Consider the following 56186-nt stretch of genomic DNA (forward strand, 5'->3'; position numbering starts at 1 on the left):
CGGGTTCGCGCTCATGGGCTCCTCGTTCTTCTTCTCCCAGTTCTTCGTCCAGGTCCAGGGCGACTCGATCCTGCGCGCCGGCCTGCAGACCCTCCCGATGTCCCTCGCCATGGTCGTCGTCAGCCCGTACGCGGGCCGGCTCGCCGCCCGGTACGGCTTCCGCACCGTGGTCACCGCCGGTCTGGCCCTGGCCGGTCTCGGCCTCCTCGCGCTCGGCACGGTCCACGCCGACACCGGCTACGGCACCGTGTGGTGGCGCCTCGCCCTCGTCGGCACCGGCTTCGCCCTGACCCTGTCCCCGCTGACGGGAGCCGCCATCCAGGCGGTCGGCCCGCAGGAGGGCGGCCTCGCCTCCGGCATCAGCAGCACCACCCGCCAGATCGGCGCGGTCCTCGGCGTGGCCCTGCTGGGAGCCGTGGTCCGCGCCGAGCAGTCCGGCGGAGCCTCCTTCGAGACCGGCCTCGACCGCGCCTTACTCGCCGCGGGCGCGGTCACCCTGGCGACGGCCGTGTTCACCGGCCTGTGGCTGACGAGGTCCCGTACCGCGCCGGCGCCACAGCCCACCGCCACCCCGGCCGCGCCCCCCACCGTGAACGGGGCCCCCGCGAACAGCCGTTGACGGCCCGGCCCCGCGCCACCCGCCGCGGAAGCCGGCCCTACCAGCGCATGCCCAACGCGTCGAGGTCCCCGCGTCGCTCCGCGCTGAGCTTCCCGGCCCGCCTGCGTACGTTGGCGGTCCACATGCCCAGGGCCACGGGAACCGTGTCGTCGGCGCTGATGTCGCGCCCGGTGGCGGCGGGCCCGGCGACGTCGACCGGTACCGCCTCGGTGTGCTTGCGGGGCACGTTCAGGTGGCCCTCCCGCGCGTGGAACTGCCGGGCGGCGGCGATGTTGAGGGCCCACTTGTGGTCCTGCGTGCGCCGTACGGGCCGCTCGTCCTCCCCGGCGGCCGCAACTCCGAGGACGTTCTCGACCAGCCACCGCTGGGCGGGCAGCAGCTGCTCGAACCCGTGGCGCTGCGCCCGCACCCACCGCCCGAGATCCTCCCCCTGGACGACGACGTCACCGTCCCCCGCCCCCGTCGGCAGACCCCCGCCCGCCCGGACCCGCGCCTGCACGAGCCGGAAACAGCGCTGCCAGGCGACGTCCCAGACGGGGCACCAGCCGGGGTCGATCGCGTCGAGCCGCTCGCGCCGGGACTCCGCGAGCGCACCGGCCGCGGTCCCGGCGGGCTGCCCGGCCGCGCGCCGCTCCGCGATCTCGTCGGCGCGCTTGGCGGCCGCCCGCTGGTTCTTCGCCCACGCCCCGACGGGGTAGCCGTTCCACACGGCGTTCACCGGCGGCAGGAAATGGCCGTGCCCGGCGGCCCACTCGCGCGCCGCGGCGAACCCTTCCTCCCAGGCCACGTCCCAGTGCGACCACACCATGCCCAGCTCGTCCAGCTCGGCGACCCGCTCGGCGTCGAGCCGCCCGGCCTTGTGGTTCTTGCGCTGGGTGGCGAGCCACACCCCGAGCGGGAACCCCGCCGGCGACCAGGTGGCAGGGGTGACGAAGTCGTACGCCACCTTCAACTGCGGGCCTGCGGACCCCTGCTCCCCGCCCCCGGACTCCTTCACGTACCGGGCGGCGGCCTCGACCCCGCGCCGCCAGTACTCGCCCTCCGGCTCAAGGACCCGCAGCCTGACGAACCGCGCCAGTTGCGCGGCGTCCCGAGGCGAGGAGAACTTCAGCAACTCCCGCGCCCGGCCGCTCACCGCCCCGGCCGGGGAACCGCCCCGCGGGTCCGGGACCTCGTCCGCGTCGGCCCCGCCGCCACTCTCCTGCAAGAACTCCTCGCTCGACGTACCGCTGCGCGCCCGGGGATCGGCCAGCGCCTCGATCACCTCCGCGTCGTGCGCGCGCAACGCCTCCAGGATCTTCGCCAGGCCGCCGTAGGCCGGGGACGTCAGCATGTCCTCGGGGTCCTCGCCCTCCTCCAGGAAGACCGGGACGATCAGGGAGGCGACCTTCCCCTGCCCGGGGCGCATGCGCAGCGCCCGGCCGACCGCCTGCACGATGTCGACCATCGACCCGCGCACGTCGCAGAACGCGACCGAGTCCGCGATCGTGTCGACGCCCTCCCCGAGCACCTTCACCGAGGCCAGCACGCGCAGCGCCGCGGGCACCGGGGCGGCCCCGTCCCGTTCGACGACGTCGGAGGCGAACTCCCCGAGCACTGCGCGCCGGTGCGCGGGCGGATGCTCCCCGTACAGCCAGGACGCCCACACCCGCGCCGGGTCCGGATACAGCCGCCGGTCCTCCTCCCACAGCCGCCGCGCGACATCCGGGACACCCGCGGCCATGGCCTCCGCCTCGGCCACCCGCGCATGGAAGGTCAGCACCTTGCGCAGGTTCTCCCGCGCGGCCGCCGTCACCACGCCCGCCTGCAACGCGGCGAGCCGCGCCCCGCGCACCCGCTCCGTGCCCGACCCGAGCCGTGCCCGGTGCCCGTACTCGGGATCGCGGATGTCGACGCACACGACCTGGTACGGGGCGACGAGGCCCCGCCCGATCGCCTCCGACAGCGTCAGCCGGTAGGCGACGGGCCCGAAGACCGGGGAGTCCTCGCTCATGCTCGCGACGAGCCGCGGCGCCGCCCCGCCCGGCCCGTTCCCCGCGGCCTGCCACACGCGTGGGGTCGCCGTCATGTAGACCCGGCGCGCGGCCGGGATCCGCTGCTGGTCGTGGACCGCCGCCCAGGGCTTCAGCCCGTCCCCGCTCGTGCGGTGCGCCTCGTCCACGACCATGAGGTCGAAGGCGCCGAGCCCGGCGGCATGGGCCTGCTGCAGCACGCTGACCGACGCGTACGTGGCGAACACGGTCACCCGGTCCAAGTCCCGCACCCACGCGACGAGTTCACCCGGATCGGTGGTGCAGGGCACGCCCTCGGAGTCCCGGGCCGCGAGCGAGCACACGCCGACCATCGCCCCGGCCCGCCCGCCGTCCCGCCGCCAGGCGTTCGCGGTCTGCACCAGCAGGTCGAGCGTCGGCACGAGGACGAGCACCCGCCGCGCGTCCAGCTTCCGCGCGGTCGCGGCGGCGACGAGGGTCTTGCCGGACCCGGTGGCGGCAATGCACTGACACCGCAGCCCCTCCGCGGGCAGCTGCCCGTCCGGGGGCGCCTGCAAGGCCCGGACGAGCGCGTCGACGGCCTCGATCTGATGGGGCCGCAGCACTTGCGCGGAGGTCTGCCTGAGGGCCTGTCCGGAAGCCTGCCCGATCACCGTCGTCACGCCGGTTCCCCGAGTTCCCCGAGTTCTCCTGCTTCCCCGACTTCCGTGAGAAGGGACGGATTCACGACGCGCACGATCGTCTCGACGTCCCGTGGATCGGCCGCCGGCCACAGCACGCGGCGCGCGGCCCGGTACTTGCCCGCAAGGCGTTCGCGCTCGCCCTCGGAGAGCCGGGCGGCGCGATCCGGACGGGAGTTGTGCGCGTTGTCGGCGATCTTCACGAGGACGGCCCGCGGATCGGCGGCGATCCGGCGGATCTTCTCCTCGTACCCCATGCCCGCTTGATTGGTCACGGTGTGGACGATCTCCACGACCTGACCGGGCACACCTGCACCGACCAGTTCGTCGGCGGTCCAGTCGGTGTCCTCCAGGACGTCGTGCAGGAGTCCGGCCATGACGAGCTCGTCCCCGAACGGCGCGAGTCCGGCGGCGACCGCACGCACATGCTCGACGTAGGCGACGCCGGCCTTGTCGACCTGCCCGGCGTGCGCCCGCCCGGCCAGCAGATCGACATCATGGACGGACATCATGCCCGGCTCTCCCTCTCCTCGGCTGCACAGTCCCCAGGGGCCTCACGCCATCCTCCCGCAGCCGCCCGCCCGCCCCGTCGGCGGCACACGGCCCAGCCACGCACAAGGCTCCAGCACACGCTTCGAACACGCACCAGGGCACGCTTCAGGACATGAAAGAGCCCTGGCTGGACGGGGGAGACCAGCCAGGGCCGTATAGGTGTGGCACGCGGAGGGCGGTCGCCTCGCGGCGAAAGGCTCCATGGGGCTTCAGCCGAACGATCGTCCCCATGGGCGGGAGGTGAGGCCCGGGGACACTGTCCCCTCCGCAGCCACACCCAGTTGAACGATGACCCGTACACGAATGTTCCCGGGGCGCGGCGGACAACAGAGTGAACTGCGGCACACCCCGCCGGGACGCGGCGCCCGACCGAAACCCAGCCTCCCGCACACGCGCCAGGCATCACGATTCGTGATCGGTGCCAGCTCGGATTGCGTCTTGGACGGCCTTGGCCCCGGTGCTGAACTGCATGCACGACGGTTCGGGCCAGGAGCCCGGACCGTGCGGCATCCGTGCAGGACCGATCCACCGGAGAACACCATGCCTCTCATCCACGTACAGCAGACCCCCGGCAAGACTGCCGAGCAGAAGGCCGAGCTCGTCCGTGACCTGACCGACGCGTATGTGAAGGCCACGGGCAGCAAGCCGGAGAGCGTATGGGTGACCGTGCAGGAGATCGGCACCGACAGCTGGTCAGTCGGCGGCGAGACGCTCGCGGCCCGGGCCGCCAGGCGCTGACCCCGTCGCCCCCGCGGGCGCGCGCCGCGAGGTTCACCGGCGGGGCGCATCAGCCCCCCGGCCCCGCCCCTCCGCCCCAGAAAGTCACCCGCCATGAAGACCGCGTCGACACGCACGTCCTCCATGCTCCTGCTGGCCGTTCTCTGCTCGCTGAACGCCGGTGGGCTGTTCGCGTCGGACATCAACCTGCCGGGCGTTCCGGCCACCGCGCAGGCCTTCCACACTCCGGTCGCGTCCGTGCAGTGGACGTTCAGCGCGTTCATGATCGGCATCGCGGTCTCGCAGGCGGTCTACGGACCGGTCTCGGACGCGTACGGCCGCAAGGGCGTCATCGTCTCCGGTCTCGGCCTCTTCGCCGCGGCCTCGCTGATGTGCGCGACGGCGCCCACGGTCGAGGTGTTCGGCGCCGGCCGTCTCCTCCAGGCCCTGGGCGCCGGATCGGGCATGGTGCTCGGCCGGGCCGTGATCAGCGACCTGTACGAGGAGAAGGACGCGGCCCGGATGTTCGCCACCGTCATGCCGATCGTGGGTGTCTCCCCGTCGGTCGCCCCACTGGTCGGCGGCTATCTGACCCCGAGAGCCTGCTGCCGCAGCGGCGCAGCAAGCACGTCGGCGCCACGCTCAGGGGCTACCCGAGGCTGCTGTCCCGTCCGCTGTTCTGTGCGTACACGCTCAACCTGGCGGTGGCGTACGGCAGCTTCTGCTACATCAGCGTCTCGGTCGCGTACGTCGCGGGCAACCTCGTCTCGCGCACCCTGGTCCGCTGGCGGCCGGTCAACCAGCTGCTGTGGACGGGCCACGGATTCTTTCTCGCCGGTGCGCTGATGATGCTCGGCCTGGGTCTGAGCGGAGCCGGTAGGCCCTGGGGGCTGCTGGTCCTTCTCTCCATGCCGGTCATGACGTTCGGCAACGGTTTTTTGCTGCCGCTGTCGATGAGCGCGGGCGTGACGACTTTCCGCGCGACGGCGGGGTCGGCGTCCGGCCTGATGGGCGCGCTCCAACTGCTGGCCGCCGCGGTACTGGGAATCACCGCCTTCGCGCTTTTCCTCTCACTGGCGGGCCGACAGCTCTCCCGCAGAGTAAATATCTGTGCCAGGTAGAGCAATGTATCGAGTAAAGACTGGCCACAGAATTTTCCCACTGCATTGCTAGGTGAATCCCTCATGCGCAGCAAAGGCGGCAAACATGGCGAGGGAGGCCGTGTGCCCGCCAAGAAGCCGACCTCAAGCAGCCGCCGCCTTTAGGTGTGCGAGGATTCTCCCGCGGCGATCCCGGCAAAGACCAAGAATGTTCCGTTGTTCAACAAGTGGGGTCGCCCGGAGCGCTGGGGGACCTGTGGAGCTGCGGCAGATTCGGTACTTCGTGACGGTCGCCGAGGAGTTGCATTTCGGCAGGGCGGCCGAGCGGCTCCACATAGGCCAGCCCGCGGTCAGCCAGCAGGTGCGCCGTCTGGAGCGGGAGCTGCGCACGTCGCTCTTCGACCGCTCCGGCCGCACCGTGACCCTCACCGAGGACGGCCTGGCCCTGCTGCCAGAGGCCCGTGAAGTGCTGCGGGCGCTGGACACCTTCGCCTCCTCGGCCCACCGGCTCGCCGACCGGGGCGCGGCCACCCTGCGCGTCGGCATCGGCTCCGCGCTGGGCCCACGCCTCGACGACTTCCTGGACGCGCTGCCCGGGCACGGCGCCGGCACCCGCTTCGAGTTCCAGACCCTCGACGCCCAGACCCGCCTGGAGGACGTACGCGCCGGGCGCCTGGACGCGGCCTTCGTCCGCGGCGTCGACCACGTACCCGGCCTGCTCCTTCTCCCGCTCTGGGACGACCCGCTGGTGGTCGCGCTGCCCGCCTCGCACGCGCTGGCCGCACACGAACGCCTGGATCTGGCCGACTTGGCGGGCCTTCCCCTGCGTCTGACCTCCCGCGGGGAAAACGCGGTGCTTTTCGACACCGTCGTCAGCGCATGCCGCGCGGCGGGTTTCGATCCGGCGTTCGGACCCCCTTCGACCGGGCTCCAGGACACGCTCGCCGAAATCGGCGCGGGCGCGTCCGGCTGGACCCTGGTGTATCCGATGGCGGCACACACGGTGTCCTCCCGCCGCATCTCCCTGCTGCCGCTCGTCGGGAATCCCGTGACCATCCGTATGTCCCTCGCCCTCCGGGAAAACGCGGAGCAGGAGAGGCGTGATTTGCTGACGGAAACGAGTGCGCGTATGCGGCGCACCATGCTGACCCTGTGACCGCCTGCAGCCGTACGTCGCTGTCCCGCCGGGGCGTACGCCATTGCCGGGCCATGCCCGAGGACCGCCCGAGGACCAGAAGGGCGAGCAGTTGCCCGCGCACGGATGTGGCGAAGGAAGTGATGAACGACCAGAGGTGCTCGTAGCCCTCGTCCTCGCCGGCCCCGCGGTCGTCGGGTCCGGCGCGGAGCACCAGGGCGGCCCGGCGGAAGGTTTGAGTACGCGTACTCATGGGCCCGATCACCACCGGGCCCGAAGGTGGAGGTCCGCCCCGAGCACGAGGAGCAGGCGATGACCTCCACCCACCCGGCCCCCGCCCCGACACGGGCGGCGATCGTGTCGCCCCGGCGCCGTTTGCCGGCCGTCCTCGCCGTCTCGGTGAGCGCGGCGCTCGTCGTGTCACGCTTCGGGGCGGCCGATCCGACGACCTGGGTACTGGAGACGGTGTGGGTGATGGCGGGCCTGCCGCTGGCGATACTGCTGCGCCGTCGCTTCCCGCTGAGCGATCTGCTGTACGCGCTGCTCGCGGCGCACGCGCTGGTCCTCATCGTGGGCGGCCACTACACCTACGCGGAGGTGCCGGCCGGGGACTGGGTACGGGACTGGCTCGGATGGGATCGCAACCCCTACGACCGCTTCGGCCACTTCATGCAGGGCTTCGTCCCGGCCGTCCTGGTACGCGAACTCCTCGTCCGCACCTCCCCGTTGCGCGGCAGCCGCTGGCTGGCCCCGCTCACCGTGTGCGCCTGCCTGGCTTTCAGCGCCGTCTTCGAAATGCTGGAATGGCTGGCGGCGGTCACCGGAGGCGAGGCCGCGGACGCCTTCCTGGGCACGCAAGGCGACGTGTGGGACACCCAGTGGGACATGTTCTGCGCCCTGATCGGGGCCATCTGTGCCCTGCTGCTCCTGACTCGCGTCCACGACCGCGCGCTCGTCCGTCTCGCCCGTGAACGGCCGGTTGCCTCGTCCTGAGGGCCTGAGGGCCTGAGGGCCTGAGGGCCTGAGGGGAAGCCGCGGCCCGAGCCGGCGGACCTAGGATGACGAGCCATGCTGACCATCGACGTCTCGTCCGCCCGCACCGAGAAAGAACTGCACGCTGTCCTGAAGAGGGAGTTCGGCTTCCCGGACTTCTACGGCCGGAACTGGAGCGCGTTCTGGGACGCGGTCACGGGTCTGGTCTGGATCCCGGGCCAGGTGCGCTTCGTGGGGTGGGCCGCACTCATGGAGCGTCTGCCCCGGGGCGGACGGATGCTGCGGGAACAGCTGGATCGCTACCGCGACGAGTACCGGCCGGATCTGAACGTCGAGTACGTATAGGTGTCGCTGCCTGCCTGCCTGCGTGCATGCCCGACCAGGCAGCGGTAGGCGACAGAAGGTGGGGGCGCCGGTGCCCCGGCCCGGCGGGTACGTGACGCTTCCCCTGGGCGGCCCCGCCGTGTGGGACGGCTGGTGGCACGGCCCAGATCATGACCCAGATGTCGCGGACGAGACGCACGTACCCAAGAAGCCGAAACCGACAAGTGGACGACGCAGCCAACGAGGGGACCTTGTGACCATCCGCTACACCATTGGTGACGCGACCGCCCCGCCGGGCCCCGGCGCGCGCATCATCGCCCACGTCTGCAACGACATCGGCGGCTGGGGACGCGGCTTCGTCATGGCTCTCTCGAAGCGCGGGCCCGAACCGGAGGCGGCGTACCGCGCCTGGTACCGCGACCGCGCCGCCAACGACTTCCGGCTCGGCGCCGTACAACTGGTGCCGCTGGCTGAGGACTTGTGGGTCGCCAACATGATCGGCCAGCACGGCATCCGACGAGCGGGCGGGCAGCCACCGGTCCGGTACGACGCCATCGCCGAGGCTTTGAGCACGCTGTCCGAGCACGCGGCCCGGCTAGGGGCGTCCGTACACATGCCGCGCATCGGCTGCGGCCTGGCAGGCGGTCGCTGGGAGGAGATCGAACCCCTGCTGGACAAGCACCTACGCGAGCGCGGCATCGACGTCACGGTGTACGACCTGCCCACCTGACCGGCGCCCCCGACGGCCAGACGCCGACCTCCACCCATGTCGACCTGTGCCGTCCCGGCAACCGGGGCGCAGTCGGTGATGCCGGTCTGACCGCGCCGCCCCCACCGCGCCGCCCTTACCGCGCCGCCCTTACCGTGCCGCCCTTACCGCGCCGGCCGCACCCGGGGGACACGGTGCTGCCCCTCTCCGTTGCCAGCGGCACAAAGGGCGGGCCCGGCCTGGGATGGCCGGGTCCGCCCCTCCTCGTTCATCGGCCCTCAGGCCCCGCCCGTCAGGCCGGCTCCTCGGTGGAGTGCGAGTTGGTGAGCGTGAGCGCGCCACCCGCGGCGATCAGGCCGACGATCACCGCGAGCACGGCGTAGGTGATGCGCTCGCCGTGGAAGAAGGACTGCACGAGGCCGCTGCTCCAGACGCCCGCGGGCAGCTGGGTGGTGACCAGTGCGGCGATCAGGGTGCCGACGACGGCGGTGCCGACGCTGGTGCCGACCTCCTGCGCGGTGTCGTTGAGCGCGGTGCCGATCGAGGTGCGGTTGGCGGGCATCGCCTCGACCAGGGCGATGGCGCAGATGGTCATGACGGTGCGCAGCCCGATCGTCATCACGACCATGCAGGCCGCGATGGCGGCGTACCCGTGGTCGACGCCCCAGGCGAGGCCGGCGAGGGCCACGGTCAGGCAGCCCGCGCCGACCAGGCAGGCGATGCGGTGGCCGAACCTTTTGGCCAGCCCCTCCGAGAGCGGAGTCGCCGCGATCATGGTCACGATGAGCGGCAGGTTCGCCAGGCCGGCCCGCACCGGGCTCCAGCCGTAGGCGTACTGGAAGTGCAGGATCAGCCCGAACATGACGCCGGCCATCGCCACGGACGTGCCGATCTGGGCGAGGGCGGCGCCGCGCACGGTGCCGTTCGAGAAGATCTTCAGATCCAGCATGGGGGTCTTGCTGCGACGCTCGTGCCACACGAACGCGATGCCCGCGGCGACGGCGCCCAGGACCGAGCCGAGGGTGGCGGCGGAGAGCCAGCCGTGCTCGACACCGCTGGTCAGCGCATAGCAGGCCAGGCCGATGGTGAGCATGCTCAGGACGGCGCCGGGCAGGTCGAGCTTGTCGCCGGTGAGGTCCTCGCGCCGGTCGGGTGCGACGCCGAGGCGTACGCCGATGGCCGCGATCAGTGCGATCGGCGTGTTGATCAGCAGCAGCCACTGCCAGCTCACGTGGGCGAGCGCGGTGCCGCCGAGCAGCGGGCCGAGGATGAATCCGGACATGCCGACGACGATCATTAACGTCATCGCGCGCATCCGCAGTGCCTGGTCGTCGAAGAGGCGGAAGACGAGCGAGTTGGTGATGGGCGCCATGGCCGCGGCGGCGATGCCGAGTCCGGCCCGCAGGGCGATGAGCTGCCCGGTCGAGTCGACGGCGATGACGGTCAGGCTCAGCAGGCCGAAGACGGCGAGGCCGACAAGGAGGACGCGCCGGCGTCCGAGGCGGTCGGCCATGGACCCGGCGGTGAGCAGCAGGCCGCCGAAGGTCAGCGAGTAGGCGCCGGTGACCCATTGCAGGGCGGTCGTGCCGCCGCCGAGGTCGCGGCCGATGGTGGGCAGCGCGATGGACAGCAGCGTGTTGTCGACCATCTCGACGAAGAAGGCCAGGCAGAGTGCGGCCAGCGGGATCCACGCCGCCCGCAGCGATCCGTAGGTGCGGGCGGAAACGGGCCCGGTGTCGGTGGTGGCAGTCATGACCGGCCTCCTTTCGGAACGTCTGAACATGGAACGCCGCCGAAGATGGAACGGCGTTCGCTCATAGAACGGCGTTCGACTCTCGAACGCTGTTCCACCATAGAACCACGTTCGATAGTGAGGCAAGTTGTGTTTGGATGGATGCCATGACACCGCCCCCGACCCCCGCACGCCCCGCCGCCGACAGGCCTCCCCGGGGGCGCCGACGTGCCTCGCACTCGATGGAGGCCGTGCTCGACGCGGCCGTGGCCGTGCTCGACGAAGCCGGAGGGGCCGCGCTGACCTTCCGCACCCTCGCCGCCCGGCTCGGCACGGGCGTCGGCACGATCTACTGGTACGTCCAGAACAAGGACGAGCTCCTCGACCGCGCCACCGACCACGCGATCAGCGGGGTCCTGACCGCCGTGGAGGAGCGTCCGGACAGCGACGACCCCATCGCCGACCTCCGCGCGATGGCCGTCGCCCTGTTCGACGCGATCGTGGACCGGCCGTGGCTGTCCGCGTACTTCATGCGCAACACCGACATCCAGGGCAACTCGCTGCGCCTGTACGAGCGCCTGGGCCGCCAGACACTGCGCCTCGACCTCACCCCGCGACAGCGCTTCCACGCCGTCTCGGCGATCACGGGTGTCGTGGTCGGTTCGGCCGCCGACCTGGGCGCGGAGATCCCCCAGGAACTGCTCGACGGCGAGGTGGACCGCGAGGAGTACCTCGACCGCTTCGCGGATACCTGGCGGTCCCTCGACGCCGAGGAGTTCCCCTTCGTGCGGCAGATCGTCGACGAGTTCGCCGGTCACGACGACCGGGACCAGTTCCTCGCCGCGCTGGACCTGACCTTGGCGGGCCTGCGCCTCCAGGCCGGGACCTGACCCCACCACGACCCGACCACCCCCGGGACGAGGCCGGGCCCTGCCGGTCCGATGGTCGGCCTCGGACGAGTACGGCGCCCCGGACGAGTGCGGCGTGCCCGCCATCGCCACCGCCGTCGCCAGGCCCGGTCAGATCAGGTCATGTCAGGTTCAATGGAAGCCGAGCATGCCGGGGGTATCGATGTCGACGGTGACCACGCCCGGCGGGTAGCGGTTCTCGTCCTCGGTGAGCAGGATCGACATGCCGGTGAACTCGGCGCGGGGCAGCGCACAGTACAGGGCGTGGCAGGTGTCGGGGGAGCCGTAACCGTCGCGGATCATCGTGCCGACGGTGGCCGATGCCATGGTGTCGAGCGGGTCGACGACCACGGAGGAGAACGCCAGGACACGACGGTGCAGCTGCTCCTCGTCGGCTTCGCCCTGCATCAGGCACAGGGCGGGGACGCGGAGCAGGTCGCCGGGGGTGTGAGCCATGTTGCCGGCGAGCAGGTTGAGTGCCTTGTGCCCGGCGGCCAGGGCTTTGACCGCGCCGGTGTCCAGAATGATCACGCGACGCGGTCCTGCGAGGCGCGGACCTTCTCAGCGGCGATCTTGTAGATGTTGCCGCGGACGTCGGGGGACTGCTCGAACTCGGCATCGCTCACATCGAGCCCGATCACCCGCCGCACCACCTCACGGTCGGCCGCCAGTCGCTCGGCACGCTGCGCCGCGGTGGGCTGCTCGGCGGCGAGGGCCTCGATCAGCTGCCCCAGGCTCACTCCGCGTTCCTTGGCGAGCTCGGCGAGGTGGTCGCGGACTTCGCGGGGCACCTGGATCGTCGTCGTAGCCATAGGCGAACTATAGCCCGCCTACAGAGGCGCGCTGTGTCCTGCTGCACGACGCCGAACCGCTGGACGGGGATCCGCAGGTCGACGACCTACCTGGGGCCGCTGTATGCGGCGGTCGCCCCATTGACGTCGACAATCCCGTCGTGTCGGGGAATCCGAGCAGCAGTGCGTGCAGCTGATACTCAGAGGGACTCTTCGTACGCCTCACGGATGGTTGCGGGGATACGGCCGCGGTCGTTGACGAGGTAGCCGTTGGCACGCGCCCAGAGGCGTACGGGCTCGTCTTCCGGACGGGGGTCAAGCCGACGAGCGCTGCCGGATTCTTCGCGGGAGCCTGAGGCAACTCCTTCCAGTTGTTCCGCCACACCCAAGAAGAAGGCCGACAACGACGAGTACGCGCCGTCTGCCGGCGATGAGCCCTCGGTCCATGACCCCACGGTTCCGGTGCGCGTGTTCAGGAACGTCCCGTAGAAGCCGTCACTCTCTGCGTGGATCGGCACCCACTCCTTGCGCCAGGACGGATGTGCGGCGTCTCCGGACGGTTCCGCATCCTCCATCTCCAGCTTGTGCAGATAGACGCGCTCGATGTCCGTGAGCCCGAGGAGAAGTCCGCCGCCAGGGACGACGCCCTTGCACCCCAGGGCCACCAGACACGACCGGGCATCGGGTCGCCTGCCGGCATCGATGTCGTTCAGCAGAAGCCACTGCGACATCTCGTCGGGCAGGTCCACACCCATGCGCAGTTCGGTTTCCCTGATGGCGGCTTGGCTTCCCGGACCACCGAGGGCTGCGAAAACGTCCGGGGCGTGCTGCTCAAGCCACGCGGTCACCCGGCCCCACGCCTGCCGCACATCTCCCCCCTCGGGAGTCGGCATACCGCTCACCGGTGATCTGCGACTCGGGCGGACACCACCATGGAGGGCTGAAACCGCTGATCATGCATAGGAGGACCGTACGTCGGACCACTGAGCTTGTCCTACCGTTCTTGCACGGGCCCAACAATTTCTGGGCCGGGATCCGGCATCGGCCTCATGGCGCGGGAGCCGGGGTCAGACAGAAGATGCCCGGGAGTTCCAGTCCGGCTGCCGGCGTGCCGAACACCCAGGGGACTGCGATCTCCAGACAGCGCAGCGAGGCGACGCCGGCCATGACTTCCGCACTGCCCAGGGCCACCGGAACGCCATCGGTGGCGGACCGGCCGCGGAGGCCGAGCACCGAACCGATGACGATGCACAGGCAGAGCAGTGCCCCGTGAGTTCGGGCGCTTCGCCGGGAGTTCTGCAGAGCGCCTGGGACCTCAGCACTCCATCTTCTGGGAACGGTCGGTGTCGTCGTCCTCGCTGTGGCCCCGTCGTCAGCGACCCTGTTGGCGTGGGCCTTCAGAGACACTCACGAAGGGGACGGCACATACGTGCGCTCGTACGGGCGGCGCGCACGCATGCCTCGCCGAACTCCGTACGTGGTGAGACTCACCGGGCTGGCCGGTCGTGTTCGTGCGGGTTCGCCGGAGGCTGTCCAGGGCGACGACGGCGAGCTTTCGGCCGAAGCCCTCGCGCGAAGCCGTCCGTCCTTGTTCACGAACGCGCCCTCGGCTACAGGCCGACCCAGCCGAACAGGCGCGGGTGCCGGGTCTCCGCCCCACAGGGGTCGTCGCCACCGGAGCCGAACGTGCTGGAGGTGCCGGGGGGCGTTACGACGCCCGTGCCGGGGCTTGGGGCGTCACCTTCGCGCGGCACGTACGTGCCCCCGTCCTCGATGTCGCCGGACCCCGTGACCGCGTCGGCCGGGTCGTATGTGGAGCTCCACGGGTCGGAGGACAGGGTCAGCCCCTCCGGGCAGGCGGGGCCGACCGGTTGCACGGCCCACCAGGCGAACAGACACAGGCACACGAGGGCGCCAAGAACGCCGATCCGGCGGCGCGGTGTCGTGAGGTGACGGGATATCACCAGCGGATCGTACACAGCCGCCCGGATGGCTCTGCCGGACGACTCTGCCGGACGACTCTTCCGGACGGCTCTGCCCGGCCTCCACGCGGCGAAGACCGGACAGCGTCGAGAAGGGAGAGCGAAGGTGGTTGGCCGCTTCGGGGTCCCATGGGCGGTCCGGCGCGCGGCAGCCACCTGGCAATGCGTCGAAAGCCGGGTGACGTCAAGCAAGCGTTGACCGTATGACCGTAGGCTCCCGACGGAAGGCAGGTGCGGTGGACATCACGGTGCAGTGGATCAAGACATCGTGGACGAAGCGGTCTCGGGGCGGGGAGGCGGCTGCCTGTCGGAGCGTGATGGTTTCGAGCCGCGTCTGAGCCAGAAAGACCTTCGCGAGATCGGTGTCAGCCTGCGGAAGGAAGGTGACCGGCTGCGAGTGCTCGCTCGTGTGGAGCCGCTCTTCGGGTTGCCGCCTCGGCCGCGCAGGCCGCCGGCGGTTCGGCTGCTTCCCGGGCAGTGGGTCCGCTGGCAGTTGAACTACCGGTTCACCAGCGCCCTGGGAATCCGCGGCTGGTCGTATTGGCTCGACACGTTCAACATTGCTTATGGCCTCGTCGACCGGGATGTCTTCCTGTCGGAGCCGACCGTGACCGTCGATGAGTGCGGGCCGGTTCGATAAAACAAACTGACTGCGTTCGGAGTCCGGCCTGGACCCGCATGACCCGCATCTCTCACGCCGGTCGACGACAGAGTCGCGGACGATGAGTACGCCAACGCCCACTGCACGGCCAGGATTCCGGCACGGCCCATCGGCGGAAGGGCACGGTCCATCGGCGGAAGGACACGGCCCTTCCGCCGAAAGGCACGGCTCGACCGGCCAGCCCTCGCTTCACGGGGCAACGCCGCACATCGATCGAGAGCTCCGCACAGGACCATGGTGCCAACACGGACGGGGCGCAGCCCGAACCCCCGCTCCACCTGCGAGAACCGGCACATCGGGCATTGTCAGAGGCGTCAGGCACACTGCTCTGTATGAACTTGGTGACCGCTCACGACTACGCCTGGATCCGCGCCTCGCCGCTCTTCCGCCGCATGATCGAGAGCGGATACACCTTGACGCTGATCCGGGGGCGGAGCCCGCAGGAGGTGCTGCGTGCGCTGGAGGCGGAGCCGCGCGGCAGGGGGGAGGGCACGGCCGGACTGATCGAGGCGGATGACGCTCACCGCGGCGAGGCGGATTACGACTACTGGGACGAGTCCTACGTCGCCGGTGCCTTCAAAGCCCCGGGCGAGATGGGCGACTGGACAGTTGTGCTCGGCTTCGACGGCGGCCTTGGCATGCCGTGCGCGGCGGCGCTGTCGGAGGGCGGCCGGGTCGTGGCGCACTCGAGCAACGGCGGCAAACCCATTCACCTCTTCCACTGGTTCGAGGACGGTGAGCTCCGTACGACGTTCGAGAATCCGTCGGCGCGCGACGGCATCAGTCCCGATGAACTGGTTCCCCTGCTGCGGGAAGTCGGCTTCCCGCTGACGACCGAGGGAGAGCACGACGAGAACGCCCCGGCCGTCGACGGGAAGGCGGCGGTCCTCGCTCTGGCCGAGAGACTCACCGGCATACGCGTCACCGCACTCTTCCTCCAGGACGCCACGTACGAACTGGGGCTCGTCCCCGAACAGCCCGCAGAGGAGTGGACCGGCCTGGTCATCGACATCACCGATGCCCACGGAGAGCGCCTGTACAAGGAATGGACGTACGAGGAGATCGCGGCGGCCTCCGACCGCGCACGAGAGAAGGCGAACGCGCCGGTCATGACCACTCAAAACTCGGGCTTCGCCGCCCGCAGTTCGGAGCGCGAGGCGGATGAGTTGTGATCGGGAGGGTGGAGGGTGCCCGCGGCTGCCTGCCGCTCCCTCCAAGGGACACTGCCGCCACGAAAGCTTCTGAGATCAGGGCGCGGCAGCCCTCTTGATCCGTCGGTAGCAGAGGAGACCGCTGGCGAGTCGGAGCAGGCCGAGGTGGAGGTCGGCTCGTATCTCGGACCCGGGGGCCCTGCACCGCTGGCTGGGCTGGTGCAACGCCAACGCCAACGCCAACGCCAAGGCCAATGCCAATGCCCGCCACGTCTTCGGCTCGTCGCTCGTCCGACTGGTACGGATTACTGAACGCTGTTCGGCGTCCAGCGAAGCGTCATGTCGGGCAGGTTCTCCATGTTGCGATCACCGTCGTTGGTGTCGAGGACGGTGAAACCATGGCGCTCGTAAAACGCGCGGGCATCAGTGTTCTGCTGAAAGACGTGCAGGGACACCCCGTCAGGGCTGTGCCACCTGACCTCGTCGAGCAGGAGCGTGCCGACTCCCTGTCGGCGGATGTCCGGGCGCAGATAGAGGTGTTCGAGCATGTCGCCGTCGAGGGCCGCATAGCCGATGATCTCCGTCTCACGCACTGCGACCCACGTCCGACATTGCTTGAGCAGGACGTCCTGGATCCATCCGGTCACCTGCTCGTGACTGTGCTTCTGCGGGGGCAGGTAGGGCATGGTCACCGACCGGGAGGTCACGTGGATGCGCGCGATCGCGGCTGCATCTGCTTCCTCCGCGCGTCGGATCCGAGTCTTTCCGCCATCACTCACGTCGGGAACCTACAAGCTCAGCAAGGACTCGATCCAGCGAATAACCCGGTCAACGGTGCCGGTCACAGCACTGGAAAGCACCGTTCAACTCACCGCGGTGCTCAATCCCCTGGGCACGCCCAGGGCAGATCTCCAGGGCCAGGGGAGCGCGGCCGACCCCACCGATGTCGAGTGCCTGGCTCAGCTTGCTACGCGGGCCGACCGTCCTCGAGGTACAACGTGACTTGCTGCCGGCGTGCTTGCGCGGCCGCGCGGACGCGGCGTGCGAGGACGGGCACCAAGCGGGCGTCGAGTGCGTCGATGGGGACGTACTCATAGGCGCGCACTTCGTCGGCCTGGAGCTGGATGATGGAGTGCTGTTCGGCGGTGAGGCGACCGCCGTCGAAGACGTAGGCGGTGCCTTCGCTGCGGCCCGGACGCGGCGGAGCCCAGTCGACGGCGAGAAGACGGCCGGGCTGCACGTCGAGGCCGAGTTCTTCCTTCACCTCGCGGCGGGCACCGGCCTTCGGCGGCTCGTCGGCCTCGACGGCGCCTCCGGGAATCTCCCACGGATCTTTGTAGATGGGGTCGACGAGCAGGACGCGGTCCTGGTCGTCGAAGAAGAGGACTCCGGCGGCGACGCGCTTGCGAGGCAGAGCGCGGTCGTATTCGGCTTCAGCAGCGACCATGCACCGCAACTTAACGCGACGCCAGACCACGACGCCGGCACTCCCTTCACCTGTCCCGCCTCTAGGGGGCAGGGCGCCTGCCACGTGGAGGACGTAGCGTCCGAATCCTGATCCTGGCCACCCAATCGCTGCTGATGGTCGCGGGAGTCGGATCCCAGGTGGGACCGCCGGATCTATGGTCGCAACCCTCATCGGCTTCGGAATCTGGAACAAGAACAGAAAGAGATGAGTCGTGGTTATGGGCGGGTGCAGGTGAAGAGGTCGCGGATGCGTCGGCGCTCGGCATCGATGTGGCTGCGTTCGCAGACGCCAGCCAAGGCTCACCCGACACGAGGTGCCGAGACAACATCATCACCACGAGGCCCAGCGCCGGCCCCGCGACAACCCTGTATCGCCTCATGTCTCCCAATTACTCCTGACCGGCATCCGGATGACTCCGACGCTCCACCGCGCGCCCGCGCTCTCGCCCCGGCCACGGTCGTCCTCACCGTGGGCGCCGGCCACCACACCCGAGCCTCGTGTGCCGGCACTACCTCAGGTACTCGGCTCCGCCGTGTCTAGGATCTGATGTCGTCGTCGGTAGCGGCAGTGTGGAGGGGCCACCCATGGAGCATGCGGCATACGTCCGTTTCGAGGGAACAGTGCGTCATGCGCGAGGCCACTTTCCTGGGGTCTTCGTGCTTGCCAACGAACTCGCTGCCAGCGGTCAGTTGAGTAACGACCAGTACTGGTTCTGGCGCGCCAGTAATGACTGGTACGACGCGAACTACACCAATCCCACCACCGTCGATCCGAAGATCTACGACCCCGCCGTGCACCCGGGCGCCGTGGCCTGGTTCAAGGCTTCCGCCACCCATCTCATCGAACGCGTGGACGGCTACCTGGCGCTCCTGTCCGCGCACGGCCTTGCATGTCGCCGCCTGGCATCCTCGGACCCGGGCGAAATCGTCTACGAGGACGAAGACCAGATCGTGGTCGTACCAGTACGAGACGCAGCCACCGAGTAATCTGCTCGCCACCCGGACCGTTCTCAGCGTCTCCCATCACCAGCGCATGCCGAGTTGGTCGAGCGCAGTGCGACGCTGGTCAAGGAGCCTGTCGGCCCGGCGGTGTACGTTCGCGGTTCACATCCCCAGGTCGACGAGGACGGTGTCCTCCGGGCCCATATAGCGTCCGCTAGCAGCGGGTCCGGTCAGCTCCATGGGCAGGGCCTCGACGTGTTTGCGGGATGTTGGGGTGACCGCCGCGGTTCTGGAGCCGGCGGGAGGCGGCGAGTTCGAGACCCGAACTCGGGCATCGCCCCAATAAAGCCCGGCCACCGGGTGAAGCTGTGCCGCGCTCTGTAGCCTGCCATTGTCTTCTACATGAGACGGCAGACCGCGTCGTAGCCGCAGCGGATCGTTTCGCCCGTGGGCGTGCATCGGTTCACCAGCCGACCGGCCGCGCCGTGGGCGTAGGTCGTGACGCGGCCGTCGTAGTCGCTCTCGGCTGTCGGACGTCCAGCCGCGTCGAACGTGCAACTTATGGCCGTCCCTGCGCATCGACGGCTTGAATTAGTCTGCGCTCGATTTCACTTGATTCCGGTGCTGGACGTCATACCTCGCATCCGCGGGGTGCCCGGACGGCAGACCTGGTGCGGGCCCGCGGCGTCACCCTGATGTTCGCTCGCAAGGGCACGGTCCACGGCTCCGGCCTGAGCCAGACCTGCTGGGTCACTGAGCGGACCTTTGGTTGGCTGCACCGGTTCAAGCGCCTGAGATCCGCTATGAAGTGGAGCCCGGTGAGCTTCCCCGTTCGGCCCGTTTCTGGCGCGACGCCGCACCCTACGAGCATTGCCTTCGCCCGCCGCGCGAGGGAGGTAGACGCGATTGACCAGCCGACACGGCTCCGGTGTCACCGCCCTCAACTTGTTGCTGACGGGCTGGCACCTGTTGTGGCTGGGCGGGACACAGACACCCTTGGCGACCGGTTGCAGTCCCCGGTTGCTCCGGGGAGCCTGCCGAGATCACGGGAACAGGGGGCGCGCACAAGGCGGGCGGCCACAAGCGAGAGGCGACATGAGCGGGCAGCGCGGACGTGACTGGATCCGCATGACGCCCGACGACTTCAACGGGCACGCTGCGCTGCGCCCGGCTGACGGCGCCGTTTCAAGGGCTGTGCCGGCTGTACCTGATGAGTTCGGCACGTAACCACTCCTCGACGGTGAGGAGGTCCTTTCCTCTTCTCGGCCTTGCCCGGACGAGCATGTTGCTGGATAGGGTGCGCGGGTGGCAAGGACGAGCGTGAGCCACGAAACCCGCAGCGTGGTCTGCCTGTGGGTTGAGCCTTGGGGAACTGATCACTGGATGCGTCCGGGCGAAGAGTTCACCGTCGTGACCGAGACAGGCCAGGAGCACTCGCCGTTCAACGTGGTCGTGCATGATCAGGGCATAACGGTGTGGGTGAATTCGGGTAGCGACGCCGAAGTCTTCGACAGGAACGGCGCCCCGGTCCGGTGTGGCCATCAGCGGCCGACGAAGAATGACCACTGAAACCTGGGCGCCGCCACCGCCCGATGACGAAGAACGACCACTGAAACTAGGGCGCCGCCCCCGCCCGATAGGGCGGCCGCGCCGCGTGGTCGTTCGCATCGGACCAGCCTGGCCCACCGAGTCCTGCCCGGTGACCCTGAGGTGACCCTGAGGTGACCGACTTCGACAGCCTGCAGGCCGCTGTCGCCCACCACACCGACGAGGCGCTGGAGGTCTACGTCTCCGCAGAGCCCACCATCGGGCCGCCGCCCGCATGCAGCAGCTAGTATGCCTACCCGCCCTAGAGGTGCGGAACAAGCTGTTCGTCGCCGTTGAAGCCGCCCCCAACCTCAGCGCGTCGGCTGTGCGAAGCCCGGCCCACCACGTTCCCGGGCCAGGCAGGCAGCCCTACGCTCGGGGCGCTGAGTTGCGCTTGTCCTCAACGTGAACGACGTGGAGTTCGGTGCCGTCCTGGTGACGCTTGGAACGGCCGAACACTCCGACGGCGATGTGTGACTGGTCCTGAGGCTCAACGGGGCCGACGAAGGTGAGGACGTCGTCGTGATGTCCCGTGACGACCCATCCTTCGATGCCCTTGAGGTCGAGCACTCCGAAGTCTCCTGCCGCAGATCCGGCATAGACCGGGCCGAACTCCTTCATGAGGTCGGTGGCTTGCTGCGCAAGTCCCCCGTCCGGACCGGAAAGCACGACACAGGTGCCGTGCTCGAACAACACCCATGACTTCGGGGAGTTGCTGAGTAGCCGCTGCCAGACGTCTATCAGTGTCTCGGTGTCCACGCCGGTCATCATGCCGCAGAGCACTGATTCCAGCACCGGCGCCCGGTAGTGCTGCATGCCGCACGACTTCCCGTCTTGGCATACGGGTTCGCGGCTACGCCGCGCTTTGGCAGCGCTCTGGCTTTGGGGTGCTCGCCAACAGATCGCTGCCCGCATCCGCGGACTGCTCCAGGGCCTCGGTTGATCCACGGACCGTGCCTACGACCATCCGTGACCTGGACCACCTGTAACCCACTGGACCGGCCTGTCCGCCACAGCCCAGGATGCGTTCATGCCGTTCTCTGAGTTCAGATCCGATCCCGGAACCGGAACCTTCCGCCGCTACGTGATGGCCGATGCCGGCTCCAAGATCGGCCGCTACCTGAACCTGCTCCACGGAAACTTCATCAGACTGCCCGCCGAGGAGCGCACACAGTTTCTCCAGGCCCTCGCTCGCGACGCGCAAAGCGTCACCGACGCCGAACTCGAATACTTGCTCCAACCCAACTGGCGCTCCCGCATAGCCGCGGCATGGATGATCGGGCTAAACCGCCGCGAGCAATTCCGCGCGCATATCGGTGGCCTTCTGCACGCCAGTGAACTCACCTACGCAGGCCAGGGTTACTGCATCGCACTCGCCCTGCTCGGCACCGACGAGGACGCGACCTTGCTTACCTCTTATCTGGACCACTACCTCCGGCAACCCGAGTGCCGATACGACCAGCCATGGGCGTTGGGCGCGCTCCTGCACCTCGACGGGACCCTCGGCACTGCCCATGCCGCCGGGTTCCAGGAACCGGACGGACTCTGGGGCCAATGGGCCAACGACCGAAACGCGACCCCCGAGGAGTTGAGACAGTCCATTGGGGGAATGTGCGTCCTCGCTGACGAGTACGCCGAGCACATTTGTGGCCCCAGTCAGTGATCAGTCGATGGGGTTTCGACAGCGAGGACTGACCTCGCCCTCGACGTCTCGTTGGACTCCTGAGGGTCTTGTCCCGCGGTGTCGACGATGATGCGCTCCCGGTCCCAAGGCTCATGGGCGCGATTGAGGACTTGCTGGTCGGCATCTATGGCCAGGCCATCTCGTGGGAGAGTGTGACCGTGATGAGGGCAGGCGGCTGAAGCCCCCGAACAAATACAGGATCGTAGAAAAGTGAATTTCAGTTATCAGATTGAGTCCTTCCGGAAAGATACCGAGGAGGGTCTGGAGTATCAAGAAGTCGGGCAGCTCGATGATGCATTCGTGATGCGGCTGGTCGGCGCAAGCCTTGAAGAGGGGTTCGGGGGAGCCCTCCTCGCGCCTGAGCAGGCCGAGCTCTTGGTCGCACACACGGGACTGCCCCTCGAGTTCGACTTCAAGGCAAACATCCACTACTTGGCTCCTTACCGGGCCTCGTAGCCATTGCTCCGGCATCTCCGGCCAGCGCGCAGAGACGTCGCGAGTCTGCACCGAACCTACGTAGGTTCGGCGCAGACTCTCTTTCTGGAATATTCACTTCAGAGCGACAGATGTTCGGAAATAAAAGCAGTGTCGTGGAGGCTGGAGATCTGCAGAAGGCGTCGCGTGAACGGCCATGACGGGCCCGTCAAGAAAGGCGCAGGTTCCAGCCGCCGTCCCGCGTTGTTCGCTGGGGGGACCCCTAGATCCCAGGCCCTACACGTACAGCAGTGCGATGCCGCGGCGCCCGGTGCGCATCGACCTGTCGGTGCGTCGCCTGCACTGCGAAAACCTGAGCAGGCCACCGCCTTCGGCCGAGTATGCCTAAATCAGGCGTAGGCAGCGCTGCCGGGCCGCATCGCAACGCCGGAGCTCACCCGGGTTAGAAGGTCGTCCAGCTGCTGGCGCCGATCGTCGGTGAGCGCCCCGGCCACAGGAGCGCGAGCCGCTCACTGCCGACCGCCAACAGCACAACCGCGACCTGCTGCAACAAACCCTCACCCAGCCCACCACCCACACACCTCCCACCAACACCCGAGCGGAGGCCCCCTGATGGACACCACGCACTGCGTCGTCACGGCTGGGTCGACGCGACGACGCGATACCCGCCCCTGGACTCAGCGGCAGCGCCACCTTCGACCTCGTCGTCCAACCTGCCGACATCGACATGGGCATCGATATTGACGCGATCCCCGTCGCGGACGTCGTCGTCAACGACACACCCGGCACGGTCATCCCCTGCACCAGCGACGACTCCCGGCTCGCCCACGAGTTGCTGACCGGCATGCAGCCCGGAGACCTGCTGCGCGTCACCGGCACCCTGACCCAGCCTCCGGCGGCCGGAAAACCGCTCGGCCCACCGTGGACGTTCTGGAGGTCCTGGACACCGGACTCGCTCCGGTTGTTGGTGACTGCGGCTGTCAGAACTTGCGGAACGCGGTCAGCTGAGTCGGCTCATCGGCCTCTGGCGATGTCTTCGTCCAACGGCGGCTCTTCCTCGACGTAGTCGTCGGGGGCGTCACCCCGGACGTCCGCGGCGTGAACAGGGTGGCGGGCCTGCCTCGAAGTTCGAGATCATCCGGTCATGCTGGATGGCACGGCAGGACAGAACCTTCCGATCGGCTTCGGGTTCCGGCCGTATCGCGGCGACGAAGACCACGGCGCCATGGCCGCGGTGCGGCTGGGGTGTGCTGAACGGGACCGGGTCGATGTCCATTCGGTAGTGGAAGGACTCCCGACAGCAGCCGAGATAGCCGAAGCTTCTGCCAAGTTGGAGGAGCCGTCCAAGAACCAGATCCTGGTGGTGTTCGACGGGAGCGTCGTCGGCTACTCGACGATCCGGTGGTGGCAAGAGCGGGACGATACGTGGCTGTACCTGCACCGCGGCTACCTCTTGCCTGAGCATCGCGGCCAGGGCATCGGCTCAGCCATGCTGAGCTGGGCCGAAGAGAGGACCCGCCAGCTCGTCGAACAGCACGGAACGGCACGGACGGCAGTGATCGGCGCGAACGCCATGGCCTCCGAGCAGGACGCCACGGCGCTGCTGCGCGCAGCCGGCTACGGACGTGTTTTCAGCCTGGTGGAGCTGGAGCTGCGCGATCTGCAGCAGTTGCCCGAGCCGGTCAGTCAACTGCCGCCAGGAATACGAACAGGGCCGATCGGGACAAGCCACTACCGTGTGGCTTGGAGAACGGTCGTTGATTCATATGCGGATACCGGTTTCACTCAGAGGTGGCCTTTCCAGGACTTTGTCGACACCGCCGACCCGGCGTGCTGGAGGGCTGCGTGGAAGGGGCAGGACATGGTCGGCGTCGCCCTCTGCTCCATCCGCCGTCACGACCACACCGTGGGCGAGGTGGAGGAGCTGAGTGTCCGGGCGGATCAGCGACGCCTCGGAATCGGCCGGGTCCTGCTGCTGGAGGGGTTGCGGAGCCTTCGCGAACAAGGTGCAACGACCGCCCGGCTGTTCACGGGCACGGCAAACGCGCACCGGTCCTACGACCTTTACGAGAGTGTGGGGTTCCGGCGGCAGAACGAGTACGTCCGTTACCGCAAGCCGCTTGCTTGATCGACCGGCCATCGGGCTGTCTGGTCAGTCCACAGGGTCCGCAACGTGGGCGGCCGTCGACCACCTCAACCACACTCCCGAAGACGTGCGGGACACGGGCAAGTGCGGCTACTGAGACGTGCGGAATACCCGAGGGGCCGACGGTATGCAGACAGGGCCCGCCACCGCTGGCAGCGTTCGACCTCCGTGCCCGTGCCGCGACACCCCCCCCGGACCCCCGGAACGCTGCGGGAGGAGGCTGGGCGCCGCCCGTACCCGCACCCGCGCCGGAGCCCTCAGGAGCGCTGCGGGTCGCCGCCGCTGCGGCCGTAACGGGCGAGCATCGTCGTGACCGCCTCCTCGACGGCGTGGTCGATGTCGGCGGGTGCGGGGCTCCAGTCGGTGAGCAGCATTCGCGGCCACAGGACGTAGTTGGCGATCATTCCGAGGAACTGGTTGGTGGCGCTCTCCGCGTCGGGTAGCACCGCAGTGCCCGCGGCGTGCTCGGCCTCCAGGTAGTGCTGGACGGAGAGGAAGTAGGGCAGCTTGCCCAGTTCGAACTGAGCGCGTCCCAGTTCCGGAAAGCGCGGCAGTTCGGCGATGACGATGCGGAAGAGGGCCGCCATCGCGGGTCGGCCGATCAGGTCGGCGTACTGGCGGCCGATCGCGCTCAGGCCGGCGCGCAGGTCACCGGGCTGCGGCGCGGGTGCCGCCGGGTCCGGCCCGCCCTTCCAGTACTCGGTGACGATGGCTTCGAAGAGCGCCGCCTTGGTGGGGAACTGCTTGAACAGCGTGGACTTCGAGACGGCCGCTTCCTGCGCGATCCTCGCCAGCGAGGTCCCGTCATAGCCCCGTTCCAGGAACAGCTTCGTGGCCGCTGCTGTGATCGCCTCGCGCTTGCGTCGAGCAAGTCGCTGATGGTGCTCGGAGAGTCCTGCGGTCATGGGCCCAGTATGGCCCATCACGAGGCGAGTCACTTGACTCGCCACTGAGTGGATGCTTACGTGAGCGGGGATGCGAGTCGCACGACTCGCATCCGGTCGCCGGGAGGGTCCCCGTCGGCGTCGTTCCGTTTCCGCTGGGAGAAGCGCTCATGGAGTCAGGCAAGATCGCATTGGTGACCGGCGGCAATCGCGGGCTGGGCCGGGCCACGGCCCAGTCGCTGGCCCGGCACGGGCTGCGCGTCATCGTCACCTACCGTGGCGACGCGCAGGAGGCCGAGGAGACGGTCAAGAACGTTCAGGAAACCGGCGCCACGGCTGCCGCACTGCGGCTGGACATCAGCGACGTGACGTCCTTCTCCGCCTTCGTCTCCCACCTGACGGCGCAACTGGAGCGCTGGGAGGCGACCCGGCTGGACGTCCTGGTCAACAATGCCGGGATCGGGCTGTTCGGACCGCTGGAAGCGGTCACGGTCGACGACTACGACGCGGTGATGGACACCAACGTGCGCGGCACGTTCTTCCTCATCCAGGCGCTTGCGCCCGTGCTGGCCGACGGGGGGCGGATCATCAACGTCTCCTCCTCCCTCAGCCGCCACACCAGTGCCGGCACCTCGGTGTACGCGGCCTCCAAGGCAGCGATAGAAGCACTCAGCCGGACCCTGGCCCTGGAGCTGGGCGCGCGGGGCATTCGCGTCAACGCCATCGCGCCAGGGCCGACCGCCACCGACTTCAACGGCGGCGCCATGCGGGACGACGCGCAGATGCGCGAGGGCTTGGGCGCGCAGACCGCGCTCGGCCGCGTCGGCGAACCGCAGGAAATCGGCGACGCGATTGCCGCGCTCGCCTCCGAGGACCTGCGATGGGTCACAGCCCAGCGCCTCGAAGTGTCCGGCGGCGCCCTGCTGTAGAAAGCCCCTGTCCGCACCGTGGGTCCCGCCCCGTCGGAGTCCAGCATCTGGGCGAGGGCGAGCTTGCGCCGTTGTGGATGCTGATGGAACTCCTCTCCACCACAGCAGTCTGGGACGCGCCCCGGGCGTGATCCGCGCGGCCGGTACGTCACCGTCGCTTACGCCGCCGTCGCTTACGCCGCCGTCGTCCGCGCCGACATTCCGGCCGTGGCCGGAGACGACGCCCGCACCGTCTGCTGGTGGCCCGGCCGGGTGGATGCGAGGGCCGTCTCGACGAGATGCTGGAGGTGGTCGTTGAACGTCATGGTCGGCGGGGTCCTGTCGGGCGGGGTCGTGAGTCCCACTGGTCGCAGTATTCGATGTGGATCTCGCGCGCGTCGCCGAGAATGCCGTCGTTGGAGTGGAGCTCGGTGCAGAAGTGCGGGTAGCTCGGATGGACGGGGACGTATCCGGGGCCGTTTCGGGCGACGTCGAAGAAGTGCCGGGCGGTGTCCCTGAACACCTTCGCGCTGCCGGTCATGAACAGGGTCTCGGCGTGGAGATGCTGGTGAAACAGATCCCGGTTCTCCCGGTAGTGCCGCGCCTCGTGATCAATCACCGCCTCATCGGTGTGTCCTGGACCGGGCAGCGTCACGGTCTGCGGACGTCCTGGGCCGAGCCGTCCTCGTACTTCCTTCCAGCGTGTGGGTGCGAACTGGAGCGAGTGGTGCAGCAACACGAGATCAAGCTGCCGTGTGCCGTCTTCCGGGAGCCCGTGGGAGGGACCCCGGTTCCCCCGCATCGGCAGGTGGACCAGAGAACGCGGTGACGAGGCGGCGAGTGTCCATAGCCCGCCGATACGCTGGGCTGTGTCCTGATCGAGGTAGGTGTCCAGGTGCCGGTCGTGATCGATCAGCACGGCGTGAACCAGGGGCCGAGCGGGTCGGATGACCTTGAACTCTGCGGATCCGAGGCGTGCTTGATGGATGGTGATGGGTAGCTTCATTGATTCTCCAGGACATGGCGGCTGACACGGCGGCGTAGGAGGCCCAGTCTCCGGCGGCGGCTCGCTGCCATGTGACGGCGACGTTGGTGTCGATGCCGAGGGTACGGGCGAGGACTGCGGCGAGTAGCTCGGTGGCGAGCTGGCGAGCTGGCGAGCTGGAACAGGACGGTTGACCGGGTCTCAGCGATGCCCAGGTGGCGAGGATGCTGGCGTAGGCCAGGTCGGCCGGGACGACGGTGATCTCGGGGTGCAGGAGCGGGAGGCGGAACAGGACCTCGCGGGCCGCGACGCTGTCGTGCACGTCGGCCGGGGTGACCATGATGAACAGGGGCCATCCCAGCAGGTCCACGACGACGTGTCTTTTGCGGCGCATTTCGGTGGCGCGCATGAGCTGCGGCATTTCCGGCCCGGCGGGCCGGGCTTCCATGAGGGCGGCGCGGCGGGCCTGGGCGTGCACGAGCGCTGCGTCGCCCTGGCGCCGCACCCGCAACCGGCTCCTCGCCCACCGCCGCCACGGCCCCCAAGAAGAGCTGCCAGGGCTGAGCCCGAACCGGGTGGCGCTGATCGCGGCGCTGCGCCGGCTCACTCCGCAGCAGCGGCAGGCGGTCGTGCTCCACCACCTCCTCGATCTGCCCGTGGAACAGGTGGCCCGCGAGACCGGCGCCTCCAGCGGAGCCGTCCGTACCCGTCTGAGCCGCGCCCGCGGACTGCTCGGCGTCGAACTGTCCGACATCACCCCGACGAGTGTGAAGGAGGCCCCGTACCGTGCCTGAGGTCGACGAACTCCTCGATGACAGCACCGTGCGCCTCCCGGACGCGGCCACCGTGCGCGCCCGGGGCGACCGGCGCACCGTACGGCGCCGCCTCGCGGCCGGGCTGACCACCGCCGCGGTCGTCGCCGCGGCCTGGACCGCATGGCCCGGCCCCGGTCGCCCGGAGGTGCGCCCGACGGACCGGCCCGCCGTGACGGAGACACCGGCGCCGCCGCGCGCGACGGGCTTCCCCACCGACACCCCGTACACGCGACACGGCGTGAGCACCTCGGGCAACGCCGAGCTGATGCCCGGCTACAGGACATGGCACTGGCGCAACACACACGGAACGCTCAAAAAGAACCGGTGGCCGCTGGCCAGAACGGTGTGCGGGGCGACCGGTCTCGACGCCGAGAAGTGGTAGGAGATGGCTCCGGCGGGCCAGGCCCCGGCCGTCGGCTTCGACTCCTGGTACGGGTCGGTCGACTACACCGGCAGCGCGGGCGCCGTGGCCGGCGAGACGCAGCGCGAATACGCGCACGACGCGCCCCGCGCCCACCATCTGCCGGGCCTGCGCGCGGCCATCGCGGCCTGCGGCCTCACCCGCCGGGGCACAGGACAGCCGGAGCTCTACGAGGGGAGGGACCGCACTGGAGCCACCGTCCGCGTCACCGTCGAGTACGGCGACCGCTGGATCCGGCTGGTCCAGATCCGCCCAGGTACGCGCTGAGCCACGTACGCATTCACCCCAAGACGTAGAAAAGCCCCGGCCGGACGGGGGACCAGCCAAGGCCCTACAGATGTGGCACGCGGAGGGCGGTCGCCTCGCGGCGAGGGGCTCCACGGGGCTTCAGCCGGACGCTCGTCCCCGTGGGCCATAGGCGAGGCCCGGGGACACTGTCCCCTCCGCAGCCAAGGACGAGGTTGGTTTTTGCTGACCCAGACGCCGATGCGGACCGGGTCCAGTTTGTTCTTCCTCAGGAGGTCGACATAGGCATCGCGGTCGCTCTCACGCAAGGAGGGGCCGTAGCACCGGGCGAGGGTGCTGACGTTGACGGCGCCCTGGTCGGGGCCGGTGTTGATGGTGTGCCAGCGTTTGCCGGCGACCTGGCGGACTGGACGCAGATCGTGTCGCCGATGCTTAGGCTGCGGTCCGCACCATCCGGGTGGTCCGCGTCCTTGGTCACCGTGGCGGTCCGCCGGGTGGCCGCCGGGCTCTCCTGGTACTCCATGGCGCCGGGCTCTCCTGGTACTCCATGTCGGGGCGGTCCGAGCTGCCCTCACAGATCCGCACGGTCCAGCAGGAGGACTGCGCGCGCGAACATCTTTTTCTGCGCGGCTTGAGTCCCCGTCCCATTACTTTGTCAGTGCTTCGACGCTGAGGGTCCGCTTCGTGCCGTCCTTCAGGGTCAGGGTGAGGGTGCCGGTCATCTTGCCGTGGGCCCCGCTGTCCGGCCACCAGGCGGTCCACCTGCCCCAGGGCAGTGACGACTTCGTCAGCTGCTCCACCGTGGCGTGGACGGTGCGCCCATGGTCGCGCACGGTGATCTCCGTAACGTCCTGGCCCGCCAGGCCGACCGCATAACGGAAACGAGCGGAGCCCTTCCCGAGGGCACCCTGTGCGTCCAGCGTGATGTCGTCGGCGGAGACGCTGCCCTCTGCTTCCGAGGTGATGGGTACCGCCACACCCGGACTTTGCGAACCGGCCAGGCAGTACGCGGAGCGGTAGTTCGACGTGACGATCATGGAGACAGTGGTGCCACGCCGGTCCCAGTTGAGGATCGAACCTGGTCGTCCGCTTCCTCCGTTGACGTCCATCGCTTTGTCGAAGCAGTGGCTGAAGGCGACATTGCTTTGCTTCGGTCGGTGGGCGGTGCTTGTCCATGTGGCCACTTCGGCCGATGACAGGGGTCCGGATCCGCCCGGCGCGGGCGGTTGGGCCGACAGCGTCACCGTAAGGAGAGCGGCCCCCGCGGCGAGTCCGGCAGCCGTCGTGTACGCCAGGCGTCGCACGAGCGGGCGGCGAAGTCCGGTGGCGAGGGCATGGCTGGGCCGGCCGGTGTCGCTCAGGACGATCGCCAGCAGTTGTTCCTTGCGCTCGAGTTCGGCGGGGGAGAGTTCGGCGCGCGGCGCGGAATCGAGCTCGGCCAGGCGGGAGAAGGGATCGGTCTTCATCGGAGTGCTCCTGTCAGTACCTGGGCGAGAGAGCGGGCGATGCGGGGACAGCGGGGCTGAGAGCGCTGGTGAGGCGTCGTCTGGCGCGCGTCAGACGCATGGCGTAGGCCGCGCGCGTGCAGTTGAGGACGGTGGCCGCCTCGCGGGCGTTGAGCCCTTCCCAGATGTGGAGCGCGAGGACTTCCTGGTCGGCCGGGGCGAGTGACCGCCAGGCTTCGACGAGGTCGATGCGGCTGTCGACTTGGGCTGTCTCGTCGATCGCGCGTTCGTGCCCGGGGGCCTCCGTGGTGTGGATCTGAACCATGAGTGCGGCCTGTCGGCGCATGGTGCGGTCCGCATTGAGCATCACGTTGCGTGCCGCACCGAACAGCCAAGGCCGCGGGTTGGCGGGGAGTTCGCGGCGGCGGCGCCACGCAGCGAGGAACGTCTCTCCCACGATGTCGTCCACGGCCATCGGGTGGGCCCGGCGGCGCACGAACCGCAGCACGTCCTCGTAGTGAGCCCGGTACACGTCCGTGAACTGGGCCTCGTTATCGATTGGCATAGCTTCCTTCCGTAGCGCCTGCCCTTACATGTCCGCCACCGGCACAAGTGCAACAGCCCCCAACACACGAACGCGCACGCCCTGGAGCAACCGGACTGGACAGACATGGCAAGAAGCGCGCGAGGGTCTCCCGCCCGTACCAGCGGGACGTTTTTTTCCGCACACTCAATGCGCGGCAGTGGGACCGGATGGTCGAGGCGTGGGTGGCCGACGATGACGAGGCCATGGACACGGCCTGGTTCGACGACATCACCGCGGACCTCGGATCCGAGTACGGCGCCTACGAGTACGTCATGAACATCGGGTTCGCCGCCTGAACTTGGGTGCCCGCGGGCATCACCCGGCCACAGGGGTACGGCCCCCCGCCGCCGTCCCGTACTGTCCGTGGCCGGAATGCGGCTGCTTCTGCCCCGGATGCGCGTGCGTTCCGGTCAAACACGGGGTCCGGCACTCGTCGTCAGTGACCGCGGGGTCGGACGTGGCCACACTGGTACGCGGAAAAGCAGCAACCCCGCCCGGCCCAGGAGGGATCACGATGCGAGTCGCTCGTACGGTCGCAGTGCTGACAGCCACCACCGCCGCGCTCGGGCTGAGCCTGGCGACCGCCGGTTCCGCCTCGGCTGCCGCCGGCAGTTGGAAGGCGTACGGCAACACGAACCCGATCACCTCCAGCTCCGCCACGTGGGGCTGCCACGGGAGCGTGACGATCGCAAGCAGCGTGCTCGCGCAGGTCTGCGCGGTCAGGTCGGCGGGCGGAGGCGCAGTGCAGGCGGCGGTGATCGTGCGCAACAACCGATCCACCCTTTTCAGCGTGTCGGCCGCCGCCGACCTGTGGACCAGCGCCGGTTCGCTCGGCGACTGGGCGTGCTCGTCCTCCGGGGTCGGGGCGAACTCCTGGTCAGTGTGTTTCGGGAAGTCCCTCGCCCAGAGCGCCCCGGTGAACTCGGTGGGCACGGCCAACGGCGTGAACCTCGGCCAGTCGTCGACCGTCTGAACCGGAGCCGCCCCCGGGGCGGGCCAGGCACGCCCGCATCCGGGCCGCTCTGGCATCGCCGAACTGTCACTCCCCGACGGCCGCGGCTTCTGCTCCCACTTCGGCGAACTGCTCGGCTACCACCCTGGGCCGGCGTCACGGCGGACCGATTGCGGACGGCCGTCGTCTACGTCAACGGCGGACCGATCGCGGACGGCCGTCGTCTACGTCAAAGGGGGACGGCACCCAGGCGACCATGGCTGCGATGTCGGCGCTGATCAAGGACGGCGTCGCCGGCACGCACTGGCGGCGCCACGAGCAGCCCCTGCGCCCCCGGCCCAGGTCACCGCGAGTCCTGAGGTTGCGGGCAGGGGAGAGCTGGCCGGCGGGAACGGCCGCAGCCCTCCTCGATCGGCATCTGTCAGATCACCCGCCCCACCGCATTCACGACCCAAGCCGCAGGACGGGTGACCAGGGCCTCCCGGTTGCCCGGGCGTGGCGCGCGGCGACGGCCTGGAACGCTCGGGTGTGCAGGCGATGCGGTAGATCACGAGTACGGGAGATCACGAGTACGGGCGCGCCCTGAAGCACCGGTGCAATCGCCGAGGTCGTCCCATCCGGACTTGAATCGGCGCGGCCGGTGCGTCTCGTCGTAGAGGTTGTTGTCCGGATCTTTGCTCGGGGTCGCGGCGCGGTCGTCGAGGCGCACCGACTGGCGGAAGACCTGCCCGTCACCGCCGGTCTGGAACACCGTCAGTTCGGCCGTCCCGTCGTGATCGGTGCCCGAGGCCCGCACACCCGGGCTGTACAGGTTCTGGCGGCACTCGATACGGCGGGTGACGCGGCCGGACAGGCCGCGGTGAAGGGGCCCGAAGCGGATCACCTGGACCCGGCTGCTGTCTTCCATGAGGTCGTCCATCTCGTGGGCCGCGCCCGCTACGAGGGCCATGGCCGATCAGGACGCTTCGACAGGCATCCTCAGCGCTCGCTGAGAACCGGATGCTGGGTGCGCGCCGCGTCGGTCTGCGCAAGGGGCGCTGAAAAGCCCTGCGCTCGGCCTGTGCCACCCTGCCCTCGTGGCGCCAGGTCGATCGTCGCGCGCTGCCTTGTCTACGTCGCCGTGCGGGCGCACACGAAGCCCCCACTTGCTCCATAGGGCCGCAACTCAGCCCAGTGCCCGGCCATTTGCTTCTCATGCATGTTGCACACATCACAGGGAGAGCGCTTTCTGAAGGTCTGGACAACTACGCGCGTCTACGCCCACGAATCATCACCCATCGAGCCGTCATGTCTGCGCTTTGAAGGTAAAGAGCCCTCATATTCCTGTGTTTGACGGTCAGTCATACGGTGACGGAGCGTCAAGGTGACCATGGAATATGTCATTCCATGGCGAAGGTGTGATGAGTTTGAGGAGGCGCGCCAGGGGGCGCGTCTTTCACCGCGCGTGTCAGCCCGGGTTCGCTTCGGGCGGCTGGGGGCTGCGCGTATGTTGCAAGGGGGTGTGCGCGTGAGACGTGCACGTATGACGATGGCCGCGGCGGTCTCCGGAGCGGCGCTTTCGCTGTTGGGCAGCGGGGTGGCGGCGGCGGGTACGGGTCCTGCTCCTTCCGCGCAGGAGCGCGCCGACTCGACGGCGGCGGGTGCGGCCGGTACTGAGGCCGGCAACCCGGTCAGCACCAAGGCCGCGGCGGCCGGGGTGTGTTCCGACGCGTACCAGATCGGCACGACTTCCTATGCCTACCGGGGCACCGAGACGATCGCCTCGGTGAAGCAGTTCTACTCGCCGAAGTGCAACCAGAACTACGGCTACGTGTGGGTGTGGAAGTCGTTCCTGGACAAGAAGATCAAGTTCGATCTCCAGGTCGGCGTGTGGAACTACGACCGCAACCTGCTGCAGGGAGAGCGCCGCGAGTACGACTCGCTGGGTCAGGAGTTCTGGGGCAACGGCGCCGACTCGGTCGACGACTGCACCTCGGGCGACGGCAAGCTGATGATCGCCAACGAGCAGGGCGCCTACTCCGCCAGGACGTCCAAGCGCTGCTGACATCTCGTCGGCGCGGGCGCCCACCCCGCACCGGCGCGCACGGCAGGATCCTGCGGCCTTCCGAGTCACCCGTCGCCACCGATGTGTGCGGGTGGCAGCCGCCCACCGGCTGCCACCCGCCGGGTCCTGCTCCTCAGTTCAACGGCCCATGAAGCCTGATCGATTCAAGGAGAGTTCCTCGTGCACTCTGTCATGCCCGAAAACCGGCGCACCAGACGTGTCAAAAACTCGGCTGCGGCTACCGCGGTCGCCGCAGCAGCGGGAACGGCGCTGCTCATCGCGCTGATACCCGCCCAGGCGTCGGCCGCGCCCGCCGACAAGCCCGCTCCGCCGCGGCTGTCCGCGTCGCCGCTGGGGCAGACCAAGGCTCCCAAGAGCACTCCGATCGGCACGGCCGGCAAGGACCGCAAGCTGGTGCAGGAAGGCATCCTGCAGTCCACGTTCCAGGGCCTGGGCATCGGCCAGGTCCCCTGGTCGGAGTTCCACGAGGCGTCGCTGTCGGACTCGGTCGGCGCGCAGGTCAACTACGGCAACGGCAACCTGCTGCTGTCCGCGAACGCCTTCGACATCGCGGACGCCGGCCCGGGCCTGTCCTTCGGGCTCGCCTACAACGGCCTGAACACCAGCTGGAAGGCGACGACCGGCAGCGACTACCTGATCCACGAGCCGAACACGACGTCGGTCTACGTGCAGGGCCCCTCCAGCACGATCGCCGTGTTCGAGCGCGACGGCTCAGGATTCACCCCGGCGCCCGGCTACAAGCAGGACCTCACCCAGTCCTCGGACAAGAAGTCCTTCACCCTGACCTCGCGCGGCAACGGGCAGAAGACCACCTTCACCCGCTCCGGCACGACCGGCGACGCACGGGTGAGCAAGGTCGAGGACAAGAACGGCAACGCCACCACCATCAGCTACTCCGGCGCCTTCACGTCGAAGATCACCTCCGCGTCCGGGCGCACACTGACCTTCACCAACGACGGCAAGCAGATCACCAAGGTCACCGACAACACCGGCCGCTACGTGACCTACACCTGGTCGGGCAACGACCTGAAGACGTTCACCGACACCGACGGCAAGACCACGGCCTTCGAGTACGACACCTCGCACCGGATGACGAAGGTGACCACACCGGAGGGCCGCGAGACGCGGTTCACCTGGAACACCAACCTCCTCGCCTCGATCACCCGGGTCGTCGACAAGACCGCGGGCACCGGCGCCACCACCGCCTTCCGCTACATCCTTCCCCAGCCGGGCAGCGAGGGCGAAGGCGTCGTCCGTGTCACCGACCCGCGCGGCAAGAACACCGAGGTCACGGTCGACGCCCGCTGGCGGGTGAAGAAGACCACCGACCCCCTCGGCCACGAGCGTTCCAAGACGTGGGGGCCGGACAACAACGTCACCAGCGCCGTCGACGGCATGGGCACGGGCTCCACGCCCGGCAACACGGTGAAGTTCGACTACGACGACTCCTTCAACCCCAAGTCCGCCACCCAGCCCACCGGCGCGCAGTCGACCGCGGCCTGGACGCAGAAGTCCGGCGGCCACTACCCCGAGACGCTCACCTCGGCGAGCGGTGACAAGGTCACCAACGGCTACGACACCTCGGGCAACATGATGTCGCAGACCGACACCACCACCGGCTCCGACGGCGCCAAGTGGACCTACGACTACAACCCGAAGTCCGGCACGATGGACTGCGACGGGCTGCCCGGCCAGCGCTGCTCGGCAACCGACCCCGAGGGCAACAAGACGTCCTTCACGTACGACTCCAAGGGCAACCTCCTCAAGGTCGACCGTCCCTCCGCGCAGGAGGACATCACCTACACCTACGACGCGCTGGGCCGCACCGACACCGTCACCGACGGCCGCGGCGTCAAGACCGTCTACGCCTACGACAAGCGCGACCGTCTCAAGACGCAGACCAGCGACGGCAAGGTCACGACGTTCGGCTACGACGCGGACGGCAACATCAAAACCCGCACCAGCCCGGCCGGCACCAGCAGCTACACCTACGACGAGCAGAGCCGCGAACGCACCCGCAGCCTGCCCGCAGGCGGCGCGAGTTCGGTGACGTACGACGCGTCCGGCAACGTGAAGACCGCCACCGACCCGGGCGGCACCCTCACCTACGACTACAACGACGCCAACCAGCTCACCACCCTGACCGAGCCCGGCGGCGCCAAGACCACCTACGACTACGACAAGAACGGCGACCGCACCACCACCACCTACCCGGGCAACACGGTGCAGAAGACGGACTACGACAAGTCCAGCCGCGCCCAGAAGATCGAGGTCAAGAACGGCTCCACCGTCCTGTCCACGATCACCTACGACTACAACAAGTCCGGCAAGGACAGCGACAAGATCTACAAGCGGACCACCGACGGGGCCGCCACCGCCTACACCTACGACTCCAAGGGCCGCCTGACCAAGGCCGTGGAGACCAAGGACGGCTCCACCACGGCAGGCTGGGCCTACTGCTACGACAAGACCGGCAACATGACCGGCCGCTCCACCGGCACCAGCCTCCCCGCCTGCGCCGACACCCAATCCGCGCGCGAGTACAACAACGCCAACGAACTCACCTCGCTCGGCGGCAACACCGGCTTCACCTACGACGGCGACGGCAACGAGACCTCCGCGGCCTCGCCCACCGGGGCCCGCACCAGCGGCCAGTGGACGCCGTACACCCAGCTGTCCGCGCTGACCGCCTCCGGCACGGCGTCGACGTACACCTACGCGGGCCTGGACAACAACGACCGCCTCACGCGCGGCACTTCGACGTTCACCAACGCCGCGACCGGCATGACCCGTGAGAACACGACCGGTTTCGTCCGCGAGGCCTCGGGCACGCTGACAGCCATGACCAGCGCCGGGGCGAGCCAGTACTACCTCACCGACGTCCAGGGCAGCGTCATCGGCCTGGTCGACGCGAGCGGCAAGCGCACCGCGACCTACAGCTACGGCCCCTACGGCGAAGCCCGCACCACCACCGGTACCAACCAGCCCTACCGCTACACCGGCACCTACCTCGACCCGTCGGGCCTGTACAAGATGGGAGCCCGCTACTACGACCCCCAACTCGGCCGCTTCACCCAGCCCGACCCCTCCGGCAAGGAACGCAACCTCTACGCCTACGCCGCCGGAGACCCCGTCAACCGCAGTGACGCTTCTGGGCAGTACAGCGTGCTGGATGCAGTGGATGATGCGAAGGACGTCGGCGAGGCTGTCAGCAGCGGTCTCAAGGGAGACACCGATGCTCTCTGGGGCCAAGCGGCGGGTCTCGCCGCAGGTATCGCGGTTGAGTCGGCCTGCCAATTCGTTGCGGGATTTGCGGGAGCTCCAACTGCGGGAATCGGGGCGGTGGCTGTCGAGGCAGGCTGCGCATACGCAAGCACCGCGGTAGGGGACTGGACCGCGAACAAGGTGGAAAGCAGTCTCAAGTAAGTACGTGCTAGGTCGGTGGCCGTCTCGACCGGACGGCCACCACTCCGGGGACAGGAGCACCAGGATGGCAGACCATTCGTACGCACCCAGAGGAACAAATAAGCGTAACGCCGCCATCGTCGCGGTCAGTTCCCTGGTTCTCTATGTGCTGGCGGCGATTCTCGGTGCCAAAGGGGGGTGGGGTGCCGCTTTCGCCCCATTGCTTGTTGCGGTAGTTGTGGATGTGGTCTGCATCGTGGTGTATCTGTCCTTTCGGTCCGAGCACCGAGAAGAGTCATAGGTTGAGTAAAGGAGACAGTTGACATGGTGCTCGCGCGTAGTGGTGTCACCCCGGGTGGCGGTCTCGGAGTGGTGCTATTTATCATCGCTATCCTCTGTGTCGTGATTCCGATCGTTGTAGCCAGGAGGAAACGCCGCCGGTAGCGACAGCGAGCGATTGAATCGCGTGGCCAGTGAGCCTGTTCCAACCTGCCAGAACGGCTTGCTTGTTGGGCTGACAGCGCGAAGAAGCCCCTGGCAGACGGGTTTTCGACTAAGAGAACCGGATCCACCAGAGGCTTCACGTGCTTGTCTACCGCTGCGGCGTCGACCTGTCCAGCTCCACTTTGCGCTTCCTGGCCAGCCATCTGCGATCGCAGCCGGGTTCGGCATCGGCACCGCCACGGCCTACCGCTACATACGCGAAGCGATCGAGGTCCTTGCCGTCCTCGCTCCGACCCTCCAGCAGGCCATGGACGAGGCTCGGCGCAAGGCGTTCCTGATCCTGGACGGCACGCTCCTGCCGATCGACCGGATTGCCGAGGACCGCCCGTACTACTCCGGGAAACACAAACGACACGGAATGAACGTGCAGGTCATCGCCAGGTCGCGGCCATCGCGGCTGGTGAAGCCGTTTCCTTAGTGGCGGAAGAGGCCTGCGTTGCCGGAGCTGCACTTGCAGGTGCTTCGACCGCGGGAGCCGGTGCCTTCGTTGTAGGCGCAGCCTGTTTCGCTGGCGCTGAGTACATCGGCAACGAAGTCGAGAATTCTGCAACTGACGCCTGGTCGTAGGCGCGGTGCAGAGAGGAGAGCAATGAGGCAGCCGGAACAGATTCCGCTTGCGAATAGCGGACGGCTCATGCCTGACGGGACTGCGGGCTTAATCATTTTCCTGGTGGCGATAGCCGTCATCATCGCGATGATCATTTACGGGCGGTCGACGCGTAAGCGTAGGCGCTGACCCATTGAACCCAGACCAGCTCCTACCTGAGTGGGCGTTCTGTGAGTCGTCGGCGTGGTTGTCCTGATTGAGGGCTTGCGCATGAGTGACGGTGCGGTGTGCTGGAGGAGTGGCTGACCGGCAGCCGTACCCGAGTGACCTGTCGGATGAGGCGTGGGAGCTGATCCGGCCGGTCCTCACGGCCTGGAAGGGCCGGCATCCGTCGGTCAGCGGCCATCAGGGCCGGTATGCGATGCGGGAGATCGTCAACGCCCTCCTGTACCAGGCCCGGGTGGGCTGTCAGTGGCGCTATCTGCCGCACGACTTCCCGCCCTACACCGCGGTCTACTACTACTTCGGGCTGTGGCGGGACGACGGTACCGACCAGGCGGTCCATGACCTGTTGCGCTGGCAGGTCCGCGAGAGCCGCGGCCGAAACGCGGACCCGACCGCGATCGTGATGGACACCCAGACCGTGCACGCCTCGCTCAACGCACCCAAAGAGAGCACGGGGCTGGATCCGGGCAAGAGAAGCCGGGGCCGCAAGCGGGGCATCGCCACCGACATGCTCGGCCTGCTCATCGCCGTGATCGTGGTCGCCGCGAGCGTGCACGACAACGCCATCGGCATCACCCTGCTCAACGAGGCCGCGGCCGACAACCCGTCGCTGTCCAAGAGCTGGGTCGACGCCGGGTTCAAGAACGCCGTCGTCGCCCACGGTGCCACCCTGGGCATCGACGTCGAGGTGGTCCACCGGGATCCGGCCACCACGGGCTTCACCCCGTCACCGAAACGGTGGATCGTCGAGCAGACCCTGGGCACGCTGATGCTGCACCGCCGCCTGGCCCGCGACTACGAGGCCCGGCCCGCCAGTTCGGCGTCCTGGATCCGCTGGTCGATGACCGGCGTGATGACCCGCCGGCTCACCGCCTCCACCGCGTTGACCTGGCGTGACCCGCCACCCGGCCCGCCCCGCGAGGTCAGCTCGAACGAGCAGGGGTAAAGCATGCACCAGTTCCTGGAACAGCTTGAACTACGCGAGGCCGCGGCCCGCGACCTGGCCGACAAGCTCCGCGCCCAGATCGCCGAGCTCACCGCTCAACTCCAGGCCACCGAAGCGGCCCTGCAGCGACTGCGCATCACCCGCGAGACCATCCTGGAGATCGCCCCTGACCTCCCCGGCGGCCTCGAGCCCCTGCCCTCGGCCTACCGCCAGATCCTCACGCTCTTCGAGGACACCGCCGACGGACTCCACCCCAAAGACGTCTGCCTCGCCCTGAACACCGGCACCGAACCCCGGCACGTCGAAGGCATCCGAGCCAAACTGAAACGCCTGGTCAGCCGCGGCATCCTCGCCGAACCCGAACCTGGCCTCTTCACCCTTCCCCGGCCAATCCCACGTCCGGACTAGACCCGGCAAACACTCGCAGAACACCCACTGAGAGCTGTCGGCGGTTGACCGAAAGTCCGGTGCCACGAAGCTCCTGGGAGGCGAGTGCTCATCTGACCATACTCGCCTCCCGGGAGCTTTGCTGCGCTTGCCTGCCGTCGTTGAGCAGCGAAGCCTCCGCCTCGGCACCGTCGCCTTCTTCGCCCTTTCCATCCTCCACACCGGCACCCCGGGGCGCCAAGCCCACACAGATGGTCTGGGAGCCCGTGCATTGGGATCCGCGGGCGTCCCCCTGTCTGGATCCCGGTCGGCGCAGTTCAACAGATCGCGTTGTTCGGAACGACGCCGATACCAGCATCGCCCGATAGGGCAAGTCTTGAGAGCCATCGAATCCCTAGACAGCTTTGACGAGCGGCGGGGCGAGTCAGTATTACGTCACCGATGTCCAGGGCAGCGTCATCGGCTTGGTCGACGCGAGCGGCAAGCGCACCGCGACCTACAGCTACGGCCCCTACGGCGAAGCCCGCACCACCACCGGCACCGACCAGCCCTACCGCTACACCGGCACCTACCTCGACCCGTCGGGCCTGTACAAGATGGGAGTCCGCTACTACGACCCCCAACTCGGCCGCTTCACCCAGCCCGACCCCTCCGGCAAGGAGAGCAACCTCTACGCCTACGCCGCCGGCGACCCCACCAACCGCATCGACCCGAACGGGCTGTCTTTCTTCGACGCTGTCGGCAAGGGATTCGACATCTACGACATAGGCAGCATGGCGAAGGACATTGACGAGGGTAATTACAAGGACGCCCTGGCCACGGGAGTGGGTATGGCCGCTGGCGCCGCCGCCGAGGCTGGGTGCGGCGCAGTAGCCGCCGCGGTGAGCGCACCGACTGCGGGAGTGGGTGGACTCGCGGTTGGTGCCACCTGCTTCGGGGCCGGGTACGCAGCAGGTGAGCTTGGCGAAAAGCAGCGACTAGCGTCCTCAACTAAAGAGGGGGTCGCGCACTGAGAGAGGAGACCGGAAAGATGGATGAGCTCGTCTTTTTGGCTAAGGGAGCAGGGGAAGGAACCCCTAGCTTCTGGATCATCGCGATCATCCTGATCGTAATCGTCGGGGTGGCTTTTTTGTGGAGTAAGGCCCGCAAGAGGTAACGGTCATGTACGCGCGGCGACTCTCTCCATGTGCATCAGAGAAAAACGAGTGAGCGGACAATCGTCACGTTAGTGCCACCGGTACGTGGGCGTCCTACTCTTGAAATGCGTAGGGCGCCCACGCGTATTTACTGGCCCCGGGGCCTCGGCCGAAGCAAGGCAGTATCAGCCTACCGTCGTCCAGGGCAGCGTCATCGGCTTGGTCGACGCGAGCGGCAAGCGCACCGCGACCTACAGCTACGGCCCCTATGGCGAAGTCCGCACCACCACCGGCACCAACCAGCCCTACCGCTACACCGGCACCTACCTCGACCCGCCGGGCCTGTACAAGATGGGAGCCCGCTACTACGACCCCTAACTCGGCCGCTTCACCCAGCCCGACCCCTCCGGCAAAGAAAGCAACCTCTACGCCTATGCCGCCGGCGACCCCGCCAATCGCAGCGACCAGAGCGTTCTTCTTTCTTTCGATATAGGCATAGAGGGGTGTTACTGACTTTGCATCGGGGGCGGAGTAAGTATCAACGAGGACGAAAGTCTGCACCCGTACGTGCAGTTCGGTGCAGGTACTCCCGGCGCCGGCGCCGGCGCCGATGCCAGCTTGGCGTCTGGTTCCGCCGACAGCGGTTGGACTGGTGAGGTTGCTTGTGGCGATGGCCCAGCAGAACTTTCCGTAGCCACCGACCGATCTGAGGGGGTCGGAACGGGAGGGAGCTCGGGCAAATGCTTCGCATCGGCGAAGTACACGTGGTGAAATTTAGACGGAGGGTGCGATGACGTCACTACTGCTGCTTGCAAACGACCGCCCAGACGGACCGTCATGGTCGCCTTTCCTGGCAATTGGAATGGTTGTCCTGTTTGGTCTCGGCGCCCTTTTTCTCTACTTGAGAAGTCGCCGGCGCAAGTAGATTCCGCTTGATAGAGGCGGAAATGCAAAAGCAGAGGAGTCGGCTGTATGCATATTCTGGTTGGGATCATCGTCGCGATGATGGGTGCTGCCATTGCGGTTTTCGGTCCACGATTCGGCCGGGAAGTCGGTTCACGGTCAGGGCGCCGATTTGAGGCATCGAACTCGATTGCATTTCGAGTTGTGGGTGTAGCGATGCTGATTTTGGGAATCGTGTATGCGGCTGGGGTGGCCAAGCTCGGCTAGGTAGGACATCTGTTTTGGGCGCCTTGTCTGCAGAATGGACGAGGCGCCCAAAAAGGAGGTCGGTGGCGCGTTCGATGCCGAGGCAATCCTGGGGGTTGGTGAAAACGCCGCGAAGGGCGACTGGGGCGGTGCCGCCGCGACTGCCGCGGGCGCTGTCGCAGGTGCTATCACCGATGCCACCTGTGTGTCGGCAGCTGCAGCGGTGAGCCTGCCGACGGCTGGCGTGGGCGGAGCGTTGGTCGGTGCCGGTTGCGGGTTTGCGGGCGAATTTGTCGGAAGCCAGGTGGAGGACGCGGATTCCGAATCCTGGTCGTAATCGAACCACCTAATTGTGGCGTGCTCCCGTCAGGCGGGAGCACGCCACAAGGTCAATCTGAAGGAGGGAATTCGCATGTTGTTCGCTGCTGATGGCCGCGGGAGTTGGATCCCGGGCGGGACCGCCGGATCCGTGGTCGCGATCCTCATATTTGTCGGAATCGTGGCAATGTTCGGCTTCGGAATCTGGAACAAAAGAAGGAAGGGGTGAGTCGTGATCGCAGGTATTATCGTGATCGCATTCGGCCTGGCTGTAGCGGCACTGAGTCGTCTCACGTCCTGTACCTATGCCCACTCGAAGGGCGGGCGTACGGCCCTCTGGATTGCTTGTGTAGTGGGCTTCACGCGCCTTTAACGTGGCCTCTTCCAAACTCTGCCGGAGCGCCTTATGTGTGCGGTGGGCTGACAGCACAAAAAATCCCCTGAGAGACGGGTTTTCGACTAAATGAATCGGAATCATTCCTGTCGTAACCGACGGGTTTTATGGGCGGATAAGTGTGGGCGGCGATGATCAGCCACGTCCAACGGTCGGCGGATGCGGAGTCGCGTAGGCGGGCCGGGTCCAACAGAACCCTGCTGTCCGCGAGGCGCGAAGAGGAGTGAGCACGTTTCCCGCCCTTTCCAGTACTCCGCCGCGGTCGAACCGCGGCGGAGTACCGGCCTTGGGCTGCATCGTGGCGCTCCTGACGCCGTTCGTCATCGTCCTGGTCATCGCCGGGGTACTGGTGGTCCTGAGCCGCGGTCAGGACAGCGCCAACGCACGCCACAAGGACGAGGCGTTACGGGAGACGGCCGAACTGGCGGACTCTTACGAGAGGGACGTCCTGAGCCCGGCAGCACGAGGGCACCCTCTTCGCCCACACGTCCTCGGGCCGGTCGCTGACGACCGTCGTCAAATTCGCCGCGACCTATGAGAGCACGACCCTCTTCGGCACCAAGAACACCTTCGCCCACCGCTGCTACTCGTTTCGCTTCGAGAAGATGCTCAGAGCGGTGTCCATAGGAAGGTTCTCCCTCTCCAGGAGTGCAACCGGATGTGGCAGCCGCCAGAGCAGGCGTTCACCGTCAGGCCCGAGGCTTCGGCTCCTTTAGGGGTGGTCGTCTGGTCCGACGAGCGCGACCGATGGACCATGACTGAGCGTGTCGCTCTACTTGATGGTGGTACGTAGGTATTTCCTGGTCCCGGCGTGTCGAGAGGGCCTTAGACGTCGTTTCTTTTGCTGTTCTCGGGTCGAGTCGTGCAGGGATACTGCTGTGGTGCTGTTGACGTGAATCGCTGAAGAGGCAGACGAGCCTCTGGCACTGGAGCCGACTGACCGGCGCGCGGAGTGGGAGACCAACACCTGGTCGCTGGGTGCGGATGAACAGGACAGGAGTTCGTTGTCCGTCGGTGAGGTGGTGGTTGCCTTCGAGCGGACTGCTGCTGCCGTCCGAGAACGCATTCGCGATCTGGGATTGTCCGGCGTGGCGACGTTCTACGTGTGGTCATGACGAACAGGCCAGCAGCCGCACCGCCATGCACCGCACCCTGCTGAAGATCAGACGACTACTCGAAGCGCAGAGCGTTGCCATCTCGCAGACCGCCACCCCGCCGACCGTCCTGGCAGGCCTTCAAGCCAGAGTCACTGCCCGAAGCAACGACTGCAGCTGCAAGATCAAGACTGCAGGTTATTGATCGGCAGCCCCTTGGGCGCTGTTTCTCGGATCTCATGACCTGGCGGGGCTGTTGTGGTCAGGCTGGAGGCATGGGTCGTGGGGATTTAACGAACGCGGAGGGGGAACGGCTGGAGTCGCCTCCGGGCGGGATGCGTGGAGGCCGGTGGAGTGATCACCGTCGGGTGATCAACGGGGTGCTCTACCGGGTGCGAACCGGTGTGCAGTGGCGGGACCTTCCCGAGCGGTTCGGGCCCTGGGAGACCGTCTATAAGCGGCATCGCCGCTGGTCAGCGGATGGCACCTGGAAGATGCTGCTGTCGAAGATCCAGGCTGCCGAGGATGCAGCGGGCCGGGTCGACTGGGACGTGTCGGTGGACTCCACCGCGGTGCGGGCCCATCAGCATGCCGCCGGCGCCCGCCACGCGCCGCCGCCCGCGCTCCCGTAAAGAGGGGCCCGCGCAGGGACGAACCAGGTCGATCCGGCGCTGCGGAGACTGGCCGTCCGGCTGGAGGAGGTGGTCGCCTCGGCGAGTGCCTGGGACGCTCCCCCGCGGCGGACTGACCACCAAAATCCATCTGTCCGCGGACGGACACTGCCAGCTCCTCGCGCTCCTGCTGACTCCGGGCCACTACGGTGACGGCCCCCAACTCAAGCCCGTGCTGCGGCAGATAGCCGTACCCCGTCTTGGCGTCGGACGACCACGCTCCCGGCCTGATCATGTCCTGGCCGATAAGGCTTACACGGCTCGCAGCAACCGCCGCTACCTGCGACGACGCGGGATCGCCCACACCATCCCCGAACGGCGTGACCAGCGCAGACACCGTCTCAACCGGGGCTCCCGGGGCGGCCGGCCGGCTTCGACGGCGAGCACTACAAGAAGCGCAGCAACACCGTCGAGCGTGCCATCAACCGCCTGAAAGGCTTCCGCGCTGTCGCCACCCGCTACGAGAAGCGGGCCTACATCTACCTCGGCACCGTCACCCTCGCAGCACTCATGGTCTGGCTCCGCACGACGCTCGGGCCGGTGCGCCGTGTGCGAACTGGACCGCGTCATCGCTCACCCGCCCACCACCGCAGTGGTGACGGACGACCAGCCGGTCCTCGAAGCCGTGCCGCGCGGGTTCTGCGGCGACTGCGGTGCCCACATGATGGTGATCGGCCCGGTCCTCGAGGACGGGCTGTGCAAGCACTGCCGCGAGCGGACACAGTCCCGCGCCGTGATACCGGCCCCCGCCCCGGCATCGGCCGCCGACACGTCGCCCCCGACCTGCTCGGGCGGCAGCGCCCAGGACCCGTGCGGGCGCCTGGCCCTGCCCGAGCGCTACGTGTGCGCCCGCCACCGAGCCCAGGGACTTCTCGCCGAAAAGGCGGTCGCCTGATGCCCGCACGCAACCTGGAGCTCGGGAAGTTCGGGGCCCGCGGCATCAAGGGCCATCAGGCCGTCGCCCGCCAGCTCGATGCTCTGGCCGGTTTCACGCCACACCCATCAGCCAGCGCCGCGGGCTGCTAACCCGCCTGCACTACCTCACCCGCTCCGAGCGGGCCCGCACCGCCGCCCGGGCCGCCAGCCTCACCGCGACCGACCGACCGACCGACCGCACCGTCCAGGCCTGGCTGGATGGACGCCGTACTGCGTCGAAGGCGAACCTGGCACGGATCGAGGAGGCCTACCATCAGGTGCGACGGCAGAACGCGGCCCGGCCACCTGGCCGCCCGCCTCATACGCTGCGGCCGCGGCACCCGCGGGGAGATACACCCACTCAATCAGTCCCAGGTCCTCCGTCCCCCAGCAGCGCGTCATCGAACACCGCACCCTCAACGTCCGGCACCGGGACGGCCTCGTGCAGGCCTGGGCCGACGATGACGACCAGGTCCTGGATGCCGCCTGGATCGACCACGTCGTCGACCTTGGCTCTCGCAGTGGGGCCAGTACGAGCACGTCACCAACATCGGTTTCGCCGCGTGCCGAGTCCCGCGCTGTTCAGGGGCCTGCGCCCGTAAGGCAGGCGACCTCGCCCCTCATACGAAAGGCGGTGTTGTCCGGGATGGTCTCGGCGGCGATGGCCAGGTTCTCGGCCTTGGCTCCGGCCAGGCGACGGGCGGCGCCGACACCGTGGCGTTCGGCCCAACGCTCGATGAGCTCCTGGCGCTCGGCGGCCGCCGGGTCCGATAGCGCTGGGGCGTCCGCCGGGGAACGGCGACCGTCGGCGGGCGCCGGCAGGGGCTCGGGCAATTACCCTCCCCGGATCGACCTTGGGTGGGTAGGCGGGCTTGCGTATGCGGCGGTGCGAGGTGGGATGCGTGACCCCGCAGGTGTACATCTGCTTGCCGTTGCTGACTGGGTCGTCCGTGGTGGCCTGGCGCTGCCCATCGGTGAAGTCCGCGTGCAGCCTTGACCAAAGCTGCCTGGAGCGGGATGCAGATCTTGCGGGGCTGTTGCCGACTGTTCGTGCGGTCGGCGGTCCAGGCGGTGAGCCCGGCGGCGGCCGAGCCGACAACAGGTCCTGCGAATGTGGCGATTCCCCTGGTTCACGTGATCTCCCCAGTAGCAGTCGAAGGATGAGCGGATCACGCAGGTTGACGCATAGTCGACAGATCCCCGACCGCGCCCTCCCGGACGGGGGAGGTTCTACATGTTCTTCTCACCGCGCTCTACGCGAATTGTGTATGGATCAATATCGTCACTTGCGTCCGTAGCGATAAATCCGGCAGAATTCAAGATTGCCAGGATTGCTCGATTCATTTCTGCAGCAATTACCTGACGATGGCGGATCTCGCGCATCCGTAGGTGCATGTCCCCTCTTTTTATGCTCTCCATGAAATCTCCCCCGGGGGTGGGGCGGGCCTCCACGTGACGAAGACTCCACCCCCATCACCCATCTGGTCCACCATGACCTGTGCGCCGGGGATGGCATCTTTATTCGGGATTCGCGTCGCCGTGAGGCCGGCAAGCCTAAGCTCGCGGATTGCGACGTCGGCAATACTATTCCACTCAGTGATACTCTGTTCGTCAGCCTTGAGCTCTTCACACATGAGCTACGCCTTTCACTGCATGAGTTTCTCAGTAGCATGAGGGGGGGAGTACCTCCCTAACTCCACCCCTTCATGAGAAATCTATCCTTCCATAAATGGTCTGCTCATATCTTCCAGCGTAAGCCGCATCTCTATGTTCAGCTCTTTATGCGATCCGTAACCAACTGGCCAGTGAACGGGTGTTCTCGTCACGAGCTTACTCTCCAGTTCAGAGGCGCAAGCGGGCATGGTTGTCGCTCTGTGTATAGCTCCTCAATCTGTTTGGCTGAGAAGACTTTCTTTTCGAGTTTGTCGATGATTCCGATCTCAGAGTGAACGCCGGAATCTCGCTGACAGCGTATACGAAGTCACCGTGAACGGGGTCGTTCCAACCCGGAACCCTGGCTACGGCAACGTTTTTTTGGCGGTGTAGCCAGGTCTGGATCCTATCCGGACTTTGAGGGCCATGTGCGATATATCATTGCTGTTGTATGCGATCATGCCGATGCGTGAGTACTCTGGAACGGGGGTCCCTATGATCCCTCGAGCCGAGAAGCTCGACAACCTCGACTTTTTGCAGTCTTTAAAGAATCGCTTGACCAGCTTGCGAGCAATTCCTGCAATTGCCGACTCAGGCAGTCGGGCAGCTCGCAGGGTCTTGAAAGCAACGGCGAGGCCGACACCAACCTTGAGGGATGCATCCGCAGCCTTGACGGCATCGGCCAGCGCCTTGAGCGCTGATGTGGCAATGAATCATCCTGCGATCCACGCGCACCCAGTCCAACTTCCGCCCTTGACTCCGGGTGTGATCTTTTTGCGCAGTCGATGAAGTCACCCAGTAGAATATCGACTGGGTCAATACTCTCGTTGAACTCCTCCATCGAGATAGTATCGGTGACTTTTTTTAGGCTGCGGGTCAGTCTTTTGGTTATCGAGGAAGATCAAATCGTCCCCCTGCTGAGCTGCAGGCTTTAGCAAAAGCCCTGCTGGTGTACTGGGCTCCGTGGTCGGTGTGCATGATCGATCCGGCGAGACTGCCGCGGGTGCGGACGGCGGCGGCCAGGGCGTCGGTCACGAGGTCCGTGCGCATGTGGTCGGCGATCGCCCAGCCGGCCAGACGGCGCGAGGCGAGGTCGATGGCGGTGGCCAGGTAGCAGAACTTCCCGCTGTCGAGGGGCAGGTAGGTGATGTCACCGACGTACTTCGTGTTCGGCGTGATGGCGGTGAAGTCGCGGCGGATCAGGTCTGGGGCCTTGGCTGCGGCCGGATCGGGGACGGTGGTGCGGTGCCGGCGGCGCAACCTGACCCCTTCGATCCCGGACTCTCGCATGATGCGGGCGACCCGCTTGTGGTTGACCGCCTCACCGCTGGTCTCGCGGAGCTCGGCGGTGATCCGCGGGACTCCGTAGGCGCCGTCCGATTCCCGGTGCACCGCCCGTAGCCGGGCCGCCAGTCGGGCATCGGCCGCCTGCCGGGCGGCCCGGTCTGCGGCTGTCCGGCGCCAGTAGTAGAAGCTCGAGCGGCTGCCGCCGAGGACGCGGCAGAGCCGCTTCACGCCGTAGCGGCGCTGCAGGTCGGCGACGCACTGGAAGCGGTTCACCAGCGCGTCTTTCCGGCGAAATATTTGGCCGCCTTCCGCAGGATCTCGCGTTCCTCCTCCAGCTCGCGGATCTTCTTCCGCAGAGCCGCGTTCTCCGCCTCCAGCGGCTCCGGCGGCTGGGCCGTCTCCGCCGTCCGGCGTCCTCGCGGACGGCTTGCTCCGGCAGCCCTCACCCAGTTCCGCAGGGTCTCCGGATTGATGCCCAGATCGGCGGCGACCGACCTGATCGTCGCCTCCGGCCGCGACTCGTAGAGCGCGACCGCGTCCGCCTTGAACTCCGGCGGGTAGTTCTTCATGACCACGAGATGTCCGTTCTCAGATCCTCAGGATCCAGTGTCTCGTGTGTCCAGCATCAAGGGTCAAGGCCCGCCTCCTGCTGGAGCAAGTTCGGCCCGCCGCTGACCCAGGGCAAAAGCGCCACGACCCGTGAGAGATGGCAGCAGGTGCACGACCTCCTCGACCAGGGCGTCGGCCTGCTCGCGTGCGCCCGCCGGTTGGGCGTGTCGCTCAACACCGTCAAGCGCTGTGCCCGCCACAGCGAGCCGGACCGCATGGTCCGCGCCCCCGTATACCGGGCCTGTCTGGTCGACCCCTACCGCGATCATCTGCGCAGACGTCGCACCGAGGACCCGGCCGTCCCCGTCACTCACCTGCTGGCGGAGATCCGGGAACAGGGTTACACCGGCAGCGTCCAATCTCCTGGTCCGCTACATCAACCAAGGGCGCGTCGAGGCCGACCATGCCGCCCTGCCGCCCCGCAAGGTTACCGGCCTGCTCACCTGCCACCTCGCCCACCTCTCCGGTGGCCAGCGCGCTCTGCGTGACCAGCTCACCGGCGCCTGCCCGGAGATGACCGTGCTGGCAGACCAGATCCGCACCTCCGCCGAGCTACTGGTTCCTGACGAGGACAACGCCGGGAAGCTGACGGCCTGTATCAACTGCACTCGCGCTGCTGACCTGCCCTTTCTGCACTCCTTCGCCAACGGCCAGATCTTCGCTTGTATGAGCCGAGAGCCGCACCCGTAAGTGATTGACAGGGTTCAGACAGTGATGACACGGTGCTCCCGCGTCTCACAGAGGCGCTCCATCCAACAACTCCCCGCTGACCACGGGGAACAAAGGGGGAACACATGCCTGTCACCGTCCCGATCAAGGCAGCACTGATTGCTACTGCGGCCATGTCAGTCCTGCTCGTTCCAGCAGTCGGCCCGGCGTCCGCCGCGTCGCAGGGGCCTGCGGATGGGGCCGTCGCGGCGGTAGCCACCAGCTTTGACGCCAAGTGCAGAAGCCACAGCCGTACCTACGTCCTGAAGAAGTACTATCGAGGCCCCAAGGTGATCACGCTCCGCTGCGGCACGAGCACATGGGGCTGGAAGCACATCAAGGCTCGGCACGGCTGGAACAGCACGATGGACCGCAAGATAAACGCGGCCATATGGTCCGGCGACGCCAACGGCCGCGGCGGCTACTCCACGTACCTCAACCAGTGCCCGCGCGTGGAGAAGTTCCGCACCATCATCGGCACCCCGGCCGGGACCAACGACCTTCTGACCGCCTACAAGGTCAACCAGACGGTCGCCGCCAGCGCGCCTCGCTGCTAGAAACAGGTGAGGGGACGCGGGACGAGATAGGAAGGGTGTTTCGACCATGGCAGAACAAACACCAGCCGAAAAAGCACTGAGCAGTTCATACGTGACTGCTGACGGGGTGCGGTTCGATGTCGAACAGCTGTCGGTCGAGCAGCATGCGGACCGTAGCGCGACACTGGCCTACCAGCTCGGCGTGAAACGCCATGGCCACCCGGATGAACACTGGGTTCTCGCTCTGCCCTGGGACGACAAGTCCTGGGCCGATGTGCTCACCTCGCCCGCGCCCCCTCCCGACCGACTGCACCAGCTCGTGCATCTGGTCCATGCTCACCTCGAAGAGTGGTGGGATACGAAGGGGCACAACCGGAAGTCGGCAAAGCTGGGCCGCCAAGTCGCCTGACCGGAAACGCGACGGGTATGCCGAACTCGAGCCATGGTAAGCCGCTTGGCCGGGAGGCCACGCGGTGCCTGGCTGTCACACGCCATGGCGGGAAGTCATTGGGAACGTCGCCCTGTTCTGCCGGTACTGCAGGTTCTCCCCGCAGACTTACTACACCTGATACCGCCGCTATCAGCCCGAAGGCGTCGAGGGCCTGCGCACCCGCTTGAGGGCGTGGAAGACACCTTCCGCACACCCTTCGCGTTCTTGTGGACGTACTGCCTTCCCTGCACACGGAAAGAGAGATCGGCCCGGGCGGCGGGCTCTGGGAATATCTCCATGCCTTCTTTTCCGCCGTGATGAGGCTACCGTCCGGCGCGGAAACACGAGAGAACGGGCTGAATGCCCCTTACCCGCCCCTGTGGCGGCTTTCGCCACAGGCGGAGAACGCATGGAGAGGGCACCGTGCGGCAGACCTCGCCCGGCAACAGCCGGCGTACGAAACGAGCCCCTACCTCTGCATCGGGGCGGCGGTCGTCCACGCCGGCGCAGGCATGCGGAGAATGCTTCTCTTCCCCCTGAGCGGCGACGATGTGAAGAGCAACTCCTCGCGGCAAGAGCTTCCCTCCGCCGACAAACCGGTGCTCGGAGCCGGGGAGGACAAGCGCCGGCCGCTTCCGCGCACGTCCGCCGGTCCGGGCGCCGCGCCGACCCGCCCGGACGCCCCCGTCACGGCGGAGGGAACGGGAGACCACCGGCGCGGCAGGCAGCAGCCGTGACGGCAGGAACGTGCTGCCGCGGCAACGGCCGTCCGGACCGGCGTACGACGGCACCGGATCGTCCGCAGATGGTGGCCCTGTACCGGCATTGCCTGAGAAACTGGGCTATTGGTGACTGCCGATGGTGTATGCCGCGGAGGTGGTCTACGGGGGACGGAGGATCCAGGTGAGCAACTGGCACCAGCCCAAGGAAGCATGGCCCCGCCATTCCAAATCCTGGTGGCGCGAAACCCTGGAGTTCGCTCGCTCCTCTGGCTGGCATCTGAAGCCTTACGACGGCCATGCCTGGGGCCGGATCGTGTGCGACCCCGCCCTCGAGGAGCCGTGCGCCTTCCTCGTTCTCAGCACGGGCAACGGCGGCGAGGATGCAGCGCGCGATGCGCGCAAGAAGATCGAGCGGTGCCCCCACCTCGCGGCCGAGGCCGACGGACAGATAGTCGCCCGGGCTGTCGTCCTGCTCACGCAGGCGGACCGACTGATGGACGCCGCCGATGCCTGCCTGACGTCCGCGGACCGGCAGATGGAAGCTGCTGAGCTGCTGGAATGTGCGGATACCGCGGCGGCTGAGGCCGAAGAGCTCCTCGGCCGCGCCATCCACGCCCAGGAACAGTCCGACGCTCTGCTCATCACGGCCTATGAGGTGCTGCCGTCCGGGAGCGACCTGGGCTGCCCGCCCTCGGTCGGCGAGGTCGAGATGCTGGTGATTGAAGCCGGACACCGGTCCGACGAAGCAGGACACATGGTCGACGGCCTGCCCCGCCAGGAACCGGCCGCCGCTCTGCAGGACCGTATCGAGCAGGGCAAAGAGCGCAGAAGACTTCTTCTGCGGCGCATCCGGCAGCGCGGGAATGCGTCCGGATCCACTTGCGTTTAGCGTGTTGGATAAGTCCAACAACCGGGTATGGTGGAGTCAGGAGAAGGGGGTACTCCGTGACAACGTGCATTTCTCTCGTCATCCGAAACATCAACTTGGACGATGACGAGACCATCGAGCAGTTGGCACTCAGCCTCGGCGACCTGGGCTGGCAGGAGGCCGGCGGACTCACCACCGCAACCGTCTACTCCACCGGCTCCGATCCGGTGGCCGACGCCGTTGCAGCCGCCAACCACATCCGCCGTGTCCTGCCACACACGATCGTCGAACGCGTCGACGAACAGTTCGTCACACTCGCCGACATCGCAGCCCGCGCCGGCCTGACCCACGAAGCAGTCAGGCTCTGGGCAACCGGCAAACGCCGCACCGGCCGTGAGCCCTTTCCCGCAGCACGGACCCAGGTGGGCCAGGGCCGCTCCACATCCAAGATCTGGGCATGGCCAGAAGTCCTGATCTGGCTCAAGGAGCAGTACTGCCTCGACCTCGAGCCAGGCGTCACCTACCTCGACGCACGGCACGTTGCCCGCCTCAACGCCGCATTGCACGAGCCCAAGCAACAGCAGTGGCAGCGTACGAGCACCGCCGGGGTGACCCGTACGCTCGCCTCGCTCGAAGAAGTCCTGCAGGAGAACGCGCCCACCGCACGCCGGTTCGCCACCCGGGACACCTGCCCATGACCACCACGCCCGCACAACAAGAGGACCGGCTGCAAACGATCTCGTCACAAGAGGATCTGCGAGACCTGCACAGCCGGCTGCACCTGGACGACGTGCGTGTCCAGCGGCTGCGGGCCGAAGCGGTCCAGGACCCGCCCCTGGACGTGTCGACCATCGTCATCAGCGTCGGCCCCGGCGAAGTGCTCCTGGAACCGCCGCGCTTCGCCGTCCGCTTCACGCAAACGGTCATCCTGCGGGACGCAGAGGAACAGCCTCTGGCGGAGGTCGAGATTGTCGTGGTGGTCGATTTCACCATGGACGACGGCCCCTCTCCCACACGGGAGGCCATCGACCTCTATGCCGAGTACAACGCCTACTTCATCGCCCACCCCTACCTGCGCGAAACGCTGCAGAACGTCACCTTGAAACTGGGGATCGAGCCTGTGGTTCTCGGCGTCCTCAGCCGCGGAGAGGCCCGGCCCAGCGAAGTGACCATGGTCAAGCGGGTCACGTCCCACATCTGAGGCAATCCGGCACTCCAACGCTGCCGCCGGACCCCGTCCCGGCTCCACTCGGCGCCGGCATACCGGACTGCTTCCGGCCGGTCTGCGGCCGCCGTGGCGCGCTCCCGCCACCGCCTCACGCCCGCACAGGCCGGCCGCAGCCGTCCGGCGGCAGCCGGTGCTCCTGCAGTACTAGGCGCTGTTTCTCGGATCATGTGCGGAGCCAGATGATGAGTGCTGCGAGGGTGACGGTGCCGAGGTAGATGTAAGCCCGCTTCTCGTAGCGGGTGGCGACGGCGCGGAAGCCTTTCAGGCGGTTGATGGCACGCTCGACGGTGTTGCGTTTCTTGTAGTGATCGCTGTCGAAGCCGGTGGGTCGGCCGCCGCGGGAGCCGCGGTTGAGCCGGTGTCTGCGCTGGTCACGTCGCTCGGGGATGGTATGGGCGATCCCGCGTCGTCGCAGGTAGCGGCGGTTGTTGCGGGACGTGTAGGCCTTGTCGGCCAGGACGTGGTCGGGCCGGGAGCAGGGTCGTCCGACGCCGATGCGGGGCACCGCTATCTGCCGCAGCACGGGCTCGAGTTGGGGGCCGTCACCGTAGTGGCCCGGAGTCAGCAGGAGCGCGAGGGGCCGACAGGGTCCGTCGGCGGCGAGATGGATTTTGGTGGTCAGTCCGCCGCGGGAGCGTCCCAGGCACTCGCCGAGGCAACCACCTCCTCCAGCCGGACGGCCAGTCTCCGCAAAACCGGATCGGCCTGTTTCGTCCCCGTGCGGGCCCCCTTTTGAGGGGGCGCGGGCGGCGGCACTTTGCGGGCGCCAGCGGCGTGCTGGTGAGCCCGCACCGCGGTGGAGTCCACCGACACGTCCCAGTCGACCCGACCTGCCGCATCCTCGGCTGCCTGGATCTTCGACAGCAGCATCTTCCAGGTGCCGTCCGCTGACCAGCGGCGATGGCGCTTGTAGACGGTCTCCCAGGGCCCAAAGCGCTCGGGCAGGTCGCGCCACTGCACGCCCGTCCGCACCCGGTACAGCACCCCGTTGATCACCCGCCGGTGGTCACTCCACCGTCCTCCACGCGTCCCGCCCCGCGGCAGAAACGACTCCAGCCGATCCCACTCCGCATTCGTTAAATCCCCACGACCCATGACTCCAGCCTGACCACAACATCCCTGTCATGTCAGGAGATCCGAGAAACAGCGCCTAGGCCCAATGCCGTTGTTTTAGCTGCTCGGCGTAGGCTTCTGTGTACTGCTCCCGGGGGTGGTGCCGGTGTCTGCGAGTGTGTCTGACTTATCGGGTCTGGGGCTGTTGACCTTGGTGTATCCGCCGGGTCTGGTGGATCGGGTGTTGGCGGCCTGCGGGCGGGTGGAGCAACGCAGACGCCTGCTGCCGGCCCGGCTGGTGGTGTACTTCGTCCTGGGCCTGGCGCTGTTCTCGCCCGCTCCCTATCTGGACGTCATGCGGCACCTGGTCGAGGGCCTGCGGGGCCCGGGGCTGCTGGGTGACTGGCGGATTCCGGCGAAGTCCTCGCTGTTGAGGGCCCGTCAGCGGCTGGGGAGCGAGCCGCTGCGGGTGCTGTTCACCGCGACGGCGAAACCGCTGGGCACCAAGGACACGCCCGGAGTGTTCTGGCGGGGCCTGCGGCTGCTGGCGGTGGACGGCACCTGCTGGGACGTCGCCGACACGGTGGCCAACGAGGCCGCCTTCGGCCGCCCGGGCCACGCCCGCGGTGCGGACAAGAGCTCCTTCCCGCAGGTGTGGATGGCCTGCCTGGTGGAGACCGGCACGCACCTGGTAGTGGACGCGGAGCTGGCCGGCTGCCGCACCGGGGAGGTCACCCTGGTCCGCCGCCTGCCCCGCTCCTGCGGACCCGGCCAGCTTGTCCTGGCCGACCGCGAGTTCCTCGGCGTGCCGTTGTGGCGGGCCTTCACCGCCAGCGGCGCCGACCTGTTGTGGCGGGTGCCCGCCAATCGCGTCCTGCCCGCCGACCGGGTGCTGCGGGACGGCTCCTGGATCTCCCGCATCCACGCCAGCACCGACCCCGCAAAGCAAGACCCGGTCACCGTGAGAGTCCTGGCCTACCAACTCGACCACGCCGGCCCGGCGGCGGACGACTACCGGCTGGTGACCAGCCTGCTCGATGCCCGCCGCTTCCCGGCCCGGCAACTGGCCGCGCTCTACCAGGAGCGCTGGGAGGTCGAGTCGGTCCTCGGCGAACTCAAGACCCGCCAGCGCGGCGCCCACACCGTGCTCAGCAGCAAGACCCCGGACGGGGTGCTGCAGCAGATCTGGGCCCACCTGCTGGTCCACCGGGCCCTGCGCGAGCTGATGTTTCGAACCGCCACCTCCGGCGGCTCGGATCCAGACCGGCTCTCCTTCACCGAGACCCTGCGCTCGGCCCGGCGCAGCGTGACCGTCACGCCGGGCCGTTTTTCCCCCTGACCTCCTGGCCCAGGCACTGGTCCTGCTCGAACACGACCTGCTGGAGCGGCTCCTGCCGACCAGACGCCTGCGCAGCCAGCCCCGCGTCGTCAAACGCAAGATATCCAACTACCGGCTCAAACGGGCCGAACACCGCACCTGTCCCCAGCCCACCCGCGCCGCCGTCCGGGCCGTCCGCATCCAACGACCCCCACCCACGAGGACGTAAGGCAACGCATTGGGCCTAGTCGGCCTCCCCCAGGCAGCGCAAGGCCTGGCGGAAGTCGTCGAGGGCGGACCCGAACTCACAGACGGCGGTGTGGAAGGTCGATCGGTCGATCAGGATCCTGGCCAGTGTCCGCGGCCCCTCGGCCGGGTCGTGCTGAGACAGCCGACGAGCCAGGCTCACTGTGTCGTCGAACAGGGAGCGCACGCGTTCCGCGAACAGATGGGTGCGGTGTTCCCAGTAA

58 protein-coding genes and 7 pseudogenes (1 of these 65 cut by a window edge) are annotated in these 56186 nt (G+C 67.8%); 43 read left to right on the plus strand and 22 right to left on the minus strand.

The features are described from left to right. Nucleotides 1-619: the 3' end of an MFS transporter gene (locus C1N81_RS02105; RefSeq protein WP_394426110.1), read on the plus strand. The gene continues 845 nt to the left of window position 1, outside the view; only the last 619 of its 1464 coding nucleotides appear in the window; its start codon lies beyond the left edge, outside the window; the stop codon is at nt 617-619. 37 nt (nt 620-656) lie between these two features. Here the strand turns inward: C1N81_RS02105 and C1N81_RS02110 are convergent, their stop codons facing one another. Both C1N81_RS02110 and C1N81_RS02115 read right to left on the minus strand, forming a co-directional pair. After that, nucleotides 657-3272 (minus strand): DEAD/DEAH box helicase, encoded by a 2616-nt coding sequence (locus C1N81_RS02110; RefSeq protein WP_394426112.1) that lies wholly within the window; start codon nt 3270-3272, stop codon nt 657-659. Beyond that, nucleotides 3269-3802 carry an HD domain-containing protein gene (locus C1N81_RS02115; RefSeq protein WP_394426114.1) on the minus strand — a complete coding sequence of 178 codons (534 nt, stop codon included), beginning with the start codon at nt 3800-3802 and terminating at the stop codon, nt 3269-3271. The genes C1N81_RS02110 and C1N81_RS02115 overlap by 4 nt, the downstream gene beginning before the upstream one ends. A gap of 580 nt (nt 3803-4382) precedes the next feature. Between C1N81_RS02115 and C1N81_RS02120 the strand changes: the two genes are divergently transcribed. From C1N81_RS02120 to C1N81_RS02150, 7 genes and pseudogenes are all read left to right on the plus strand, one after another. Further along, nucleotides 4383-4580 (plus strand): tautomerase family protein, encoded by a 198-nt coding sequence (locus C1N81_RS02120; RefSeq protein WP_394426116.1) that lies wholly within the window; start codon nt 4383-4385, stop codon nt 4578-4580. A gap of 123 nt (nt 4581-4703) precedes the next feature. Beyond that, nucleotides 4704-5093, plus strand: a pseudogene (locus tag C1N81_RS02125) (MFS transporter); the annotation flags it as partial. A gap of 170 nt (nt 5094-5263) precedes the next feature. Beyond that, nucleotides 5264-5680, plus strand: coding sequence for an MFS transporter (locus C1N81_RS02130; RefSeq protein ID WP_394426248.1), 417 nt, complete (start codon nt 5264-5266; stop codon nt 5678-5680). A 235-nt stretch (nt 5681-5915) separates the two neighbouring features. Beyond that, nucleotides 5916-6815: a LysR family transcriptional regulator gene (locus tag C1N81_RS02135; RefSeq protein WP_394426118.1), complete on the plus strand. Its 900-nt coding sequence runs from the start codon at nt 5916-5918 to the stop codon at nt 6813-6815. A gap of 291 nt (nt 6816-7106) precedes the next feature. Further along, nucleotides 7107-7787, plus strand: a complete 681-nt coding sequence (locus C1N81_RS02140) for a DUF2238 domain-containing protein (RefSeq protein ID WP_394426120.1) — start codon at nt 7107-7109, stop codon at nt 7785-7787. A gap of 75 nt (nt 7788-7862) precedes the next feature. Then, on the plus strand, nt 7863-8132 hold the full coding sequence (locus C1N81_RS02145; protein WP_394426122.1) for a barstar family protein: 270 nt from the start codon (nt 7863-7865) through the stop codon (nt 8130-8132). Nucleotides 8133-8364: 232 nt separating this feature from the next. Then, entirely contained in the window at nt 8365-8841 is a 477-nt protein-coding gene (locus C1N81_RS02150) for a macro domain-containing protein (RefSeq protein WP_394426124.1), read from the plus strand. A gap of 271 nt (nt 8842-9112) precedes the next feature. On the opposite strand, the gene C1N81_RS02155 is transcribed toward C1N81_RS02150, so the two are convergent. Further along, nucleotides 9113-10573, minus strand: a complete 1461-nt coding sequence (locus C1N81_RS02155; RefSeq protein WP_394426126.1) for an MFS transporter — start codon at nt 10571-10573, stop codon at nt 9113-9115. A gap of 221 nt (nt 10574-10794) precedes the next feature. Here C1N81_RS02155 and C1N81_RS02160 point away from each other — a divergent pair, with 221 nt between their 5' ends. Next, the gene (locus C1N81_RS02160; protein ID WP_394426236.1) at nt 10795-11442 is read left to right on the plus strand and encodes a TetR/AcrR family transcriptional regulator; all 648 of its coding nucleotides are present in this window, start codon (nt 10795-10797) and stop codon (nt 11440-11442) included. A gap of 150 nt (nt 11443-11592) precedes the next feature. Here the strand turns inward: C1N81_RS02160 and C1N81_RS02165 are convergent, their stop codons facing one another. The 4 genes from C1N81_RS02165 to C1N81_RS02180 all read right to left on the minus strand — a co-directional run bounded on the left by C1N81_RS02165 (nt 11593) and on the right by C1N81_RS02180 (nt 14215). Continuing rightward, nucleotides 11593-11991 carry a hypothetical protein gene (locus C1N81_RS02165; protein WP_394426129.1) on the minus strand — a complete coding sequence of 133 codons (399 nt, stop codon included), beginning with the start codon at nt 11989-11991 and terminating at the stop codon, nt 11593-11595. Beyond that, nucleotides 11988-12272 carry a hypothetical protein gene (locus C1N81_RS02170; protein ID WP_394426131.1) on the minus strand — a complete coding sequence of 95 codons (285 nt, stop codon included), beginning with the start codon at nt 12270-12272 and terminating at the stop codon, nt 11988-11990. Before C1N81_RS02170 ends, C1N81_RS02165 begins: the two co-directional genes overlap by 4 nt. Before the next feature lie 179 nt (nt 12273-12451). Then, nucleotides 12452-13144 (minus strand): Lsr2 family DNA-binding protein, encoded by a 693-nt coding sequence (locus tag C1N81_RS02175; protein WP_394426133.1) that lies wholly within the window; start codon nt 13142-13144, stop codon nt 12452-12454. Between the two features lie 717 nt (nt 13145-13861). Further along, a complete protein-coding gene (locus tag C1N81_RS02180) occupies nt 13862-14215 on the minus strand; it encodes a hypothetical protein (RefSeq protein ID WP_394426135.1) in 354 nt (117 codons plus the stop codon). Nucleotides 14216-14469: 254 nt separating this feature from the next. On the opposite strand from C1N81_RS02180, the pseudogene C1N81_RS02185 reads away from it, so the two are divergent. Both C1N81_RS02185 and C1N81_RS02190 read left to right on the plus strand, forming a co-directional pair. Then, nucleotides 14470-14873 (plus strand): annotated as a pseudogene (locus tag C1N81_RS02185) (hypothetical protein). A gap of 353 nt (nt 14874-15226) precedes the next feature. Next, a complete protein-coding gene (locus C1N81_RS02190) occupies nt 15227-16066 on the plus strand; it encodes a DUF6461 domain-containing protein (RefSeq protein WP_394426137.1) in 840 nt (279 codons plus the stop codon). Nucleotides 16067-16350: 284 nt separating this feature from the next. Here the strand turns inward: C1N81_RS02190 and C1N81_RS02195 are convergent, their stop codons facing one another. Further along, nucleotides 16351-16824: a GNAT family N-acetyltransferase gene (locus tag C1N81_RS02195; RefSeq protein WP_394426138.1), complete on the minus strand. Its 474-nt coding sequence runs from the start codon at nt 16822-16824 to the stop codon at nt 16351-16353. Nucleotides 16825-17012: 188 nt separating this feature from the next. Continuing rightward, nucleotides 17013-17492, minus strand: a complete 480-nt coding sequence (locus C1N81_RS02200) for an NUDIX domain-containing protein (RefSeq protein WP_394426140.1) — start codon at nt 17490-17492, stop codon at nt 17013-17015. Nucleotides 17493-18097: 605 nt separating this feature from the next. On the opposite strand from C1N81_RS02200, the gene C1N81_RS02205 reads away from it, so the two are divergent. Further along, complete coding sequence (locus C1N81_RS02205; RefSeq protein ID WP_394426142.1) at nt 18098-18499, plus strand: hypothetical protein; 402 nt, start codon at nt 18098-18100, stop codon at nt 18497-18499. 353 nt (nt 18500-18852) lie between these two features. Here C1N81_RS02205 and C1N81_RS02210 read toward each other — a convergent pair whose 3' ends face one another. Beyond that, nucleotides 18853-19017 carry an RHS repeat domain-containing protein gene (locus C1N81_RS02210; RefSeq protein ID WP_394426238.1) on the minus strand — a complete coding sequence of 55 codons (165 nt, stop codon included), beginning with the start codon at nt 19015-19017 and terminating at the stop codon, nt 18853-18855. 108 nt (nt 19018-19125) lie between these two features. Here C1N81_RS02210 and C1N81_RS02215 point away from each other — a divergent pair. Together C1N81_RS02215 and C1N81_RS02220 are read left to right on the plus strand one after the other, a co-directional pair. Further along, nucleotides 19126-19254: pseudogene (locus C1N81_RS02215) on the plus strand (IS5/IS1182 family transposase); the annotation flags it as partial. Between the two features lie 520 nt (nt 19255-19774). Then, a complete protein-coding gene (locus C1N81_RS02220; RefSeq protein WP_394426144.1) occupies nt 19775-20023 on the plus strand; it encodes a hypothetical protein in 249 nt (82 codons plus the stop codon). Nucleotides 20024-20410: 387 nt separating this feature from the next. Here the strand turns inward: C1N81_RS02220 and C1N81_RS02225 are convergent, their stop codons facing one another. Continuing rightward, nucleotides 20411-20812: a hypothetical protein gene (locus C1N81_RS02225; RefSeq protein WP_394426240.1), complete on the minus strand. Its 402-nt coding sequence runs from the start codon at nt 20810-20812 to the stop codon at nt 20411-20413. A gap of 259 nt (nt 20813-21071) precedes the next feature. On the opposite strand from C1N81_RS02225, the gene C1N81_RS02230 reads away from it, so the two are divergent. The 3 genes from C1N81_RS02230 to C1N81_RS02240 all read left to right on the plus strand — a co-directional run bounded on the left by C1N81_RS02230 (nt 21072) and on the right by C1N81_RS02240 (nt 24288). After that, the gene (locus C1N81_RS02230) at nt 21072-21704 is read left to right on the plus strand and encodes a DUF6000 family protein (RefSeq protein WP_394426146.1); all 633 of its coding nucleotides are present in this window, start codon (nt 21072-21074) and stop codon (nt 21702-21704) included. Between the two features lie 231 nt (nt 21705-21935). Beyond that, the gene (locus C1N81_RS02235) at nt 21936-22181 is read left to right on the plus strand and encodes a hypothetical protein (protein ID WP_394426148.1); all 246 of its coding nucleotides are present in this window, start codon (nt 21936-21938) and stop codon (nt 22179-22181) included. 1123 nt (nt 22182-23304) lie between these two features. After that, nucleotides 23305-24288 (plus strand): GNAT family N-acetyltransferase, encoded by a 984-nt coding sequence (locus C1N81_RS02240; RefSeq protein ID WP_394426150.1) that lies wholly within the window; start codon nt 23305-23307, stop codon nt 24286-24288. A 275-nt stretch (nt 24289-24563) separates the two neighbouring features. Here C1N81_RS02240 and C1N81_RS02245 read toward each other — a convergent pair whose 3' ends face one another. Further along, nucleotides 24564-25211, minus strand: coding sequence for a TetR/AcrR family transcriptional regulator (locus C1N81_RS02245; protein ID WP_394426152.1), 648 nt, complete (start codon nt 25209-25211; stop codon nt 24564-24566). Nucleotides 25212-25360: 149 nt separating this feature from the next. On the opposite strand from C1N81_RS02245, the gene C1N81_RS02250 reads away from it, so the two are divergent. Then, nucleotides 25361-26119: an SDR family NAD(P)-dependent oxidoreductase gene (locus C1N81_RS02250; RefSeq protein ID WP_394426154.1), complete on the plus strand. Its 759-nt coding sequence runs from the start codon at nt 25361-25363 to the stop codon at nt 26117-26119. A gap of 173 nt (nt 26120-26292) precedes the next feature. Here C1N81_RS02250 and C1N81_RS02255 read toward each other — a convergent pair whose 3' ends face one another. Genes C1N81_RS02255 through C1N81_RS02265 form a run of 3 tightly spaced genes read right to left on the minus strand, consistent with a single transcriptional unit; the run spans nt 26293 to nt 27531 of the window. Beyond that, nucleotides 26293-26424 carry a hypothetical protein gene (locus C1N81_RS02255; protein ID WP_394426156.1) on the minus strand — a complete coding sequence of 44 codons (132 nt, stop codon included), beginning with the start codon at nt 26422-26424 and terminating at the stop codon, nt 26293-26295. Beyond that, nucleotides 26421-26837, minus strand: a complete 417-nt coding sequence (locus C1N81_RS02260) for a hypothetical protein (RefSeq protein ID WP_394426157.1) — start codon at nt 26835-26837, stop codon at nt 26421-26423. The genes C1N81_RS02255 and C1N81_RS02260 overlap by 4 nt, the downstream gene beginning before the upstream one ends. A 4-nt stretch (nt 26838-26841) precedes the next feature. After that, nucleotides 26842-27531, minus strand: coding sequence for a transposase (locus C1N81_RS02265; RefSeq protein ID WP_394426159.1), 690 nt, complete (start codon nt 27529-27531; stop codon nt 26842-26844). Between C1N81_RS02265 and C1N81_RS02270 the strand changes: the two genes are divergently transcribed. Genes C1N81_RS02270 through C1N81_RS02280 form a run of 3 tightly spaced genes read left to right on the plus strand, consistent with a single transcriptional unit; the run spans nt 27491 to nt 28586 of the window. After that, the gene (locus C1N81_RS02270) at nt 27491-27877 is read left to right on the plus strand and encodes a sigma factor-like helix-turn-helix DNA-binding protein (RefSeq protein ID WP_394426161.1); all 387 of its coding nucleotides are present in this window, start codon (nt 27491-27493) and stop codon (nt 27875-27877) included. The two genes, C1N81_RS02265 and C1N81_RS02270, sit on opposite strands and share 41 nt — an antisense overlap. Further along, complete coding sequence (locus C1N81_RS02275) at nt 27870-28280, plus strand: hypothetical protein (protein WP_394426163.1); 411 nt, start codon at nt 27870-27872, stop codon at nt 28278-28280. Before C1N81_RS02270 ends, C1N81_RS02275 begins: the two co-directional genes overlap by 8 nt. 3 nt (nt 28281-28283) lie before the next feature. Continuing rightward, nucleotides 28284-28586 carry a hypothetical protein gene (locus tag C1N81_RS02280; protein ID WP_394426164.1) on the plus strand — a complete coding sequence of 101 codons (303 nt, stop codon included), beginning with the start codon at nt 28284-28286 and terminating at the stop codon, nt 28584-28586. A gap of 626 nt (nt 28587-29212) precedes the next feature. On the opposite strand, the gene C1N81_RS02285 is transcribed toward C1N81_RS02280, so the two are convergent. Both C1N81_RS02285 and C1N81_RS02290 read right to left on the minus strand, forming a co-directional pair. After that, nucleotides 29213-30031: a hypothetical protein gene (locus tag C1N81_RS02285; protein WP_394426165.1), complete on the minus strand. Its 819-nt coding sequence runs from the start codon at nt 30029-30031 to the stop codon at nt 29213-29215. Between the two features lie 13 nt (nt 30032-30044). Beyond that, nucleotides 30045-30575, minus strand: coding sequence for an RNA polymerase sigma factor (locus tag C1N81_RS02290; protein WP_394426167.1), 531 nt, complete (start codon nt 30573-30575; stop codon nt 30045-30047). Between the two features lie 559 nt (nt 30576-31134). On the opposite strand from C1N81_RS02290, the gene C1N81_RS02295 reads away from it, so the two are divergent. Further along, entirely contained in the window at nt 31135-31569 is a 435-nt protein-coding gene (locus tag C1N81_RS02295; protein WP_394426168.1) for a hypothetical protein, read from the plus strand. Nucleotides 31570-32095: 526 nt separating this feature from the next. On the opposite strand, the gene C1N81_RS02300 is transcribed toward C1N81_RS02295, so the two are convergent. Further along, entirely contained in the window at nt 32096-32497 is a 402-nt protein-coding gene (locus tag C1N81_RS02300; RefSeq protein ID WP_394426170.1) for a hypothetical protein, read from the minus strand. A 558-nt stretch (nt 32498-33055) separates the two neighbouring features. On the opposite strand from C1N81_RS02300, the gene C1N81_RS02305 reads away from it, so the two are divergent. The 13 genes and pseudogenes from C1N81_RS02305 to C1N81_RS02365 form a co-directional block, all read left to right on the plus strand. Further along, the gene (locus C1N81_RS02305; RefSeq protein ID WP_394426171.1) at nt 33056-33592 is read left to right on the plus strand and encodes a hypothetical protein; all 537 of its coding nucleotides are present in this window, start codon (nt 33056-33058) and stop codon (nt 33590-33592) included. Nucleotides 33593-33772: 180 nt separating this feature from the next. After that, complete coding sequence (locus C1N81_RS02310) at nt 33773-37039, plus strand: RHS repeat-associated core domain-containing protein (protein ID WP_394426173.1); 3267 nt, start codon at nt 33773-33775, stop codon at nt 37037-37039. Between the two features lie 481 nt (nt 37040-37520). Next, nucleotides 37521-37901 (plus strand): annotated as a pseudogene (locus tag C1N81_RS02315) (hypothetical protein); the annotation flags it as partial. Between the two features lie 466 nt (nt 37902-38367). After that, complete coding sequence (locus tag C1N81_RS02320) at nt 38368-39240, plus strand: IS5 family transposase (RefSeq protein ID WP_394426175.1); 873 nt, start codon at nt 38368-38370, stop codon at nt 39238-39240. A 3-nt stretch (nt 39241-39243) separates the two neighbouring features. Further along, nucleotides 39244-39648 carry a hypothetical protein gene (locus C1N81_RS02325; RefSeq protein ID WP_394426176.1) on the plus strand — a complete coding sequence of 135 codons (405 nt, stop codon included), beginning with the start codon at nt 39244-39246 and terminating at the stop codon, nt 39646-39648. A gap of 443 nt (nt 39649-40091) precedes the next feature. Beyond that, nucleotides 40092-40640 carry an RHS repeat-associated core domain-containing protein gene (locus C1N81_RS02330; RefSeq protein ID WP_394426178.1) on the plus strand — a complete coding sequence of 183 codons (549 nt, stop codon included), beginning with the start codon at nt 40092-40094 and terminating at the stop codon, nt 40638-40640. A gap of 342 nt (nt 40641-40982) precedes the next feature. Further along, on the plus strand, nt 40983-41141 hold the full coding sequence (locus C1N81_RS02335) for an RHS repeat-associated core domain-containing protein (protein ID WP_394426180.1): 159 nt from the start codon (nt 40983-40985) through the stop codon (nt 41139-41141). A 594-nt stretch (nt 41142-41735) separates the two neighbouring features. Then, the gene (locus C1N81_RS02340) at nt 41736-41933 is read left to right on the plus strand and encodes a hypothetical protein (protein WP_394426182.1); all 198 of its coding nucleotides are present in this window, start codon (nt 41736-41738) and stop codon (nt 41931-41933) included. Between the two features lie 34 nt (nt 41934-41967). Continuing rightward, nucleotides 41968-42249: a hypothetical protein gene (locus C1N81_RS02345; protein ID WP_394426183.1), complete on the plus strand. Its 282-nt coding sequence runs from the start codon at nt 41968-41970 to the stop codon at nt 42247-42249. A 661-nt stretch (nt 42250-42910) separates the two neighbouring features. Next, the gene (locus C1N81_RS02350) at nt 42911-43162 is read left to right on the plus strand and encodes a hypothetical protein (protein ID WP_394426185.1); all 252 of its coding nucleotides are present in this window, start codon (nt 42911-42913) and stop codon (nt 43160-43162) included. Nucleotides 43163-43993: 831 nt separating this feature from the next. After that, nucleotides 43994-44914, plus strand: a pseudogene (locus C1N81_RS02355) (IS5 family transposase); the annotation flags it as partial. 22 nt (nt 44915-44936) lie between these two features. Next, nucleotides 44937-45284, plus strand: coding sequence for a hypothetical protein (locus tag C1N81_RS02360; protein ID WP_394426250.1), 348 nt, complete (start codon nt 44937-44939; stop codon nt 45282-45284). Next, nucleotides 45284-45868, plus strand: a pseudogene (locus C1N81_RS02365) (hypothetical protein); the annotation flags it as partial. The gene C1N81_RS02360 and the pseudogene C1N81_RS02365, both read left to right, overlap by 1 nt. 18 nt (nt 45869-45886) lie before the next feature. On the opposite strand, the gene C1N81_RS02370 reads toward C1N81_RS02365, so the two are convergent. The 3 genes and pseudogenes from C1N81_RS02370 to C1N81_RS02380 all read right to left on the minus strand — a co-directional run. Further along, nucleotides 45887-46138, minus strand: a complete 252-nt coding sequence (locus tag C1N81_RS02370) for a hypothetical protein (protein WP_394426251.1) — start codon at nt 46136-46138, stop codon at nt 45887-45889. A gap of 988 nt (nt 46139-47126) precedes the next feature. Further along, the gene (locus tag C1N81_RS02375) at nt 47127-47279 is read right to left on the minus strand and encodes a nucleic acid/nucleotide deaminase domain-containing protein (protein ID WP_394426242.1); all 153 of its coding nucleotides are present in this window, start codon (nt 47277-47279) and stop codon (nt 47127-47129) included. A gap of 590 nt (nt 47280-47869) precedes the next feature. Beyond that, nucleotides 47870-48819: pseudogene (locus C1N81_RS02380) on the minus strand (IS3 family transposase); the annotation flags it as partial. Nucleotides 48820-49042: 223 nt separating this feature from the next. On the opposite strand from C1N81_RS02380, the gene C1N81_RS02385 reads away from it, so the two are divergent. The 7 genes from C1N81_RS02385 to C1N81_RS02415 all read left to right on the plus strand — a co-directional run bounded on the left by C1N81_RS02385 (nt 49043) and on the right by C1N81_RS02415 (nt 53318). Then, entirely contained in the window at nt 49043-49543 is a 501-nt protein-coding gene (locus tag C1N81_RS02385; protein ID WP_394426187.1) for a hypothetical protein, read from the plus strand. Between the two features lie 104 nt (nt 49544-49647). Continuing rightward, nucleotides 49648-50118, plus strand: a complete 471-nt coding sequence (locus tag C1N81_RS02390) for a hypothetical protein (protein ID WP_394426188.1) — start codon at nt 49648-49650, stop codon at nt 50116-50118. Between the two features lie 46 nt (nt 50119-50164). Further along, the gene (locus tag C1N81_RS02395; protein ID WP_394426190.1) at nt 50165-50506 is read left to right on the plus strand and encodes a hypothetical protein; all 342 of its coding nucleotides are present in this window, start codon (nt 50165-50167) and stop codon (nt 50504-50506) included. Between the two features lie 542 nt (nt 50507-51048). Continuing rightward, nucleotides 51049-51264: a hypothetical protein gene (locus C1N81_RS02400; protein WP_394426192.1), complete on the plus strand. Its 216-nt coding sequence runs from the start codon at nt 51049-51051 to the stop codon at nt 51262-51264. Between the two features lie 166 nt (nt 51265-51430). Next, nucleotides 51431-52138, plus strand: coding sequence for a hypothetical protein (locus tag C1N81_RS02405; protein WP_394426193.1), 708 nt, complete (start codon nt 51431-51433; stop codon nt 52136-52138). A gap of 95 nt (nt 52139-52233) precedes the next feature. Next, entirely contained in the window at nt 52234-52815 is a 582-nt protein-coding gene (locus C1N81_RS02410; protein WP_394426195.1) for a hypothetical protein, read from the plus strand. Next, entirely contained in the window at nt 52812-53318 is a 507-nt protein-coding gene (locus C1N81_RS02415) for a hypothetical protein (protein ID WP_394426197.1), read from the plus strand. The genes C1N81_RS02410 and C1N81_RS02415 overlap by 4 nt, the downstream gene beginning before the upstream one ends. A 190-nt stretch (nt 53319-53508) precedes the next feature. Here the strand turns inward: C1N81_RS02415 and C1N81_RS02420 are convergent. Next, nucleotides 53509-54440, minus strand: a protein-coding gene (locus C1N81_RS02420; protein ID WP_394426200.1) for an IS5 family transposase whose coding sequence is annotated in 2 segments (ribosomal slippage) — nt 53509-54090 and nt 54093-54440 — 930 coding nt in all. Because the reading frame shifts where the segments join, the coding sequence is not laid out codon by codon here. A 136-nt stretch (nt 54441-54576) separates the two neighbouring features. On the opposite strand from C1N81_RS02420, the gene C1N81_RS02425 reads away from it, so the two are divergent. Continuing rightward, complete coding sequence (locus C1N81_RS02425; protein WP_394426203.1) at nt 54577-55737, plus strand: IS4 family transposase; 1161 nt, start codon at nt 54577-54579, stop codon at nt 55735-55737. The last annotated feature ends 449 nt before the right edge of the window (nt 55738-56186 follow it).

The sequence above is a fragment of the Streptomyces sp. SGAir0957 genome, from assembly GCF_043523415.1.

What these genes read in the sequence shown, in the direction of transcription:
- C1N81_RS02390 (WP_394426188.1), top strand. Translation starts at nt 49,648, where the DNA reads ATGCCTGTCACCGTCCCGATCAAGGCAGCACTGATTGCTACTGCGGCC.
- C1N81_RS02230 (WP_394426146.1), top strand. Translation starts at nt 21,072, where the DNA reads ATGCCGTTCTCTGAGTTCAGATCCGATCCCGGAACCGGAACCTTCCGC.
- C1N81_RS02285 (WP_394426165.1), bottom strand. Translation starts at nt 30,031, where the DNA reads ATGAAGACCGATCCCTTCTCCCGCCTGGCCGAGCTCGATTCCGCGCCG.
- C1N81_RS02415 (WP_394426197.1), top strand. Translation starts at nt 52,812, where the DNA reads ATGACCACCACGCCCGCACAACAAGAGGACCGGCTGCAAACGATCTCG.
- C1N81_RS02115 (WP_394426114.1), bottom strand. Translation starts at nt 3,802, where the DNA reads ATGATGTCCGTCCATGATGTCGATCTGCTGGCCGGGCGGGCGCACGCC.
- C1N81_RS02240 (WP_394426150.1), top strand. Translation starts at nt 23,305, where the DNA reads ATGCTGGATGGCACGGCAGGACAGAACCTTCCGATCGGCTTCGGGTTC.
- C1N81_RS02155 (WP_394426126.1), bottom strand. Translation starts at nt 10,573, where the DNA reads ATGACTGCCACCACCGACACCGGGCCCGTTTCCGCCCGCACCTACGGA.
- C1N81_RS02175 (WP_394426133.1), bottom strand. Translation starts at nt 13,144, where the DNA reads ATGCCGACTCCCGAGGGGGGAGATGTGCGGCAGGCGTGGGGCCGGGTG.
- C1N81_RS02145 (WP_394426122.1), top strand. Translation starts at nt 7,863, where the DNA reads ATGCTGACCATCGACGTCTCGTCCGCCCGCACCGAGAAAGAACTGCAC.
- C1N81_RS02255 (WP_394426156.1), bottom strand. Translation starts at nt 26,424, where the DNA reads ATGACGTTCAACGACCACCTCCAGCATCTCGTCGAGACGGCCCTCGCA.
- C1N81_RS02225 (WP_394426240.1), bottom strand. Translation starts at nt 20,812, where the DNA reads ATGATGACCGGCGTGGACACCGAGACACTGATAGACGTCTGGCAGCGG.
- C1N81_RS02205 (WP_394426142.1), top strand. Translation starts at nt 18,098, where the DNA reads ATGGAGCATGCGGCATACGTCCGTTTCGAGGGAACAGTGCGTCATGCG.
- C1N81_RS02170 (WP_394426131.1), bottom strand. Translation starts at nt 12,272, where the DNA reads ATGGCTACGACGACGATCCAGGTGCCCCGCGAAGTCCGCGACCACCTC.
- C1N81_RS02245 (WP_394426152.1), bottom strand. Translation starts at nt 25,211, where the DNA reads ATGACCGCAGGACTCTCCGAGCACCATCAGCGACTTGCTCGACGCAAG.
- C1N81_RS02340 (WP_394426182.1), top strand. Translation starts at nt 41,736, where the DNA reads ATGCATATTCTGGTTGGGATCATCGTCGCGATGATGGGTGCTGCCATT.
- C1N81_RS02200 (WP_394426140.1), bottom strand. Translation starts at nt 17,492, where the DNA reads ATGGTCGCTGCTGAAGCCGAATACGACCGCGCTCTGCCTCGCAAGCGC.
- C1N81_RS02190 (WP_394426137.1), top strand. Translation starts at nt 15,227, where the DNA reads ATGAACTTGGTGACCGCTCACGACTACGCCTGGATCCGCGCCTCGCCG.
- C1N81_RS02265 (WP_394426159.1), bottom strand. Translation starts at nt 27,531, where the DNA reads ATGGAAGCCCGGCCCGCCGGGCCGGAAATGCCGCAGCTCATGCGCGCC.
- C1N81_RS02280 (WP_394426164.1), top strand. Translation starts at nt 28,284, where the DNA reads ATGGCTCCGGCGGGCCAGGCCCCGGCCGTCGGCTTCGACTCCTGGTAC.
- C1N81_RS02325 (WP_394426176.1), top strand. Translation starts at nt 39,244, where the DNA reads ATGCACCAGTTCCTGGAACAGCTTGAACTACGCGAGGCCGCGGCCCGC.
- C1N81_RS02395 (WP_394426190.1), top strand. Translation starts at nt 50,165, where the DNA reads ATGGCAGAACAAACACCAGCCGAAAAAGCACTGAGCAGTTCATACGTG.
- C1N81_RS02270 (WP_394426161.1), top strand. Translation starts at nt 27,491, where the DNA reads ATGAGCTGCGGCATTTCCGGCCCGGCGGGCCGGGCTTCCATGAGGGCG.
- C1N81_RS02250 (WP_394426154.1), top strand. Translation starts at nt 25,361, where the DNA reads ATGGAGTCAGGCAAGATCGCATTGGTGACCGGCGGCAATCGCGGGCTG.
- C1N81_RS02400 (WP_394426192.1), top strand. Translation starts at nt 51,049, where the DNA reads ATGCTTCTCTTCCCCCTGAGCGGCGACGATGTGAAGAGCAACTCCTCG.
- C1N81_RS02300 (WP_394426170.1), bottom strand. Translation starts at nt 32,497, where the DNA reads ATGGCCCTCGTAGCGGGCGCGGCCCACGAGATGGACGACCTCATGGAA.
- C1N81_RS02290 (WP_394426167.1), bottom strand. Translation starts at nt 30,575, where the DNA reads ATGCCAATCGATAACGAGGCCCAGTTCACGGACGTGTACCGGGCTCAC.
- C1N81_RS02345 (WP_394426183.1), top strand. Translation starts at nt 41,968, where the DNA reads ATGGACGAGGCGCCCAAAAAGGAGGTCGGTGGCGCGTTCGATGCCGAG.
- C1N81_RS02140 (WP_394426120.1), top strand. Translation starts at nt 7,107, where the DNA reads ATGACCTCCACCCACCCGGCCCCCGCCCCGACACGGGCGGCGATCGTG.
- C1N81_RS02160 (WP_394426236.1), top strand. Translation starts at nt 10,795, where the DNA reads ATGGAGGCCGTGCTCGACGCGGCCGTGGCCGTGCTCGACGAAGCCGGA.
- C1N81_RS02120 (WP_394426116.1), top strand. Translation starts at nt 4,383, where the DNA reads ATGCCTCTCATCCACGTACAGCAGACCCCCGGCAAGACTGCCGAGCAG.